Consider the following 54,235-nt stretch of genomic DNA (forward strand, 5'->3'; position numbering starts at 1 on the left):
TCTCGCCACTAAACACAAAATTTCGTAGAAACCCGGTTTCTAGCCTCCCATAAAAATAGTTGTGTCCTCAGAAACCGGGTTTCTGCGTAGATTTCTCGCTACTAAACACAAAATTTCGTAGAAACCCGGTTTCTAGCCTCCCATGAGAAGCCTGAAACTATCCAACCTTTAGGAACTGGTTTTTCACATACTCCATCAATACAGGCTGGAGTGTGAAAAGCGTTTTCTCACCTTGTTTCACTTTTTCAATTAATAAACGCCGTCTCAAGGATTGCACAGCTTGTAATAAGGCTGATGGGGATAATTCCAGATTGGCTGAAAATTTGGATATTTCAACTGGTGTGGCTTCACGAGCTAACCAGGATATCACTTGTTTTTCTGAGTCAAATAGGCGATCGCACTGCTGGTGCAGCAGAGATTCTAAATCACCTAAAAATAGGGTATCATAGGAGAGAAACTCGGAAACGCTGCCGCCGAATAAATCTTGAATCATAGTTGCAACTATATTTAACCATAAGGGATTGCCTCGGTAAAGGTCAATCAGTTGTGACCATTTCTCCTCTTCTGCTAATCTTTTCTCTCTGAATATTTCCCGTGCTTCCGCGCCCAAACCGTTGAGTTGCAGCGATTTACAAGGACGATTTTCGCCTTCTAGGGCCGCAATTTCTCTGGGCTTTTCCCAACTCAGGAGGATTAGGCAACTGTTGTGGGATGATGCTGCTAATTCTTTGAAGAATGTGCCGTAATTTTCATAGCCTGGTTGGTAATTGCCTGCGAGTTGTCCGCTGCTGAAAATTGTTTGTATGTCATCAAGGATGATGAGACAGCGGGATGAACGCAAATGCTCAATAAGTGATGGCAATTTAATTTCTTGTTGCTGCGAAACGAATTGAATTAAGTTTGTTTGCAGGGTTTGCAGGGGTGGAGAATTGCGGAGACTGCGGTAAATAATATAGTCAAATTCATGTTGAACTTCTGGGATTAGTTGGAGAGTTAGTGACGTTTTGCCAATGCCAGATAAGCCGTATATGGTGATGAGACGGGTGCGGTTTTCCCAAATCCACTGCTTGAGGATGGTGAGTTCAGATGTGGGGTTATAGAATAAGTTGGGTTCTGGTGCATCGGATAAGTCTAGTCGTTTTTTAGGCTGAGTATTGCTACAGGTCACCTGATTCTGCTTTTCTAACTTTGCTGTTTCTAAGGATTGAAGATAGTTCCCACAAACCAGAGCTATTTCATTCTCTTGTAGGGGCGGTGTCCCCGTGCCTGCCCGAGCTCTCAAACACATACAAAATGTAGACAAATAGGGTCGGCGTAGGGACACTACCCCTACAAAATTATCGTTTTCTTGAGAATGAAACAGCCCTATTCCCAAAACACTGGAATTATCATTTTGTGCAGAATATTTTCCAATTTTTGATTCAACTATGGATAATTGCAATCTTTCCACTGTATATCCAAAGTTAGATTGATTGATGTCTTCACCTAATATCTCTGATAAAAGCTTCCATAATTGTGCTGCGACTTTCTTGACATGAGCTTCGCTACGGTGGCAGTTTGTGGCAATTTCCGGGTATTTCTGGCGTTGCCAAGTACCGCGCAGTATACCTTCTTGTAGGTGATTGAGGTGTTTGCCTGTCTTAGTGAATAGGATTTGGTCAGCTATTTTTAAGACTTCTTGAATGTCCATAGGTCGAGTCGAGGTTTGGGTTTTGCCTATTGCAATCCTACCTTATCCTACTATTTGATATTTCAGCCACTAAATCCTACTTTATGCGACTGAGATCGATCGGGATAGGTAAAAGAATCCCTACTAAATCCTATTGATTTGACTTGATTTCAGTATTTTTTTCACATATGCTAAGAATTCAGGACGAAATAAATTTCAGGAATTTCTAAGAAGTCATGGCTAACATCGATATTGCAAATACTCCTAATGCACAAGGCACAGAGGGTGATGATGTCATTCGTGATACTGATGGGGGCCGCAGAACGCTGGGCTTGGGGGGTAATGATAGGATCTTTGGCAGGGGTGGCAATGATGAACTGTTCGGGAATCTGGGGCGTGACTCACTAGATGGTGAGGGCGGGTTTGATACCCTCTACGGTGGTAAAGATGCAGATTCTCTTGACGGTGGACTTGACGATGACATTTTGTTTGGGAATGCGGGCACTGATACTGTTAGGGGTGGAAGTGGCAACGATCAAATATTTGGGGGGCGTGATAACGACTGGCTATTGGGTGGCGACGGCGAGGACATTTTATCTGGAGATTTAGGTTTTGATGTTCTGACTGGAGGATCTGGACGAGACAGGTTTATCATTCAAGATGAAGTGGCTACTAATACAGTAGATTTTCTGAACGATTTCTTCCCTGGGGAAGACAAAATTGTACTTCCAAAAGGTCTGACATTTGCTGACATCGAAGTCCTGACATTTCAAGCTGCTGGGTTGAATCCAGTTTTTGTGGAGAGGCAGTTTGAACCCTCGCCGTCTCCATTCAATGCCATCTCTAGTGGTAGCGATCTAAATCTAGCTCTACGAGTTAAATCAACTAATCGAATTATTGGACTTTTGGATCGAAATCCAACTTCTGGTGTTCGTCTAACAGCAGCGAGCTTGACAGCAGCGGACTTTATCAGCAGTTGAGGATTCTGCTATGCTGGCCGGTAGCCTGTCGCTATCGGAAATAAGCTGGGAGGGTGAAAACCGCTGCGATTTATCGAGGGGTTGAAACCTGACTCAACGGGTTTTAGCCTAATGAAAGGGGCGATTCGGCGAAGACAAATAGGCTGTGACGCATCGCATTTTTTGATGATAGAGCGATCGCCTTTCAATTTAAAAATAACCACAAGGCGATCGCCCTTACATCCCAATTTGTCAAAAAGTGCGATCGCCCATCTTCCCCCCCTATACTTGTAAAAACTATTCATCCGAGATACACTAGGTAATAGAAAGCAAGCAACCTCAGATGATGGAAGCGAAAACCATAATGAAAACCCAAAGCTTCACCGCCATCATTTACAAAGAAGAAGATATGTATATTGCCGAATGTCCAGAAGTGGGCACAGTTGACCAAGGCGAAACCATAGAAGAAGCGATCGCCAACCTCAAAGCAGCTACAAGGCTCTATCTCGAAGAGTGTCCTTTACCCGACGAAATCACTCCCAGGTTTGTAACTAGCATAGAGGTTAGCTATGCCTAGATTGCCCAGAATATCAAGTAAGCGAAGTAATTCGCGTACTAGAACGTCTAGGCTTTTATCAAGCTAGGCAAACGGGTAGCCATGTTGTCCTCAAAAAAGCTCTCCCCGATGGAGAAATTGTTTGCGTTGTGCCACTCCACCGCGAGCTAAAAATTGGTACACTTAGCGGTGTTCTAAAGCAAGCAAAGGTCACACCTGATGAGTTTATAGCGAGTTTATAATAGCTAAACTCATCATCATAATTCGCATCCCGAATATTCAGTTTTGATTGAAGGAGCTTGGGTCATGGCTAGCATTTCTTAGCAGTGACTTAAATAGTTATAGCAGATAGTTTTATAAGATTCGTAATTAAAGTTATAGTATAAAGCTCTTCATTACCTGAAAGAATTGGTTTAAAGCCGGAACCCCGATCGGGAGAAATCGCGACACACCCTACAGCTATAGCAGTTGACAGTTACAGAGTACGGCAATCAAACCGTTTATGCTGTAGGTTCTTGTCTCCATTCATCAGGTCATTTATGCCCTCACCGATGTGGCGGTTGCTATACAGTAAATATTGGGTAAGGTGTGTCGCTATTAGATTGTCGCTATTCGTTGAGGAATTGTCGATCGCGACACACCCTACAACTTATTTTTGTTTCCAATATTGACAAGCAGCATAGGCCAAAGTGACAGCGCCGGTCACAATCGCGGCTTCATCCACCTCAAACTGCGGGTGATGGAGGGGATAGTTAGGTTTGTCAGTTAATCCCACTCCCAAACGAAACATCGTTCCTGGCGCGTGTTCTAGATACATCGAAAAATCTTCCGCGCCGAGGGATGGTTCTGGTAAAATTTGAACGCGCGATCGCCCTAAAGCTTCCAAAGCCGCCGCTTCGAGTAATTGGGTAAGTTTTGGATCGTTTTGGACTCCCGGTACACCGCGCTTGTAGGTGAGTTCGTACTTAGCGCCGTAAGTCGCGCAGACGCTAGACACAATTTGTTCGATCCAAGCCGGCAGTTTTTCGTGGGTTTCAGGATGGAGCGATCGCACCGTGCCCAATAATTTTACGCGATCGGCAATCACATTTGGTGCACGTCCGCCGCTAATTTGCCCGATCGTCAAAACCACAGGCCTCAACGGATTTTGTGTGCGACTAATCGCCTGCTGCAAAGTAGTAATAATCTGAGAAGCAATCCAAATTGCATCGATCGCCTCGTGGGGACGCGCACCGTGGCCAGATTCGCCCATCACAATCAATTCTAGGTCATCTGCCGCCGCCGTCAGTGCCCCGTGGCGAATGCCGATCGCACCGCCGGGAATCGTCGGAAAAACGTGCACTCCGAGGATGCCCTCAACATCTTTCATCGCGCCATCTGCAATCATCCAGCGCGCGCCTTGGGCTATCTCCTCTGCTGGCTGAAACAAGAAGCGGACGTGACCAGGTAGTTTTTCTTCCAACTGAGCTAATATCATCGCCGCGCCCAAACCGACGGTGGTGTGGATGTCGTGGCCGCAAGCGTGCATGACTCCTGGGTTTTTCGAGGCAAATTCTAAGTTGGTGCGTTCTTGCATCGGTAAAGCGTCCATATCGGTGCGAATTGCCAGCCACCGGGACTCGTTGCTATTGCCTTTGAGTTCGCCGATGACGCCGGTTTTGCCGATTCCTTCAGTGGCGCGAACTCCACTAGATGCCAAAACTCCGGCTACATAGGCCGCTGTTTGATGTTCTTGGCCACTGAGTTCGGGGTGCGAGTGGATGTGGCGGCGAATTTCGATTAAGCGGGGGGCGAGGCTGGTTGCTAGTTCTTGGATGCGGGCAAGCATGAATTTTGTTGGGAGAGCGTTACAAGCTGTAATCAACTAGGGTAACGCAAATGCTTGTGGTTAGCCTCAAATCGATCGCCATTCTCTCTTAACAGGCATCTTACCTGTTCCATAAGAACATTGTTTTTTAGCGATCGGGCTCGTCCTCTTCATACACCATTAAATCCCCCGGCTGACAATTCAGTGCTCTGCACAAAGCGCTGAGGGTTGCTTCGTCGATTCGGGTGAGTCGGCGACGGGTTTTGATTTTCGACACAGATGTGGGGTGCATCCCAATTAAAGTAGCCAATTCTTTATTGCTGATATTGCGATCGGCCATCACAACTGCCAATTTCCAACGAATCACTGCTGACACTCAACTGCTGGCCATGATATTGCAAGCTGATGTTACCATTCTGCAACCTTCAATTTTCCTTAAATTGCCGTAACGACAATATAAATTGTCGTTACGCTTGACAAGCGGCAGCGATTGAACTAGACTCAGGATGTACAAACGGAAAAGCGATCGCCCCCTGGCCTAGAAAACTTAAGGGCGATCGCAATTCCACTATTCGTGTAATTCAAACCCTATGATATCACAGCCCAAGTCCGTTCCCGAACTGCTCCGGGAAGAAATTCCTGATGTACCTCAAGGCAAAAAACCGATTCGTTTGTTGTTGTGTGGCGTTCCCAAAGGGGTAGACAGCATTGTTAATCTGCTGCACGTTTTGGGTTTTGCACAAGTTGGAGAGTGGAGTCCGCCTGTACCGTCGCCTCTAGCGGGTGAGGTGATTCGGATTTTAACTCGTTACTGGTAAGAATGATTGTGGAGGTCGATCGCACTTTTTGCGTTAAGTGCGATCGGCTTTTGTGTTTCATTGAAGGGCGATCGCCATTTGTCAAGCTCAAATAGCTTCTTTTTTTTGACAAAGACTATAATCAATAGTAAGTCGTATCATATGTCAATTCCATCAGAAATAACTGTTCTAGTTGAGCGTATAAAGCAGGAGCTAACTCAAATTGAGCAGGAAGCAGGTGAGGGACTAAATATTTGTAGAGCTATCCTAGGGAGCTTTCCAAACAATTTTACCGTGATTCAGATTTCGGGATTTTTAAACACCTGTATATTTTTCGCAAACACATCGAAAACACAGATTCAGGAACGCATAGAGTATCTCTCGGCAGTTGAAGTCCTGACAAATGATAGAATAGAAGAGGTGGGGGAAGACTTGGCAATGGAGCTAGGCCGAGTGCTGGAAACTAAAATAAGAGTTAGTAGTATTAAAGCCCGTTTGGAGAATTTACAATGACACAAAAAGAACTCGATGACAAGGAATTGCTAGAAATTTTGGAATTAGCAAAAGACACCGAACAGAAAGCTAGAGAAATGTGTCAAATGATCTCGGCTAATACCGCTAAATACCAAAAATGGTCGGAAGCTAAAGCTAAACAAGCCGAAAAACAGAAGCAACTCTAATGAGTAAAAAGTATATTCAACTCACAGCCAGAAGCTCATTCAGCTTATTTTTTAACTCTGGGGATGCCATTAATGGATTATAGACTTCCCCCTCGTATGGTTGCCAAACATAACTAGGACTAAATGGTCGGAAAACTGGTAATGTTTCTACCCCATGAATAAGTTCCTTTGCTAAAACTAATCCAGGAATAGATAAATTAGATAAATCCTCCATAAGTTCACTATAGGTTCTGAATTCATCAACTTCAACCCCAACCAAAGCATAGCGAAACCAAGGAGCAAACCGTAGAGCTAGATAAAATAAAATACCTAACTCTGTCATCAAATAAGCACTTTCAGGGCTATCTATTCCCACTTCACTAATATTATTGGGATAAACCCGACACCACCAGTTTCCATCCATATCTTGAAAAGTATCTGTTCGACATAGACATTGGCGATTATTTGACAGCATCCATTCTATGCCCTCAAAGTGTTGAGCAAATTTATTAACCTTGGCTTCATCAGAGCCACACTCTGCCGATAAACTGAATATCCACGCCATTGTTATAGACTCCTATGATATATAAAGTTAATCAACTCTTTCCCAATCATTTTGGGTTTTTGCCAATGCTGCCTCATACCTTTCCAGAGACATTGTAACTCTTGGCAAAATGCTAACGTGCGTCGGGCTATCTTGGACAGCCTGCAAATCTCCCATAATGTTTATGTCATCAATTTGCCATAGGGAGTCTTTTCCAGTTCCACCAAATTTTGCAGGTCTGCGAAATGCTGGTAAACTTTCAATTGAAATAGAAACAGACATTCCCTTTGTATTCCTGACGACAACAGCAACAAGCTCTCCTCGAAACACACGTTCTGAATCTGCTAACAAATAGCCTTGCTCATTTAGATAACCTGTCGGCATTTGCTCAATATCTATGTCAATACCAGGTCTAACCCCTAATAATCTAGCACTGCGACCTATTTTAGGCTTACCATTTTGCTCCGCCATGCCACGATAGTAAAGTTTTGCCATCAGCTCATATAGCAGCAGTTTGATATCATGATATTATACCAAATCTGGCTTAAATACTTGGAGGCGGAATTAGCAGAGTCGGAGAATTCCCGTCTGAAGGAGTTGATACAAAATCCACCGACACACCTCATCCACCCCTGCAAACCTTCTTCCCCCATGACCCCGATTTACTTCAAACTGTCGTAAACTGGCTCAAAATAGTTCATTTTGAGTCCTGAGTTATCTGGCCATTCGTAAACCAAAAAAACCGGGTTTTTCGCAGTTTCTGGAAGGTGTGGCGAAGTATTCTGGAAAAAACCCGGTTTCTGATTACCCACGAACTAAACTTGGATAAATTTCTCCTGTTTTGTGATATAATTAAAACCTTAAAAAAATAGCACAAAAAAAGCTATGTCGGAAATTACTCTAGACGAAACCAAGCTTAAAGAATTACTCAAAGCAGCTATTTTTGAGTTAGTAAAAGAACACAAAGAAGTATTTTCTGAAATTGTGACAGAAGCCCTAGAAGATATAGGAATGGAAAATGCTATCAAAGAAGGCGAAAATACTCACACAGTCAGTCGCGATCGAATCTTTAAACTTTTGAAGAGACAACACAGTAAATTAGCAGTTCTTTTGGAGTCCTTTAGAACCGATGAACTTTCCTTGGAAACCGTCGCCCAAGAAGTAGAAGCAGTTAGAAGCGAAATTCATGCCAGAAAAACCAACCATTAAAGTGATTAAGGAGTTGGCTACAACACATTATTTTAGAGGCATAAAGTGATCATCAATTTAATTTAATATCAATAACCTTCGTGAATTGATTTACATTCCCAAAAAAATCCAGGCCCAACCGTCAAAACTTGTTCTGTTGGCATGAACAATTCCCAATAAGAAAGTCCAGAATCATCTTGCAAATCTGGCTGTAAAATTAGTTGGTAATCACCCTCAAAAACTAGAGTGAGACTAATATTATGAGCATAAATCACAAAATCAATCAATTCTTTATTTTCCAATTGCTGCAAAACTTTTTTGACAGCATCTATTTCTACCTCATCTATTTCTGCATCTATATCTACTAGCAAGGAAGAGGTTAAGATGCGATCGCCTTGCTTGAAAACCCAAGGTGTTGCCCTCGTGCCAAATTTCCAACTACCTTTGGATAGATGTGCTAATTTTGGGTGAGTGTAGGCAGACATCTCACCGAAATCTAGCCGTAATTCATCCCCATAACTAAATATAACCTGATGGCAAATTTCTCCAATTATCGGTTTAGTAATGACTGAAATAATTTGCTCGATATTTGGCTTTCGATCGGCAATAGATGTTTGAATAGCCATTTAAATATCCTCTAAAAATTCTTGTGCTTTCTGGCGGAGTTGTTCATAAGTAAAATCGCCTCTACGGTTTAAAGTTCCACCATAACCATTTTTCTTTTCTTCCTCAATGAATAAACCAAAAGCAATCCTTAATTCACCTCCCATCTTAAACTCCCTAGCGATCGCATCAACCTGTTTAATATCGCGTTTTCTACCCATCAATATTATCTACTAAAATATCTTGTAAGATTTCTAAACCAAAGAAACCGGGTTTTTCGCAGTTTCTAGGAGGTGTGGCGAAGTATTCTGGAAAAAACCCGGTTTCTCGCCACCCATCCACTATTCATTGAAGGTGTTTTACATACCTATGTCTTCGGTACATAAGTCGATCGCACTTGCAACTCCTTCATCTGCTTCTCATCCACACCAGACGGCGCATTCGCCAAAATACAACGCGCTTGCTGCGTCTTCGGAAACGCAATCACATCCCGAATCGACTCCTCGCCAGCCAACAACATTACCAGGCGATCGACACCATAGGCAATTCCGCCGTGGGGAGGAGTTCCATACTCAAACGCATCCAACAAAAAGCCAAACTTATTGTAAGCTTCCTCAGTCGATAAGCCGATCGCCTCAAACACCCTTTCCTGAACATCCCGCTGGTAAATCCGCAGAGAACCACCACCGACTTCTGTGCCGTTTAACACCAAATCGTAAGCTTGAGCTCTCGCAGTCTTCAGATCGTCAATATCATCGGGATGCGGGGCTGTAAATGGGTGGTGCAATGCTTCCAAACGCTTCTCATCAGCGTTCCATTCAAACATCGGAAACTCTGTCACCCACAGCAAATTCATCTTGTCTTTGTCAATCAATCCCAATTCGTTACCGATGCACAAACGCAATCTATCCAAAGTCTTATTGACAGTTGTGACATCGGCTGCTGCAAATAACAACAAATGACCTGGTTGTGCACCAGTGCGATCGAGCAATTCCTGTTTTTGAGCCTCTGTTAAATTATCCTTAATTGCGCCGATCGTATCAATTTCGCCATTCTCCCGCACCCGGATATAAGCTAATCCCTTAGCACCGGCTTCGCTGGCTTCCTTAAACAAATCGCCACCCGGTTTAATTCGCACATTAGAAATCGCATCATTCCCGCCCGGAATTGGCAAAATTTTCACAATTCCGCCCGCAGCAACTGCACCGGAAAACACCTTAAATCCCGAATCTTTCATCAAATCGGAAACATCGACTAATTCCATACCGAAGCGAGTATCTGGTTTATCGCTACCATAACGATCCATCGCTTCGGCGTAAGTCAAACGCGGGAAAGGACGAGGCAATTCCACGCCTTTCACACTTTGGAAAATATTGCAGACTAAACCTTCATTTAATTCGAGGATTTCTTCCACAGACATGAAACTCATTTCCATGTCTAATTGCGTAAATTCCGGTTGTCTGTCAGCGCGCAAATCTTCATCGCGGAAGCAGCGCGCAATCTGATAATATCTGTCTAAACCCGAAACCATCAGCAATTGTTTGAACAATTGTGGCGACTGTGGCAAAGCATACCATTCGCCCAAATTGACGCGGCTGGGAACCAAATAATCTCTCGCACCTTCGGGAGTCGATCGCGTTAAAATCGGTGTTTCAACTTCAATAAAACCGCCAACGTCTTCGAGGTGGCGACGCATAGCTTTGATCACCTGGTGACGAAGCTGCAAATTGCGACTCATACGATCGCGCCGCAAGTCCAAATAGCGATATTTCAAGCGCAAATCTTCGCGCACGCTTTCATTATCCGCCGTCGAAACCTGAAACGGTAACTGTTTGCGAACCGCATTCAACAACTCAATCTCATCAGCGTAAATTTCTACTTCACCCGTAGGCAATTTAGGGTTGAGGGAATCTGCGGGGCGGCTGGTGACTCTACCTGTAATTTTCACCACGTATTCGCCGCGCAAAGCCTCAGCCCCGTGATAGGAATCTGGGGTGCGTTGGGGATCGCTGACAATTTGCACTAAGCCCGATCTATCGCGCAAATCGAGAAAAATCACCCCGCCATGATCGCGGCGGCGATCCACCCATCCGTAGAGGGTGACAGTTTGTCCGATGTGTTCGCTTCGCAGTTCGCCGCAGTAGTAAGTTCTCATGGTTGGGGGTTTGTGGACTAAAAATAAAGCTTTTTAATTATGCAGTATGCCTGAACATTGTGCTGAATGCAAATTCAAGGGCGATCGCGATCGTGGTTTTGGTGTTGAGTGCAGTAGAGTGCAAGTGTCCGCCCAACCATAGCATTCTTGAAAGCTCTTCTGTTGTATTGGCTGAACCCTGAAAGCTTTAAGCCGTAACGCTTAATCCCAGTCGCACCGAAACTGCGCGCGCGATCGGCTATTGACATTATCCCTGTCCAGTTGACAGTAATATTGAGTTTGATATATTGTAACGGATTCAGGTTTATATGAAGCTATCGTAGCATTAGAGTCAGAAGGATTGCTGTGTTCAGAGCCGTTGAAAGTAAATAAACAAGCCTTATCCAAATATTTACTGCTTCTTTTGATCGGTTTACTGACCACCCATAATTTCTTAAATTCCTTGTGAGTCACGTGGGTAATTCAAAGTATTGTCGTTTTACCAACCTATGTAACGTATTATGAGAAACTTTGATTCCAAGGAAAGTTTCTCGGGAGCATCTCAGTTTGGCATTTATAGTGCTGTCCCCGCTCGCGTATTCTACTCGCGAGCGGGGACAGCACTATAATAAAAAAATGCTTTTTGCCAAACTGAGATGCTCCCAGTTTCTCGCATCTTTTTCTGCCATTTGATAAGATTCATTGGCACTGATTAATAGATCGCATTTTTCCATGCTCGGGCTAAGGAATTAGAATTAAATAACTTACAATCTTTATTGCTCTTGTGGGATGGGCGTCCCGCCCGTCCGTCCTTTCTGGACGGGCGGAAGAGGCCATCCCACAAACTTGTGTAAATTATTTATTTAATTTGCGCTCCTTAATTTCTGATTCTGCTGAAAAGAAAACTTGCCTATTACTGGTCTCACTTTTATAATATTGCCTGCTGTACAGATTTTTCTAGACTTTCAAAACTTTTTAGTTCCATTGCATCTATATTTAGGTGAATAATTTCTGCCACCGCTTTTAAGTGGGATTATATTGATTGCTGGTGTGCTGGTGTGATTTTAATTACCTCATGCTTTTTTTTGATTTTTACTACAAGGTTTTTCATTTGAGACATTTTTGAAGAGATTTGCATTCATTGAGATGCCTCCATTACCTCGCTTGAATAGCCGATTCACTCCCCACTGTGCGGTTAATTAAAAAAATCTTAACTTCTTTTCCAAATCTTAATTTCCCCCAACCAACCCGCACTCACAATAGTCTTAGCATCTGCGCTAATTCCTACAGCAGTAACATAGCCAGAATGTCCGCTCAAATTACCTCTCAATTGACCCGATCGCACATCCCACAGTTTTACACTCTTATCCCAACTCCCAGTAACCAGTATACTCCCATCCCGACTGATTGCCAGCGACCAAACTCCATCGGTATGTCCGCTCAAACGCCGAATTAATTGACCGTTTCCGACATTCCACAAACCAACAGTACCGTTGCTGTTACCGGCGGCCAAAGTTTTGCCATCGGGAGTAAAAGCGAGGGACAAAACAGACAAGTTCTTGCCGCCAATCGTGCGAATTGCTGCACCTGTAGTTAAATTCCACAACCTAATTGAACCATCTTTGCTGCCACTAGCTAAAGTTTGGCGATCGGGACTAATTGCAACAGCATTCACTAATCCAGAATGCCCGGTTAAAGTCCGCAGCAATGCCCCTGTTTTCGCATTCCAAATCTTAATCGTTTTGTCCCAACTGCCGCTCGCGACAAATTGAGCGTCTGGACTGACGGCAACACTCGAAACAGCGCCAGAATGCCCGCTCAAAGTGCGGACAACCGCGCCTGTTTCTAAATTCCAAATTTTTACAGTTTTGTCGTCACTGCCGCTAGCTAACACGTTTCCATCCGCACTCGATGCCAGGGCGTTTACCGCTTCCGCGTGTCCTTGCAGCGTAGTTTTTAATTGCCCGCTGGGGAAGTTCCAAACAGAGATTGTGCCGTTACTATTTCCTGTGGTAAAAGCAGTGGAAGCTAGAGCAAGGGAACTGACAACTTCTGAAGGCCCTTTGAGGGTATTTGTGGCTGCAAAGGCGATCGCACTTCCGGGCTTCTGAGGCGGATTATTGACAGGAGTTTTCGGATTTGCGGCTGTTGGCGATTGGGGAAGGACTGGTAGCGAAATAGTCGATCGCCATTTCATGATATTACTGATTTCTACTCCCGCTGCCACGATTTTATCCGAATTGTCCTCTAACCTGACAATGCCGTTAATTGCGACAACTTTTCCCGCATCGTCAAGCACTGGGCCGCCGCTCATTCCCGCCCTAACTAAGTTGTTGTATACCAAAGTATAGCCATTTAATGGAGTTTGGCGGCCGGTAAATTGACCTTCGGTAGCGATGAAAATCGGTTGTCTCAGGGAACCGCCGGATATTGGCCAGCCAGCCACATAGGCCTTTTTTCCGGGAGTTGCTGGGGAATTAGCTAATTGAGCGAGGGGGTAGCTTTGAGGGCTGCTGATGGGGACGATCGCGATATCCGCACCGGGCATTCGCCGCACCAGGCCGTATGATACAGAGTGAGCTTGACCGTCGGGAGTTACAACCTCGTAATCGCCAGGTTTATCGACTACGTGCCAGTTGGTGAGTATATAGTACGTGCTACCTTGTTTTTCTAAAATTACTCCGGAACCGCCTTTTGTGCCTTGGATCCGTACCGTGATTTGTTTGGCGACGGTTTTAACTGCGTCGGCGGTTAAGGCTAGGGCGATTGGAGGTGAGGTGAGTGGGATGAGGGCGATCGCACTTAGGGCGATCGAAGCACTCAAAATAGCCGGAATTGTTCTGCTGTAGTTCATGATTGTGTCAATTTAACATACCCACATATCAACAGACGGATTAGTTTTCCGGTTTGTGGCGCGTTGGTGGTTGGGAATGGAAGGGTGTTTGCAAGTAAGGGTTAGTAGGGTGCGTCAGCTAGAGTTTTTAGTGGATAATTGAGAGTTTAAGAACTGACGCACCTTACAGCTAGGGGGTGCGTCAGTTTATGCAATTTCAAACAAGCCTCTCAACTTCGTACTGACGCACCCTACAACTATCAACGGACGGATGGGTTTTCCGCTTTGTAACATATTTTTACACAAAATGAGAATGTAAGGTTAGTAGGGTGCGTCAGTTAGAGTTTTTAGTGGATAATTGAGAGTTTAAGAACTGACGCACCTTACAGCTAGCAGGTGCGTCAGTTTATGCAATTTCAAACAAGCCTCTCAACTTCGTACTGACGCACCCTACAACTTGACTTATAATGGTATATAGAAACTGGAACAAAGAGTTAACAGAGGAAAATCTCCGAGAGCAAATAGCCCAATCCAAGCAAACATGGAAAAGCGCTGAGGCTACAGAACCCCGTGCCGAATCCGTGCAGTATAATCAGTCGGAAGATTTAATTGTTATCAAACTCAAAAACGGTGCTATTTTCTGTTTTCCTCCGAGGCTTGCACAAGGCTTAGAAAGTGCTTCACCAGAACAACTTGCTGATGTTTGGCTGCCGCCTTCCGGTAGCAGCGTACACTGGGAAAGCTTAGATGTTGATTTTAGAATTCCCGAACTTATCGCAGGTATTTTTGGGACAAAATCTTGGATGGCTAATTAATTTCTTAGTCTCTTAGAGAGGGACTTTGTTTGTGTAGGATCGGTTTGAACCGCCGAGTGGCTCAAATCCCCGATTTTTCTAATAATTCGGGGATTTCGCCTTAAATTTTATGCTAGATCGAAGAGCAAAAACTCCGCATCTTCTGTCGCTTCAATTACCAACTCAGCCTCATCACTAACCGCCGCACCGTCACCCTTTTCTAAAGTCAAGCCGTTGAGCAAAACAGCACCGCGAGCAACTTGTATCCAAGCATGGCGATTTGGCTGCAAAACATGAGAAACCCGCGAGTTTTTATCCAAAACTGCTGCATACAAATCGACATCTTGATGCACTTTTACTGCACCATCTCTCGCATCTCGCGCCGCAACTAAGCGCAGTTTCCCGCGCCTTTCTGTTAGGGGAAAATCCCGCTGTTCGTAACTCGGCTCTAAGCCATTTGTATCGGGCAACAGCCAGATTTGCAGCAAATGAACTGGGTCAGTTTGTGAGGGATTGAACTCGCTGTGTTGGATGCCCGTACCTGCACTCATCCGCTGTACTTCACCGGGTTTGATTACTGCGCCGGTACCTAAACTGTCTTTGTGTTCTAACGCTCCTTCCAGTACATAGGTAATGATTTCCATGTCGCTGTGCCCGTGAGTGCCGAAACCTTTGCCGGGGTTAACGACATCCTCATTGATTACCCGCAACGACCGAAAATTCATATAATTGCGATCGTAATAATTGGCAAAAGAAAATGTGTGGTAACTGTCCAGCCAACCATGATTAGCGTGTCCTCTTGCTTCACTTTTTCTGACTGCAATCATTTTCTCAATCCTCCTTCGATTTTAGATTTTAGATGTGGGAATGACTTCGGGTATTGATCGGATGTTTCTACTTTAAACCAAGTCAAGCTATTATGGGAAGTACGCACTTAAAAGTGCGGTAGTTACCAAAAAGATACTATGCAAGCTAAAGAAGGAACTATTGAGCGCGCAAATTGCCCGGTAGAAAGAACTTTAGAGGTGATTGGCGGGCGCTGGAAAGTCTTAATTCTGCGGGAGCTATTTCAAGGAGTGAAGCGTTTTAATGAGCTGCAACGAGCTGTCAACGGCATTACTCAGAAGATGCTGACGCAGCAGTTGCGGGAGATGGAGTCAGATGGGATTGTTCATCGGGAAATTTACCTGCAAGTTCCGCCGAAAGTTGAATATTCGCTCACACCTTTGGGCGAAAGTCTTAAACCGATTATTGATTCGATGCACGAATGGGGAATTAAGCATCTTAACTATAGTTAAGTTTATTGAAGCGTAGCTAATTCCCAATTTGCGATCGTCGCCGACTATATCATAAAATAACCCTTATAAAGTTTGTAGTGAGGACTTCAGTCCTCTCTGATTTGAAGAGGACTGAAGTCCTCACTACGAACCTGTTATAAAGTTCGTAGTGAGGACTTCAGTCCTCTCTGATTTGAAGAGGACTGAAGTCCTCACTACGAACCTGTCAGGGCGATATTTTTTCCGTCTTCCGACTGATGGCAATTTTTCCAGCTAGTCCAACAATAATAATATGAACAAAATAGAGCGTCTTGCCACTCTCAACCGCATCCGCAAACTCAGCCGCCTGATGGATACCGCCATTGGCATCCCCGGTACTAAATTTCGCATTGGTTTAGATCCCATTATCGGTTTAGTTCCCGGTGCTGGGGATATAGTAGATACTGCGTTTTCTGCTTACCTAATTTACTTAGCAACTCAATTCAATCTCCCCCCGAAAACTCTAGGCAAAATGATTTACAATATTAGTTTGGAAGCTGTTATTGGCTCAGTGCCTTTAGTCGGAGATATTTTCGATGCTTTTTATAAGTCAAATATGAGAAATCTGGCGCTTTTGGAATCGCACCTCGAAGCAGAGGAACCCGAATTAGCAGCAGTTGCAGAACCTATTCATGAATCGATTAAACTCTAGGCGTCTACTTCACCAAAAATCCCAGCCAAAAACCGAAAATCTCAAAAACCTGCCCCACCCAGCGGTAAATTTACATCTACATTTTCTGCATCAAACCGTAGGGGCGGGTTCGCCAAAAATCTCATCCAACAAACAACAATCTCAAAAACCCGCCCCCACCCAACGATAAATCTAAATCTACATTTTTAGTATTTGATAGAAATTAACGTTGATGTGGGTTATTGGTTGTGTGGGGGCGGGTTTACCTAAATTTTTTGTGGGTATTAAAGATGTTTGCGAACCCGCCCCTACCGAATTATAAAAATCTGTAAGGGCGTATTCACAGAAAGATTTATCATCACGAAAAGGTTCAATAAACCCGCTCTTACAATTTAAAATTTATACAGAATAGCGTTTAACAGCTTCCACGAAAGCATTAACATCTTCTTCTTTAGTATTAAAAGCTGTTACCAGTCTAATAGTAGAGTTATCCCACCGATAAAACAGAAAACCCTCAGCTAAAACCGCTGCAATTACAGATTCGGGAAGCTGCACAAAAATCTCGTTAGCTTCGACGGGATGGCAAAACTTGACTTTCTCAACTCCGGCCAAACCTTGCGCTAATTTAGATGCCATCTTATTGGCGTGAGTCGCATTTTTTAGCCACAAATCATCCGTTATATATGCTTCCAACTGCGCCGACAAAAACCGCATCTTTGAGAACAGATGCCCGCTGCGCTTGCGGTAAAATGGGAAAGTCTTTGCTAATTCTTGATTGAAAAATACCACAGCTTCCGCAGCCATAGCGCCGTTTTTTGTCGCTCCAAATGAGAGAATATCCACGCCTGCGCGCCAAGTGATATCCGCAGGAGCACAGCCCAAAATCGCCACAGCGTTAGCAAAGCGAGCTCCATCCATATGTAGGTGCAAATTGTGGTGGCGCACAACTTCCGAAATCTGGGCAATTTCCGCTGGATTGTAGACTGTGCCGGCTTCTGTGGCTTGCGTGATGCTGACGGCGGCGGGCTGTACGTGGTGGACTACTCCTGCACCAGCGCGATCGACTATTTCACCTAAAGTCTCTGCCTCTATCTTAGCATGATTTCCTGTTAATGTCACTAACTTTGCACCGCCCGTAAAAAACTCCGGCGCGCCGCATTCATCCAGATTAATATGAGATTGGGCGTGACAGTAAACAGCCCCGTAAGGAGGAGTCACAGTTGCCAGGGCCAAAGCATTAGCAGCAGAACCGGTTGCTACAGGAAAAACAGTCACCGGTGTCTCGAACAAATCCGAGAATTTAACTTGCAAACGCTGCGTATATTCATCATCTCCGTAAGACATCGCAGCACCGCAATTAGCCGCTGCAATCGCTGCCATAATTTCCGGCGAAACCCCGGTTGCATTGTCGCTACAAAAATTCATTTGAATAATCGGTAAACAGAATCTATAATATAACTCAACAGTCAAAACTCAACCGTCAAGCATTAAACCAAGAGGAACTATGGCAGAGTACCGCCAAATAGAATACCGCATCGGCAAAGACGGCAAAATTACTGAAACCGTCCTCAACGCCACCGGTTCGAGTTGCACCGAAACCACTGCCGGAGTTGAAAAAGCCCTGGGCCAAGTAGAATCTCAAGAGTTGTTGCCAGAATACTATGAAGGCGAAGAAAATTTGACCGCCGAACAAACTCAGACTTTAAAACAAGTTTAGAAAAATTAACAATGTTCTATCTCCTCGGTGCAACAGTTGATATAACAACAGGGCCTGCCTTCGGTATCGCGCTAGCTGTCGGGGGCATTTTTCTAATTTTAGTGTACCTTTATGCTGCATCCGAGGCCGGAGATGCGATCGACTTTAAGTACGATACAATCCTCCGGGAACGCATGAATCAGCTAGATATCGTCGATTGGCAAGACTTAGGCGAAAAAGCAGGCTTAAGTCGCTTCGGGGTGCGCCTAGTGCGGCAGGGAGACGTGGGAAAACTCACCCTAGACCAACTGCGGCGGCTGGCAACTGTGCTAAATTTGAATTTCCAGGAATTCGATCGCACTTTAAGCGCACTGCCCGTATCGGCTGCAATCACCACGAATCCCAGCGAAATCGAAGAATTTAAACAGCAGTGTTTCCGGCTGCGCGAAGAATTGCAGCAACAAAAAACTCAACTAACTACCGATTTTCGCCGCGCCACCTTTGAACAGTTGCAAACTTTGTTAACCAACTATCCCAGCGCCCGCAAAATGGCAGAAGCCAAGCCGAATATGCCCGCCAAAAATCTCTCGGCTTTGTTTACCCCCCTAGAAAATCTCTTGTCAAGTTGGGATTTTGAAACAATTGGTTCAGCTTGGGAACAAGTGACTTACAATCCGCAGTTGCACCAGCCGGATGTTGAAGATATAACAGAAGGAGAGTTAGTTTATATTCGGTTTGTCGGCTATCGGGATGGAGAGCAAATTCTTGCTCCAGCTAAAGTTAGTCGCAGCCTTCCACCGGGAATAACAAATTAAATTGAAAATCTAAAATAGACATGACTACAGTTGCAATAGACTTCGGTACCAGCAACACGGTTGTTTGCATTCTCAACCCGGATACGCAAACACCAGAAACTTTGAGATTTGGCGAAATGTCCCGCATTTTTAAGACCAAAAAATCGAACCCAGATGCCCTAGAAATACCTGTAGTTCCGACTTTAGTGTTTGTGAAAAATGCGGGAGAGTTGGTATTGGGAGAAAAAGTGCGATCGCAGCGTTTAGGACAATCCCAGCCCGATCGCTTTTTCAAAGCTTTTAAACGCGACTTGGCTGCCGATTATCAGCCCCCAGCACGCAATCTTGACGGTGAAAGCTACACGCCGGAATCAGTAGCAGAACAATTTATCAGAACTATATGGAAACAATTATATCAGCAAAACATACAACCAGATAAATTAATTTTTACAGTACCAGTCGGAGCATTTGAGCGATATCTTGATTGGTTTCGCGACTTAGCAGAATCTCTCGGAGTTGAGGAAGTTCAGCTAATCGATGAATCCACCGCCGCCGCCCTGGGATATGCCGTACAACGCCCCGGTTCTCTAGTTTTAGTAGTCGATTTTGGCGGCGGGACTTTAGACTTAAGTTTAGTCCGCACTGCTGTAATCCCCTTTGCTAAGGGAGGCAGCGAGATTTCTCCCCCCCTTGGTAAGGAAGGGCTGGGGGGGGTGCGTGCCGAAGTGTTGGCAAAATCCGATGCTTATGTCGGTGGCGAAGATATTGACATTTGGATTGTTGAAGATTATTTGCGGCAAATTGGTTCGTCACGCGCAGAAGTTGGCGGCGTGGGCTGGCAAAATTTATTAGAAATAGCAGAAAAGTTAAAAATTCAAGTGTCTCAAGTTAATGAGGCGAAGGAAAGTTGGTTTGACGATGAAAATTTTATGTCTTATGACTTGCAGTTAAACCGAGATCAGCTTGAAGAAATCCTGGAATCTAGGCAGTTGTTGGAACAGTTGCGGGAAGCTTTAGATGAAGTGTTGAGCATTGCGCTGGGAAAAGGTATCGGTAAAGCAGATATCGAACAGGTTTTGCTGGTAGGAGGAACTTCTATGATTCCGGCTGTATCTAATTTAGTGGTTTCCTATTTTGGGCGACAAAAAGTCAAAACAGATAAGCCTTTTGAAGCTGTAGCCCACGGCGCTTTAGCCTTGACACAATTGGCGAGTGTTGACGATTATTTGCGCCACACCTATGCAATTCGCCTCTGGGAACCTTATGCTAAAGCTTATACTTATTCGCCGATTTTTAGCAAAGAAATGAAGTATCCTTGTGAAAGTTCCGAAGAGTTGACGCTGCAAGTTGCCATTGAAGGTCAAAGGGAAATTAGGTTAGATATTGGAGAAGTTGCGGAGGTGTCGCAAGCGGAGGTTACTTTTAACGAAAAAGGGCAAATGACGAGCAGTTTGCTCAACAAACACAGCGATTTTCGTTCTTTGGAAAGCCACCACCAGCAGGTTTGTGTGGCGCATTTGAATCCGCCGGGAGTTTTGGGGATTGACAGGGTTTCGGTGAGTTTTGAGGTGGATGAGAAGCGGGTGTTGTTGGCTACGGTGCGGGATTTGGTGACTGGTAAGGTTTTGGTGGCGAAAGGGGCGATCGCCAAACTGCAATAATGATACAATTGTTATTAAGATAAGATTCGGCGATTGAAATCGCTTCTACACAAACAAAGTCCGCCTCCGCGGACTGAAGAATCTCGATTTAAATCAAATTTATGTCGCCATGAAAAAGCAACAAAATAAATTCAGCCACCTCACAGCAATTGAAAGAATTTACCTGTCATTTCCGGCAAGATTTTTATTAGAGCAAAACTTGCTTCAAGGTAAAGTTTTAGATTTTGGGTGCGGCTTCGGTAGCGATGTTAAATTGTTGCAGCAAAAAGGCTTTGATATTGCAGGTTACGACTCTTATTATTTTCCTGAATTTCCCGAACATAAATTCGACACTATCATTTGCTTTTATGTTTTAAATGTCTTGTTTCCCGAAGAACAAGCGAATGTGCTGATGGAAGTGTCGCACCTCTTGAAACCAGGAGGTAAAGCATATTTTGCCGTGAGAAGGGATATCAAAAAAGAAGGTTTTCGAGAACACTACGTCCACAAAAAACCTACCTATCAGTGCATTGTCAAACTTCCTTTTAAGTCGTCTCTCTTAAATGAGTCTTGCGAAATCTACGAATACGTGCATTACAACCATCAAAGAAATTCCACTAATAACTGCATATTCTGCAATCCGTACAAAAACTTAACTTTAGTCACAGAATCAGCGACAGCCTATGCAATATTTGACGGTTATCCCGCTAGCAAAGGTCATGTTTTAATTGTTCCAAAACGTCACACTGCAAATTATTTTGAATTGCCGTTTCGAGAGCAATCGGCTTGCTGGTTTATGGCGAATAAGGTGCAAGAGATGTTAATTAAAGATTTTCAGCCTGATGGTTTTAATGTGGGTATCAATATTAATAAAGATGCGGGTCAAAGTCGCAGTCACGCTGCGATTCATGTTATCCCCCGCTACAGGGGCGATGCGGCTGGAAATAAAGGCGGTATTAGATATGTGATTCCTCAAGTTAAAAATAAAAATTAGGAATTTGTGAAAGATTTTTTTACCGCAGAGGCGCAGAGAACGCGGAGAGAGAAGAGATGGATTTATAATTTTTGTAAGGATTGTTATATTTGAGCAAAGGGTGAGCAAAATAGAGTTAAAATGTGTTTGCCAAGTCTCAAACTACACATTAGCAGTAATTTGGTGTTCTGTTTATGTCTAAGCGCAAAAAGCAAGAATGGCTCAAGGAAACTCTAGAGCTCAAAGAAGACCACAATTGGAAGTCAAAGCCTGGAACTCGCATCTTTGTCGCTGGAAGAGGTGCAGTCCGCTTTGATGTTCCTCAAGATTGGCATTTTGAACCGGATACAAAGTCGTTCCGGTTTACGGATAAGAAACCGCCGGATGATGATTGTTGTTTGGAGGTTTCGTTTAATTTGTTACCTCCTGGTAATTGGGGAGAATTTCCGCTGGTGCCGCTATTACAGAAAATAGTTGAAGATGATACCAGAAATCCGATCGATCCTGGGGATATTATCCAATTGAAGCGGCAAACTGCTCGGGTTGTTTGGACCCAATTTAAGTTTATCGACCCTCCCGAACAGCGGGAAGCTTATTCGAGAATCTGTATCGGATTGGGTTCTAATGTTCAGTGTTTGATTACTTTTGATTACTGGGTTGATGATGCTGAACGTTTGACTCCTGTCTGGGATACGGTGATGGACTCGCTGGTTTTGGGTTTGTTTATTAGTGACCCTCGAACGGGTTTTGCACGTCCTGATTAGAGTGTTTTTTGGGAAAATTTCAACAATTAATGTTGATAAGTGTTGAATTGGTAAGCCATCGGCCAGTAAAGTTAGAACCTGCACTAAACTTTACAACCACTTTGCCATGTAAATATCTGGCTTGCCAATTCCATTTGCGATCGCTAGTTTGTGAGATTTTAGTCGAGCGGCTCATCCCGTGTCAATGCTATAATTATTAACAAGTTGTGCTTAGGGAGACTACGAAAAATGCAGCTAGCACCAGTTGAAGAACAGATGTGGGAGAGTTCGCCAGCAAACACACCCGATCGAATCTTCGATCGCGATATCCACCAGCACTACGATTTCAAAGAAACACCAATTGTTACTGAAATTAACCGCGAAAAGATTCCTCGGTTTCTCGAATCCTTAAGGCTGTCTGATTATATAGAAAGGCGATCGAGCTACCAAAGAAGAGGTCGCTGGACGGCAACGATGAAATCCAGATTGATTGAGTCATTTATCCTCAATATTCCCGTTCCTCCAATAACTTTGTACAAACAAGATTTAGCTCGTTATGAAATCTTAGATGGTCAGCAGCGAATCTCTGCTATTCAAGAGTTTTATGGGAACAAGCTCGAACTAGCAGGGCTGGAAGTTTTGCCTCAATTTAACGGAAATACCTACAAGAAACTCCCTCAAAAAATTAGGGCTACTATCGATCGACGCTCCATATCATCCGTAGCAATTCTTGCCGAATCAACCTCTAATCCTGAATCAGCTAAGTTTCTAAAACAGAAAGCCTTTGAACGTCTAAATACTGGAAGAATAGAGTTCAGCCAGCAGGAAATGAGAAATATTTTTTATGCTGGAAAATTCAATGAACTGTTGCTAAAATTAGCGCGCCATCCCATATTTGCTGAAGCTTGGGGAATTCCGACAGACGATCGCAATCCAGAATTAAAGGAAAATACCTTTTATATAAAAATGGAAGACGCTGAGTTAGTGCTGCGTTTTTTTGCTCTCAGGAATGTCGAGCATTTCCGGCTGGGGATGGAAGGATTTTTAGATTTGTACATGATGAAAAGTTTGAATTTCACTGATGTAGATCTCAATTACTTGGAAGAGCTTTTTGTTAAAACGCTCGCAATAGCTCACAAAATTTACGGAGAGCATTTATTTAAACCATTTGACCCTCAATCTCAAAATTGGTCGCCAAAGCCCGAGCGAGCATATTATGATGGAATTATGGTTGCTTTGAGCAGATATTTGCCAGATGAAGCAAAAATAATTGCTAGAAAAGAGCGGATTATTGAAAAAACAAAAAACCTGTTTAACAAACCAGAATCTCATCTTTTGATAGAAGGTGGAACAACTAAAGCAGAAATTCAGCAGCGGATCGGAATAGTTGACGAAATGCTTTCGCAAGTTATCGGAGAGTAACTTGCGATGTTTGAGGAGCTTATCCAGCAAGTTAGTGTCAAAATTTCAAGTGTTCGTGCGATAATTAAAACGAACGATCGACTGAGAAAAATTGTATTTCAACATAGTTCCAATATAGGGAATTTGAAAGAAAATCCTGAATTGGCAAAATTAATAGAAGAAATCCCTACAAAATGGGAATGGGAAATTTACGATCGATCTGCTGTGGTAACTAGATTGTATGCTATTTATGAACGCTTCGTTGAGGATTTAATTTCGGATTGGCTGCGGCTCATGCCAGATTTAGTTCCACGCTATTCAGACTTGGACGAAAAAATTCAGAATACCCATCGAGAGGGTATCGGGCGTTTGTTAATTGACCTCAAAAAAAATAGGTTCCAACACCTTTCAGTTGAGCAAGTAGTTCAAGGATTATCCTGTGGGATTACTGATAGTGGGAAATACGAGCTACTTCCTGATGCTTTCCTATTGCACGAGCAAAATTTACGCAAGGACGTGTTAGAAAAAGTCTTTAAAAATGCTGGAATTGATGAAGCATGGAAATGGGTAATCAACTACAAAGAAATCAAATATTTTTTACAGGAATTTCGCGACAATCAAAATACGGCAGAAGGAGAACTCAAACAACTGGTTGATTATCGTAATGAAGCAGCACACGGAGTAGTAGACGAGATTTTGGGAACTCAAGAACTGTTGGAATCAAGTGATTTTGTGGAGGCTTTATGTAAATCTCTAGCCGATTTAGTTACCTACAATATAATTTTAATCCAGACTAAGCAAGAAGTAGTAATGGAAATCGGACAAATTACTGAGTGGTTCAAAAAGCCACAAGCAGGTGTAGCGAAAGTTAAGGAAGTTACATTGAGTGTAGGAAAAAGTGTTTTTCTGGTTTTAGTTAACGATGAATTGTCGTACTGCTATTCTGCTAAAATTGAGAGCATTCAGCTTAACGATCTGTCTCAAAATCGTGTGGAGATAGCGTCGGAAACAGAAGTGGGATTAAAGTTCGATCGCGATGCCAGGGTTGGTTTGACTATTTATGTAACGACATCCGAGCGAGTTGACTGAATCTTTCGTAGCTGCGAAGCCCGATCGCCAATTCCCGCAAAACACTAACACAAATACACTACAATTATCCCACCATCCGGCACCTACAAACCTGCTAACCCCATGCTTTGCGATTACCTCGTACAAATCCTCACCGCCCGCGTCTACGATGTTGCTCAAGAATCCCCCCTAGAAGTAGCCCCCAATCTATCAACGCGGCTCAACAATAAACTGCTGCTGAAACGCGAAGATATGCAGTCTGTCTTTTCCTTCAAACTGCGGGGCGCGTACAACAAAATGGCGCAACTGTCGCCGGATTTGCTAGCACAAGGTGCGATCGCAGCTTCCGCCGGCAATCACGCCCAAGGAGTCGCCCTCGCCGCCCGCCACCTGGGAACTCGCGCGATTATCGTCATGCCCGTAACGACGCCGCAGGTGAAGGTAAATGCGGTGATAGCGCGCGGTGGAGAGGTGATTTTGCATGGGGATACCTACGACGATGCCTACGCTTTTGCGCGCCAATTAGAGGTCGAAAAAGGCATGACTTTTATTCACCCTTTTGACGATCCGCACGTGATTGCGGGACAGGGTACGATCGGCATGGAAATTCTGCGACAACATCAAAAACCGATTCACGCGATTTTTGTAGCAATTGGTGGCGGTGGATTGATTTCGGGAATTGCAGCTTATATCAAGCGGTTGCGCCCGGAAATTAAGATTATTGGTGTGGAACCGGTGGATTCCGACGCAATGAATCAATCGCTGAAAGCTGGGAAACGGGTGCGTTTGTCGCAGGTGGGTTTATTTGCTGACGGCGTGGCGGTGCGGGAAGTTGGCGAGGAAACTTTTCGGCTTTGTCAGGAGTATGTGGATGAGATTATTTTGGTGGATACGGATGATATTTGTGCGGCGATTAAGGATGTTTTTGAGGATACGCGATCGATCTTAGAACCTGCTGGCGCTTTGGCGATCGCAGGTGCGAAGGCTTACGTGGAACGGGAACAAGTCGCAGGAGAAACATTAATTGCGGTTGCTTGCGGCGCGAACATGAATTTCGATCGCCTGCGTTTTGTAGCAGAAAGAGCGGAGTTTGGCGAACGTCGGGAAGCGATTTTTGCAGTCACAATTCCCGAACAACCGGGAAGTCTCCGCAGGTTTTGCGAATGTTTGGGTAAGCGCAATCTAACTGAATTTAGCTATCGAATTGCGGATGAAAAAGCAGCGCATATTTTTATCGGTGTCCAGATTCAAAATCGTGCCGATGCGGTAAAAATAGCAGCGAGTTTTGAAGATTGCGGCTTTAAAACTTTGGATTTAACTGATGATGAATTAACGAAATTGCACTTGCGACATATGGTGGGTGGCCGTTCGATGCTGGCGGATCATGAGTTATTTTATCGCTTTGAATTTCCCGAACGTCCGGGTGCGTTGATGAAGTTTGTGGGTTCGATGAGTCCTAATTGGAATATCAGCGTTTTTCACTATCGGAATAACGGCGCAGATTACGGGCGAATTGTGGTGGGAATTCAGGTACCACCAGATGAGATGAAGGAGTGGCAGGCTTTTTTGGATACGCTGGGCTATCAGTATGGGGATGAGAGTCAGAATCCGGCTTATAAGTTGTTTTTGAGGTAGTTTATTATTCGGCGGTTGAAACCGCTTCTACACAAACGAAGTCCGCCTGCGCGGACTAAGAGATTGGACGGGAACAATGTCATGTCTGGTTTTCGACGCATCAAACTTCCGATCGCAAATTCTGCACATCCTGAACGCTGAGTCCGGTTATTTGGGCTATGGTTGCGTCATCTAGGCGATCGAGTAACTGCCGGGCGATCGCGAGTGTTGCTTCTTTTTTAGCTTCTTTTCGAGCTTGTTTTTCAGCATAGATTATAACTCCTTGTTGGTCATAAATAAACATTTCTTGCCGTTCGATAGCGTCCAGCTCGTCAGGATTTAAATTAACTTGATTTGCTATATCAAAGGCTTGATGAATCTCTGGAATGACATCCATTGTTTCTGGGATTTGTGTCAGCGTATTAGCATATTTTATGAAATAAATCCATTTATCCACCAGGGTTTCTAACTGTGACAAATCTTTGGTAAATTTCGGAAGTTCGACAAACACTAGCTTCATGTTATTATCGGTATATCTCAGATTAGTCGTTTCTTCTTTGTAAACAAATCTAGAAATTACCCGATCGCTATTTTCAAACATCTCAAAATCAGTCAGTGTCAGTGCAATCACAGGTTGCAGCATTCCGTAGCCTTGTCCTTTCTGTAATTGAGAAACATAGGTTTTTGCAGCGTTGTATAAAACTCTCTTTCCGAAAAACTCTACATTTAATACCTGCATTTCAATAATGACGAGAGTACCATCGGCAAGTCGGGCTTTCACATCTAAGTAAGTATCTTTTAACCCTGTGATTTTTGGGGGCAAATTGGGATTAATAATTTCTAAGTCTTCTATGGTAGGATTGCCATCGTAAATCATGGCGTTGAGAAAGCTGATGAGTATGCCTTTGTTATCTGAAGAACCGAAGATTTTTTTGAAGGCGTAGTCGGTTTTCGGGTTGATGAATGTCATGGTGGGAATCGGGAATCGCGACGGCTGTCTCGATTGTATCATCGGTGCGATGGCTACTTCCTTAGCTTGTGCCTACGAACTTGACGGGTGCGATCGCCCGTAGGAGAAGATAATGAGCTATCCTCACTCTTGAGAGTCAGAAGGGCGATCGGGCTTTTCCAGATAGATGCGATTGGAAGTACAATAAAGTTAAAAGTTACAAAAGGGAACAATGGCAGCACGCGATCGCTTTCATGAAGCCGTTAAGCTTGCCCTTCAGAAGGAAAATTGGGTGATTACCGACGATCCGCTGAGGCTAGAAACCGGTTGAGCAAAGTTTGAGATTGATTTGGGTGCAGAGCGTTTACTCGCAGCACAACGGGCAGGAGAAAAAATCGCCGTTGAAATTAAAACATTTTTGGGTGACTCCCCGATTACGGATTATCATGCGGCATTAGGACAGTTTCTGAATTATCGGCTTGCATTAGAACTTAAGGAACCCGATCGCAAGCTTTATTTAGCAGTTCCTGTTGCGGTGCACGAAGCTTTTTTTCAGCGGGAGTTTTTGCAAATTTCGGTAGAGCGGCATCAAGTTAACCGCATTGTCTACGATCCAGTGAATGAGGTGATTGTACAATGGATAAGCTAGAGCATTATCGTCAGTCGATTCAAGCATTATTGACTGAATATGTGGCAACTCCGATCTCCAATGGTGCGATCGAATCGCAAATAATTTTTGATACGCAGCGGGATCATTATCAAGTGACGAATGTTGGTTGGGATGGACATCGGCGGGTGTATGGATGCGTGCTGCATTTAGATATTAAGGATGGCAAGATTTGGTTGCAGCAGAATACAACGGAGATGCGAGTGGCGCACGAGTTGGTGGCAATGGGTGTGGCAAAGGAGGATATTATCTTGGGATTTCAAGCAACCTATGTGCGCGAGTACACGGGCTTTGGAGTGGCTTAGCGATCGCTAAAAATAATGTCACCAGCAGCGATTTCCTGACGTACTATCTCAGCTAGACTATCCCACTGAGCGTCTGTTGTAGCTTCAAATTGAGCCTTCCACACCTGTTCGTCACTGATATCCTCTTCCGCCATTAGAATGCGGATTAACTCTCGTTTGTCGATCGCAGATAGTTGTCTAATGGTAGGGAGTAATTCTGTTAGTGTCATCGGTTGTTTTCCTACGATGCGTCTATGTTAACGGTAGCAGGTCAACGTAGTAATTGCAACTTCTAGGGGAGTTTGACAAAAAATGCCCAAAAATTGCTATAATAAAGAGTCTTAGAAACTTAACACTAAAGGCTGAGGTTAAAGTCGTGACAATAACTTCACAAGAAACGGATGTAGAGATTCAACAATTCCCTATTGTTCTGGGACAGGGAGGGGAAATTACCATTCCCCAGTTATTACAAGATGCTCTCAAGGTCGATCGGGGAGATATGCTGGTGCTACTCCAAATAGGTAATTTGATTGTGCTTGCTCCCAAACAACCTCAAGTTCCCCAACTAATCGATCGGATTGCAACGATTATGGAAAATGAAAATGTGGGTTTGACTGATTTATTGGCGGGTTTAGAAGCGGAGAGAGAGGCGATTTGGCAGGAGAAACAGTCTTGATGCGTAGGATATTTGCAGACTCCAGCGTGTTAATTGCCGGATGCGGATCGCGAACGGGAGCTAGTCGTGCTGTGCTGACAATGGCTGAAATAGGTCTTTTAAAGTTGGTTATATCTGACCAAGTTTTGAAGGAATGCGATCGGAATATACGCAAAAAAATACCTGCATCTCTGCCAATTTTTACAGAGTTGCTAGCTACTATCAACCCCGAAATTCAACCTGATCCATCCCTCGAAGAATCATCGCGGTGGGCGGCTATTATTGAAGCTAAAGATACCCCGATTTTAGCAGCGGCTGTTCTGGCAAATGTCGATCGCCTGTTGAGCTTAAATACCAAAGATTTTACGTCCGAAGTTGCTGCACAAAGCGGGTTAATGATTCAAACTCCAGCAGAATTTGTTACAGAAATCCGAGAGATTGTAGGAAAAGGTTTGTCGTCAACGTGATTCGAGGGTGATGAGCGACGAATAATAAAGGCGATCGCCCTTTGTTTTTTTGAGTAAGGGCGATCGCACTTCGCACACCACAATCTATTCTGGTTTCATCCAACCTTTAACGATCGCCTTCCCGACATTGACATAAGGATTGTCTAAAAACTCTTCGATCGCAGCTTCACCACCAGCCTGCAATGCACCAACCGCAAGACGCTTGAAACTGGGGGTAGTTTCATCGTTAACGTAAGCAATTTTTTCAGGCTCTGTAGCGGTTGGATTAGTTTGTTCCAACTGCTTGACAAGTTGTTGAATCTGAGCAGCAGCTTCTGCTAGAGTATGTTTCTGTTCTGATCGTTGCACAAAAGTGTTCTTGTCGGATCTGGCATTCTCACCCAGAGCCCTATGCTGGTGATAGACATTTCCCATAACCATTCCACCGTAAACACTTCCACCGACATTACGAATTGAATTATTATTGTCAGTCATAATTTAAACTACTCCTTAATAAAAAAGAGATCTACTATTCATAGAATCTCTCTATACCACTTCTTAATAGAAGCTGATTTGGCTGTTCATTTTCATCCAATGATAGCCAAATAGGTCGGCTTATATTAGCTGCTACATAGTTATTAAATGTTTGACAATGCTCATCTTCGATTCTCAAGGATGCTTTATACTGTAAGCTGGGCTTTTTTGTGTTTTTAGTCCATCCATAAATCCTTAGCTCATAATTACCAGTTTGCACCTCAAAAGAATTATTTCCTTCAGAAATCCAATCAAATCTAATTACTTTATTTATGGAAGAAATGCCTTTTACAGCAATTGGTTGAGCTAAATTATCATTGACAAAATTCCCGACCTCTGTAATTTTGACAAATGTAGTCCACGTCATGTCATAAAATTTTTCAGTATGATTCTGTCTCCCAATAACTAAGCGAATCCGCTGAATAGTTCCGCCCTTTGGACTCCAATTGTAGAAAGTTAGCGGCAGATTGAACCCTACTCCTCTAATTGTTTGAGTATTAGTTGGAATGTCTATAAAAATAGGAAAAAATATGAGATGTCTACCAAAGCATAACTGAATATTTGCTGGTCTGAGATTCGATGTATAAGCCACAACAAGAGATATAACAAGACCAAGCATAGAAACTACTGTTGCGATTGTGGCACTCCAATCAGTTTCTTTTTTTGTTTGCTGCACAGCACTGCTATCATTGAGTGTTAAAACATTCTGTGATGGAGTAAGTGATAAGATGGGCGCTTGTTGTGTCATATAAGTACCAGAACTTGGTTTAATATCTTCTGGAACGGATATCTTATGAGATGTCTGAGCAAAAGATTGAATAGAAGTAATTAATAACAATGAAATAGTACATATTGCTAATAATATTTGATTTTTTCTCATACTTGGATTTCTATGATTGTCATGTAATATTTCAGGCTTTAGGGAATATTAAATAGATGCAAAATCATTGAACGTGAAATTTAACACGCTTAAACAGATAGTCGTAATTTATTCAATTTAGACATCATAAAATAACTCTAAACCCATCGCTCAAAATTTAAAAGCGGAAAAAAGCGGAAAAAGACGGAACTATTGTAAAGATTCTGTAAAGCTTTAAATCGGAAAAAGACGGAAAAATACGGATAAAATCGGCTATAATAACCAATGTCCTCCCACATCCCGGATGATGCGCCTCCAAGAAATACTTCAATTTATAGATGATGCTGTCTACGCCAAGACAGGCAAACATTTAAATGACTTGCAGCGCGGAATTATTGAAGGAACGCTGAAGCGTCAAAAGTATGATGACATTGCAGAAAATTGTGGTTGTTCAGCGGGTCATGCTAAGGATGTAGGTTACGAGCTTTTGCAAATGTTATCTGATGTCTTTGATGAAGAAGTTGATAAAAAAAATCTTAAATCAGTCGTAGAACGGCAAGGTGCTCTAAATATTTCTTTGGGTGCTCGAAGCTTTAATAGCAATAATAATATAATCGGCTGTGTAAACATGGGTTCCGAACAAACAACTCCTACGCCAGATGAAAGTCAGCCGGAAACTCCCGACTCGCAGGATGAAAGCAAAAATCAAACTAAGATTGAAACAATTGATAAATTACGGCAGTTTGGCTTAAGCGATGAGCAAATTGCCGAAGCGCTAGATCTACCTTTAGAGCAGGTTAAGCAGGTGGACTTGGAGGAGTAAAGGTAAGGATTCAGGTCTAAAAACTTGCGGCTCTAACGCTTGTCTGGCAAGGGTTTTAGGGGGAAATAAGGGTTTTTGTCTTTCGTGGTTGATTGTCAAGCTTAGGACGAAAAACTGTCATTTTTTGTCCTAAGCTTGAGAATAGAGATTGATTTAGCATCAAGCTCCAGATCTAAAGTCTTTGCCCAGCAAGGAGTTCAGTGACCTGAATCCTTACGAGTAAAGTTTGGTACAGTAATGAAGAGATAAGTTTTGAGAATAAATTAGGAGAATCAATTGAAAATCAAAATTATCATCCACGAAGCAGAAGAAGGCGGATTCTGGGCAGAAGTTCCTGCTATTCCTGGCTGTGCAACTGAGGGAGAAACCTTCGAGGAACTGCTGCAAAACCTTTGTGAAGCAATCGAAGGTTGCCTTGTTGAAGTAAAATAAAGTATCCCCAGATATTTTCACCTATGAACACAAAACTCATTGAATCCTTAGTACAAATCATTCAGACACTCTCTGAAGAGGAGCAATTGCTAATCAAAGCCAAACTATTTAGTAACATCGCCTATCCTTCTACTTTGGAAATAACCCAGTTAGCCCAAAGCGGTGGAGCATTTCAATTTCTGGATGATGAACCTGATATTTATACCCTTGAAGATGGAGAGCCAATTTAGTGAAGCTAAAAAAAGGAGATATTGTTTTAGCTGAATTTCCCTTTACAGATTTGAGTCAGAAAAAATTACGTCCGGCTTTAGTGCTGTGGGCAAGTTCAACCATAGATGAAATTACTATCTGCTTCATTTCTTCACAAAATGTCACTAGCCTAAGTTTAGATGAATTTGCTTTAAATGCTTTAGATCCAGAATTTGCTAGCACAGGATTAAGAGTATCTTCTAAAGTTAGAGTGACTCGGATTGTCAGCCTTGAACAGAGATTAATCGTGAGACGATTGGGCGAGTTAGGAAGTCAGCAAATGCAGCAATTGAATGCAACTATAATACAAGCATTTCAATTAGTATAGCCTTGTTGAGTCTCGCGCGCTTGCCGGAAACGATCGCAAAAATCCCTGCAATAAAAGTTTCGCCATCAATCGGTGGAGTATTTTCGGAGACGGCAACCGCAGCATCTATCTTAACTCGTACAGCATCGATCGACTGGCGATCGGTTGTTCCTGTAGAAGTGATTTCAATCGTCTGGTGACTGACAAATTAGTAGCATGGAAAGAGGAATCTTCGTCTGTGGATGTATCGGTTCCTGGAATTCGCACACTCTCCAGCCGGATTTCGATACTTGTTGAAACCAGGAACTAACTGTGCGGAAATACCAGGGCATCGGCTCTCGAAAAGCTCCGCCGAAATTGTCGAAAGTCTCGATTTTCCATCCGTCAACATAGGGCTGTGGCTGACACGCTGTGAATGGATGAACTGTCTGGATTAACAAATGTCCGTCTGAGACTGTGGCTTGGCGTAACGATCGCAATAAATCTCCAATTTCCTCGCCGAGTAGCGAAAAATTGCAGACAATCCCATCGTAGGATTGACCGAGTATCCCTGGATTGGCAATAATCTCATCGTAGCCGATCGCCCGAAAACAACCGCTGCTTTTCTCACGAGCGCGATCGATCAAACCACGGGAAGCATCAACTCCAACCACCTCTACACCGTGCTTTGCTAAGGCGCGCCCCAGCCAACCTTCACCGCATCCGACATCCAGCACTCGCCGATGCCCGTAGCGCAGCACAGCTTGTAGAATAGCCTCATCCGTTGCTGCGCGGCGACTTTCGATCGAATTTTGCTCGATCGCCCGCGTCCATGCGTCAGCATTAGCTTCCCAACTCTTTTGAATTTGTTGTTCAGGGCGATCGCATTTCATGGTAATTCTATTCTTGGTACTAAGACTTACGAAGAAATCTGATTTTGAATCCGATTCTGCGTAAGTCCTGAGTATATAAAAACGAGTTCAGAAAGAGCGATTCTTAAACCCATCTACCCACAACAACCCTCACCGTTCCATCCGCCAAAGTTTCCTCTTCTTCCACATTAAAACCCTCAGACTCCACCGCCGCCATCAAACTTTTGCGCGCGTATTTCTGACTGATTGAATTAACAAAATCCTGCTGGTTAATGCGAGCGCCCCAAAAATCCGCCACCAATTCATAATCCTCTCCGCTGCGCCGAAAACCCAAATCGTAACCGTTGGACTGCCGAATCACGTACTCGGCATTAGTTTTCTCGCCATGATAACCCCGCACCTGCACATTGCACTCTACTTGATAACCCAACTCTTCCAACACTTGATGCAGCAGTTCGCCGTTTTTGATCTGAACCTTGATCGTTGTGAAGTGTGACATATCACTTTCGGATTTTTGTGTGAAACGCTGATTTGATTATAATAACATAAATAGCAACAGTCAATAAGTTAGGACTTACGCTATTTAACCCGATATTTACGAAATATTGCGGGTTTTGCTTTTTTTGCGCCTGCAATTAAACCCGGTTTCTGGCAGCTTGGTACCCAGCGTCATGCCCTTGCCAAAATTTAAGTTTTAAATCGCTCTACCGATTGTCAACTTTCGTGTCTCGCCAGTTAATTACCAATTCCCCAATTTCCCAATCTAAAATCTACAATCTAAAATCTAAAATAGTATGATTTCCGACAATTCTAACCAACCCAGAGAATATGATGCCGTCCTCGGCGGTCAAAGTCAAATCCCGATCGCCGCCGCCGTTTTGGGAGGCATCGCCGGAGTCAAGCAGCGCTTGCACAGTCCTAGTGTCGAGCCACGCATGGCCGCCGTTAAAGATGCTCCTAAATACGGAGACGCCGGTTTGAATTTAGCAATTGCAGCCCTGCTAGATCCCGCACCAGAAGTGCAGCGAGTTGCTTATTCAGTTTTGCGACAAAGGACAGAACCTTTTGTCCGCCAAGCTTTAACAGAATTCGTGCCTTACCAGTTGTTTGACTGCATCCGCACTGTGAAAACTGGGACAAATGTAGCGATTAGTCCCGGAGGATCTCGCACGGCGAGTTTGCACAGCAAAATAATTAGAATTTGCGATTTAGAGACAGGAGAAATACTCTATACTGTAGACAAGTATCCCCGCGCTCAAGAAACTTTTGTTCTTTGCCAAGAAACCGAAGTTTTTGTCAGGAGCAGAAATCTTCCGAAACACCGCGCGATCGAAATTTGGCAGGGAGGAGAATTGCTGCATACTTCCCTCGGACACGAAGGAGAAATTACGGCAATTGTCATCAGTCCCGACAGTCGAGTTATCGCCACGGGTTCGGCAGATACTACAATCAAAATTTGGGATTTAGAGAGCGGAAAGTTAATTTGTACTTTTGGCAGTCATTTAACTTGGGGAGCTCATAAAGGAGGAATTGCGAGTTTGGCTTTTAGCCCGATCGCACAAACTCTCGCTAGCAGCAGTTCTGATGGTACCATTAAACTCTGGAACCTCGGCAGCCGAGAATGCTCCCAAACAATTAAAGGTTATGCCAATTGTCTAGCTTTCAGTCGAGACGGGCAGACTTTGGCTGCTGGCGGCTGGGACAGAAACATTCAACTGCGCCAGCTATCGCATCCGGATAGTCCAATAACTTTGGCCGGGCATTTTAACTCGATAAATGCGATCGTCTTTAGTCCCGATGGGCGCACAGTTGTCAGTGCTAGCGCCGACGGCAATCTCAAATTATGGAATGCCCGCACCGGCGAACACATTCACACTCTCACCGGACATCAAAGCTCTGTCAATTGTCTTACTTTTAGCAGCGATGGCGAAACTATTATCAGCGGCAGTTTAGACAAAACTATCAAATCTTGGGGAATTAATTGAACGCAGAAGGAATAAGAAATAACGCAGAAGTCAGAAGGAAGGGCAATATCAAATCCGCCCTTCATCGTCCTGTATTCATCTTTCTTATCTCCCTCTGTGTTCTCTGTGTTCTCTGCGGTTAAATAATTCCGATGCAACCGGAAACGATATAACATCTCTGGGAACAGTAAAAACCGTTTGTTACTCTTCCCAGAGCGTCCCGGCACACCAAAGCTGATATACATATAGCGAGTGTCCCGCACACCAAAACACCGTGTAAAAGCAAAACACAGATGTGGCCCTTGGAAAAAGCAAGAGGAAATGACGAAGAGGGAAGGGGCAATCGACAATCGACGGCATGGGGCAAGTGCAATGCGAGAACTTCCTAACCGTCGGGCCCGGTGGTTATATTTCAAAATTCGCGATTTCCGATTCCTAGGTGCGTAAATATACGCAAGCAAATATAATAACTTTATAATTCTAGGTCTTGTGCAAGCCGAGGATTGCGAAACTTCTTTTTGCACTACTACACATACTTAGGGTAAAAGTATCGATTCGCAACCATTATTCAGCTTGTTGTCAATTTCTGAATAGTCGCCACACAACCGGGCAAGCCACGATTTATGAATCCTTGACACTAGCTTGAAATTATCGAATCTTCCTCAGATGAGTATCGCAACGAACTGTAATATTTGATTGAAAAAGTTTATGCTTAAAAGATAGGCAGGGGTTAAATATAACAGTGCTTCCCTGAGTAACCATGTCACACTGCAACCAATCCATCTATGCTTCCAGCAATGCCACAGAAATCTGCGGTACTACTGCCAGTTGGCAGGAAAAAGCCGATCGACTAACGGTAGAATTAGGCAACACGCGCGATCGGCTTCAGGCAGAAATCGATCGCCTGAAACAAGACAACCAAACCCTGCACGCCGCTGTCAGTTGTGCTCCAGTTTTCCTGTGGGCAACCGACAAAGACGGCAGGTTAACCCTTGCAGCAGGCAAAGGATTGGAAAATTTGGGGCTCGAACCGGCTGAGACCCTCGGGCAGTCGATTTTTGCAGTTTACAGCCAGCCAGATATCTTAGAAAATATTGCCCAGGTACTAGCAGGAAACGATCGCACTTGGAATGCCCAACAGGGGGATTTTATTCACGAAATTCGATCGGCACCGCTGCAAGACGCAAACGGCGAAGTTGTCGGGGCTGTCGGTGTTTCTACTGATATTACCGAGCGCGAGCGAGCCATGACAACTCTCTCTCTTTCAAATCAAGAATTAGAAGACAAACTTACTCTGCAAACGGCAGTCTCGAATGCAGCACTAGCCGAAAGCGAAAAAAAGTACCGCAACCTCGTAGAAACCTCCCAAGAGTTGATTTGGTCGATCGACATTCAAGGCATCTTGACTTTTGTCAATTCCGCCGCCAAAAGGATCTACGGTTACGAACCCCTAGAAATGATCGGTCGTCGCTTTGCAGATTTTTTGATTAAAGAAGAAAAAGCCAGACAAATAGAAATATTTGCCCAACTCTTAGCAAGAACCAGCCTTCAGCCACAAACCCCTAATTTGCCTTACGAAATAGTACACATCCGCAAAGACGGTACCGCCGTCCACCTGCGCGTCAACAGCATCGTCAACCAAGCTGAAAACGGCGCTATTTTAGGCCTGTGCGGAACGGCGACAGATATTAGCGATCGCAAGCGCTCCGAAGAAGCACTCCAAGAAGCTACAGACCAACTTCGCGCCGTCTTGGATGCCGTGCCCGGACTGATTTCTTGGGTCAGTTCAGATTTGCGGTATATTGGAGTCAACCAGCACTTAGCAACCTCGTTCAAACGGTCTCCTGAAAGTTTTGTCGGGGAAGAAATCAACTTTCTCGACAAAGGCTCAACTTTTGGACAACTGATCCGAAACTTTTTTCACAGTTCATGTCAGCAAACCTCCCAAGAAATAGATATAGAAATTAACGGCTTAGCCTGCAATTATTTAATAGTAGCTCAAAAATATCATCAAGGAACCGCAGCAGTTTCCGTAGGAATAGACATTACCGAGCGCAAGCGCGCCGAAGCTCAAAAAAGCCAATTAATCGTTTCTTTGCAAGAGTCTGAATGCAAATTTCGGAGCCTTTACGAAGCCACCAGCGACGCAGTAATGCTGATCGAAGAAGACAATTTTTTTGACTGCAACCTCGCCACCCTAGCAATTTTTGGTTGCAGCAATCAAGAACAGTTTTACGGCAAGAAACCTAGCGAATTCTCCCCGGAATTTCAGCCTAACGGACAAGACTCGTGCAGTCTAGCAACACAAAAAATATCCGCAGCAATGCAAACAGGTAGCTGTCGCTTTGACTGGGTGCACAAACGGCTAGACGATTCAGAATTTCCCGCAGAAGTGCTGTTAAATGCAATGGAAATTAACGGTAGAAAAATAATTCAAGCAGTAGTGCGGGACATTACAGATCGCAAGCGCGACGAAGATCGCATCAAAGCATCCCTCGCAGAAAAAGAAGTCCTCCTCAAGGAAATTCACCATCGCGTCAAAAACAACCTTCAAGTTATTTCGAGTTTGCTCAAACTTCAGTCCCGCTACATCCAAGACAGTCGCGTTAGTGAAATGTTAAAAGAAAGTCAAAACCGAGTCAGATCGATGGCCATGGTGCACGAACAATTGTATCAATCCAAAGACTTGTCAAACATTGATTTTGCTGAATACATCCAAAATCTTGCCCACAATTTATTCCAAGCTTATGAAATTGATACAGAAGGCGTGAAGTTGCAAACAAATATTGCGCCGTGTTCTATGAATATTGATACGGCAGTTCCTTGCGGGTTAATTATCAACGAGCTTGTGACAAACTCGCTCAAGTATGCTTTTACAGGACAAACTCAAGGTAAAATAAAAATAGATTTTACTTTAGATAATAACCGGGTTTGCGTGCTAGCTGTGAGCGACAGTGGAATTGGTTTCCCTCCAGACTTAGATTATCGAAATGCCCGAACATTGGGTTTGCGACTGGTCGGGTCTTTGGTCAAGCAAATTCGGGGTAAAATAGAACTGTTAGAAACGGCTGGCACGAATTTTAAAATAACATTTTCCAAGCAAAATAGCACTTTAAGGAGACAACTTAATGTCAAATAAAAAAATTCTGATAGTTGAGGACGAAAGCATCATTGCGGAAGACATTTCCGACAGTTTAATATCTAGAGGGTATAGCATAACAGGTATTGTGTATTCCGGAGAAGAAGCGATTGAATCCGCAGCCGAATTCAGACCAGATTTAGTTTTGATGGATGTTAACCTCCAAGGAGAAATCGACGGAATTACAGCAGCAGAAGAAATTCGATCGCGCTTTCAGATTCCGGTAGTTTATTTGACAGCTTATGCGGACGAAAACACTTTACGGCGCGTCAATGCAACGAAACCTTTCGGCTATATTGTGAAACCATTTGAAGAAAAAAACTTGCACACAACTATTCAAATAGCTCTCCACCGACATCAGCATGACTGCTTGACAAACTTGCCAAATCGTTCGCTGTTACGAGAGCAGCTAAATCTGCTATTAGACAAGCAAAAAGAATTGCCCGAAATGATTCCCGTTGTCATTCTTAGTTTAGATAGAATTAACCGGATTAACAGTACCTTGGGGCACGATATCGGCGACTACGTACTTTGCAAAGTTGCTGAGCGGTTGAGCAACTGCACGGAGAAGATTAATATTGTGGCTCGTTTGGAATCTGCCGAATTTGCAATTGTTCTCGAACCAGTTGCCGAAAAACAGGATGCTGCCAAGATTGCTCGAAACATTTTAGATATTGTAGCCCAAGCTATGATTGTCAAAGGCTCGGAACTCTATGTCACGGCAAGTATGGGCATTTCTTTGTCTCCTGGCGACGGCAACGATGGAGAAGAACTGCTAAAAAATGCTTATACAGCTATGTACAATTCTCAGGAAAAAGGTGGCAACAAGTATCAGTTTTATACGGCAAAAGTTGCGAATAATTATATCAATAAATTTACTCAAGAGACTTGCCTGCGTAATGCTTTAAAACGCTCGGAATTTGAAGTTTACTATGAGCCACAAATAGAAATTAAAACCGGAAAAATTATTGGTGCTGAAGCTTTGGTGCGCTGGAACCATCCAAAAAGGGGCAGAGTTTCCCCTGCGGAATTTATTCCCATGGCTGAAGAGATGGGCTTGATTGCACCGCTGGGCGAATGGGTGTTAGAGACGGCTTGCAGGCAAACTAAAGCTTGGCAAACAGAGGGTTTGCCTCCGCTGCGGGTAGCAGTCAACGTATCAGCCCGCCAGTTCGATCGCAAAAATTTGACCGAGAGAGTCAGCCAGATATTAAGAGAAACTCATCTAGATCCTAAATGTCTGGAATTAGAATTGACGGAAGGTTTAGTTTTGCAAGATGAAGCGGCAGCAGCTCAAGCTTTTACTGTGTGGAGAGATATGGGGATTAGGATAGCAATTGATGATTTTGGCACGGGATATTCTTCTTTGAGTTATCCGAAACGCTTGCCGTTTGATGCGCTCAAAATTGATAAGAGTTTTATTCGCGATATTGCTGACGATCGCCAAAATGCTGCGATTACAATAGCGATTATTCAAATGGCGCACTCCATGAATATGACTGTGATTGCTGAGGGGGTAGAAAATCAGCGGGAACTTTCTTTTTTGTGTGCACACGATTGCGACGAAATTCAAGGTCATTTTTTCAGTCAGGCTTTGCCAAAGGCTGAGTTTGAAGTGCTGCTCAAAAGCGATAAGTGCTGGAATTTTTAGGCATTGGGAATTGGGCATGGGGCATGGGGGATTGTTCAACAGTTGACAGTTGACAGTTGACAGTTGACAGTTGACTGTTTGATAGCGATCTTTACCTTTAAGTCCGAGGATTGGAGTAATGAATAGTCTAATACCATTTTTATAAAATTGTGCAATACGCTTGACCCCCCCTAGCCCCCCCTTGTAAAGGGGGGGACAAGAATACTGTTGCTTTTTTTTAATTGGTATAATTTTAATTTCTCCCGATCGGGGTTGGGGCTTTTAACCAATTCTTTCTGGTAATTTTCCGCAATGACTAATGACTAATGACTAAGAGGGCGGGCACTCAAGGCCGGGCCCCTACCAACTGACAACTTACTAATTTAAAAGATTCGCCCAACCAGCCAATTTCCCAGCCACAACCCGAAACCAGAAGTAGCCACTAACAGGATAAATGTGTAAAGCCCGCCATTGCCGATCGACCTTTCCCCAGCTACCATCCGCGCCACAACTCCCGCAATAATCCCGATCGCAGCCCAAGCCCCATAAACAGCCTTAGAGCCCGCGATAGCCAAGGCTTGGGCGAAATCCCCCGAACCCGGCCCAGCCAAAGCCCCCGCCCACGCACCAATCAAGAGCCCGATCGCACCTCCAAGCCCGACGGGGCCACCAGAATGTACGCCTAGTTCCGCCGCCAGCCCGCACATCAAGCCCACAATCCCCCAACAAACCGCCTCCACTAACACCTTCAGCCAATTACCGGAACCCGTTCCAGCCATCAATCCCACCACTGTCAGCACTCCCGCTGCTGCCAAAACTACAGCCACGGCCCGGGACTGGGCCTCTGAACTGGCGATCGCCCCCAAACCAGCCCCAACTAGCGCCCAAGCAGCCCCTGTTGCGATTCCTCCCGCCTGAAAACCGGCGATCGACCCCCCCACCGTCCCAGCCAAAACTAACGCCGCCAGCCACACTCTAGGCGTTGCCGAACCCTCCGCCAGCAAAATCGCGGCCCACAACCAATCCGCACCCCAGATTAAAGTCAACATCCACATTGGGGCGTCAAATTTCGTCAAAATGTAGCCTGTCACAGCGTAACTCCCAACTGCGATCGCCAACGGCCCCCAAGGGAAGATGGAATATTTTTGAGATAGCCGCGGTTGTGAGTATGGAGTCGGAAATTCTTTTTTCCGGTTCGGGGTAAGGTAGGCATATTTTTGAGATGGCCGCGCTTCCCTCGCCACGGTGGGCCCCGATGGCTTTTTCCCCCCCCACGTTTGGCGATTTTGAGTTGTAAATCGTTTCTTGTTTTTCGGGTTGTTTGGAGTGGAAATTTTGTGGGATGCGGCTTTTTTTTGCCGGCTTTGAGTGCGCTGGGAACCGGGCTTGCGGGCTGATTTTGCCGATCGCCTTCTCAGCGGCTTTTCGGGCGGCTTTTCTGGTGGTGATGGTTGCGGTGGCTGCTGAGATGGTTTGTCGATCGCCGGAGGTGGAGGCTGACTGAGAAATAACACCAACTCGTCGTAAGCTTGATTGATTTCTGTTAATCTTTGTTGGGCTTTTTGTTGCAGGCGATCGTTGTGTGCAAACCGATCGGGATGCCACACAAAGGCTAAATCCCTGTAAGCGCGCTTAATTTCTTCTGGGGAAGTTCCAGGCTCTATTTCGAGGATTTCGTAGCATCGATTAATGTCACCCATAAGCTTCGATCGGCTGGTGTTGTTCAACAGTTGACAGTTGACAGTTGACAGTTGACAGTTTGAGAGCTACCTCAACCGCTTAACTCCGAGGATTGGAGTAATGAATAGTCTGATTTTAATTTCTCCCTCAAAGCGAGAGACTTTCAATTAATTCTTTCTGGTAAATTTGCGATCGTACTTAACTACCAGCCGGGAAGTCTAAGGGTATATTCAGAGGGGGATGAATCTCAATTGCTGCGCGAAGTACCCCCGAATGAATTACCGCGCTTGATGAAAGGCTCGTCGGATGGAGGAACGGAAGCCGACAATTATTCTTGTACACCCCTTGATGAAGAGGAAATACTCTGATACTATATTAGTCAAGTGGGGGTGGAACTACCTCACTATAAAAAGCCTTTGAAAAAAAGGAAAAAGAAGCCTGCGGTCTAACTGTACCCAGTTGACCGCCAGATTCGTTCACTATCTTCTACCATTCTCAGCCAAGCTGCACATTAAGCCGATCGAGCGATTTGAGATTTGAGATTTTGGATTTGAGATTTTAGATTTGGAAAGTAGTTATGATATAAGGGTTTCGAGCTTTTTTAACGTTGCGTTCGGTTTTAAAAAAGGTATGACAACTGGGTAGAATGGAAAAATAGTTTCGGGCGATCGCCATCTGTGTCAGTGTCGGAAAATCAACCTCCCACCTTCATCCTAGTTGACGGCCACTCCCTGGCCTTTCGTTCCTACTTCGCCTTTGCCAAAAGTCGAGACGGAGGCTTGCGAACTACCACAGGCATTCCCACCAGCGTCTGTTTTGGCTTTCTCAAGTCGCTGCTGGAAGTCATGGCCGCCCACGATCCCCAGTACATGGCGATCGCCTTTGACCTCGCCACGCCCACTTTTCGCCACGAAGCAGACGAAACCTACAAAGCCGGTCGTGCCGAAACCCCCGAAGATTTTATCCCCGATCTCAAAAACCTGCAAGAACTCCTGGGCTATCTCAATTTACCAGCAGTCACCGCTCCGGGCTACGAAGCCGACGATGTTTTGGGAACTTTGGCGAACAAAGCCAGCGCCGCGGGTTATGCGGTGAAAATCCTGACGGGCGATCGAGATTTGTTTCAATTAGTAGAAACCGAGAAACACATCAGCGTATTGTACTTGAGCACGGATGAACTCAGGCGATCGGGCAAAGGCAAATCCCAAGAATACGGCCCGGAAGCAGTCAAAGAAAAACTCGGAATTATACCAGCACAAGTAATAGATTACAAAGCCCTCTGCGGCGACAAATCCGACAACATTCCCGGAGTCAAAGGCATCGGCGACAAAACCGCCCTGCAATTGTTGGAAGCTTACAATTCCCTCGACGGCATCTATGCTGCGATCGACGAGATTAAAGGCGCAACTAAGAAAAAGTTGGAAGAAGGGAAAGAAGCTGCCTATCATTCTCAGCGCATGGCGACAATTATTCAAGAAGTTCCCTTAGAAATCAACTTAGAAGATTGTCAGCTTAAAGGTTTTGACGAAGCAGCATTGATTCCGATGCTGGAAAAGTTAGAATTTAAAACATTTTTAACCAAAGTCAAACAAATTCAAAAGCGTTTTGGCGGCACAGAAGAGCCATTGGCGGACAGTGGAACAGGCATCTTGCCTGTTTCTTTGGGCGGGCAAGATGCCCAACCCACAATCAATTCCTCAGACAGTGGAACAGGCATCTTGCCTGTTGCTTCGGGCGGGCAAGATGCCCACCCCACAATCAATTCCTCAGACAGTGGAACAGGCATCTTGCCTGTTGCTTCGGGCGGGCAAGATGCCCACCCCACAATCAATTCATCTGAAGATGAAGCATTAGCTTTCTACAGTCTTAAAGAAACCCTAGCCGCTCAACAAGCAAACCAACTACCAATTAAACCGCGAATCATTCAAACAACCGAACAGTTAAACGAATTAGTCCAACTCCTACAAACCCACACCGATAAAGCCTCGCCCGTGGCGTGGGATACCGAAACCACCGCCTTAGAACCGCGAGATGCCGAATTAGTCGGAATTGGCTGCTGTTGGGGAACCGGAGAACAAGATTTAGCTTACATTCCCACGGGACACAAAACCGGCACAAACTTGGACAAAGCCACGGTTTTAAATGCTTTGCGTCCGATTTTGGAAAGCGAGAATTATCCCAAGGCGCTGCAAAATGCTAAATTCGATCGCCTAATATTGCGCTGTCAAGGAATCAAACTCGCCGCCGTCGTCTTCGACACCATGCTAGCCAGTTACGTACTCAACCCAGAAACCAGCCACAGTCTCAGCGAATTGTCAAAGAAATACTTAGTCGATTCAGAAGAAAATCACAGTGTCAGCGAACCATTAAGGGAATACTTACGCCATAATCCCAAAAGTTACAATCAATTAGTACCTAAAGGCAAAACAATTGCTGACATCAGCATTCCGAAAGTAGCTGGCTACTGCGGCATGGATGTTCACACTACATTTCAATTAGTAGGTAAACTTAGAGCCGAATTGGATAAAGCGGATAAAAATGCGCCATCTGAAAATTCTCTGCATCGATTGCTGCTGGAAGTAGAACAGCCCCTCGAACCTGTTTTAGCTGAAATGGAATACTGCGGAATTCGCATTGATTCAGCTTATCTCAATACCTTATCCCAAGAGCTAGAAATAAAATTAGCCAAACTCGAAGAAAATACCTATGAGGCTGCGGGAAGAAAGTTTAATTTAGGTTCACCGAAACAACTCAGCGAAATCTTGTTAGAAAAAATCCCCGAACAGTTTCAGAAAAAGTCTCGCAAAACCAAAACGGGATACTCTACAGACGCCGCTGTTTTGGATAAATTGCAAGGAGACCACCCGATTGTAGACGATTTATTAGAACACCGAACATTATCCAAATTAAAATCAACTTACGTCGATGCTTTGCCGCAGTTGGTGCGTGCAGATACCGGGCGAGTGCATACAGATTTCAACCAAGCTGCAACGGGTACGGGCCGACTTTCTTCTTCCAATCCCAATTTACAAAATATTCCGATCCGCACCGAGTTTTCGCGGCAAATTCGCAAGGCTTTCTTACCTGAGTCTGGTTGGCTGATGGTGTCGGCTGACTATTCTCAAATTGAACTGCGAATTTTGGCTCATTTGAGTCAAGAACCTGTGTTAATCGAAGCTTACAACAATAACCGAGATGTGCATACTCTGACGGCTCAACTGCTGTTTGAAAAGGAGGATGTCACGCCGGATGAACGGCGGTTTGGGAAAACGATTAATTTTGGGGTAATTTATGGTATGGGGGCGATCAAGTTTGGTCGTTCGATGGGCAAATCTTCAGCAGACGGTAAAAAGTTTATTGAACGATTCAACCAGCGTTACAGTAAAGTCTTTGAATTCTTGGAAAAAGTAAAAAAAGAGGCGATCGCCCTAGGCTACGTTACCACAATACTCGGCCGCCGCCGCTATCTCAACTTCGACAAAAATGGCAGCCTCCAGCGCTTAAAAGGCAGCAATCCCGAAGACATTCACTCCGAACAACTGGCGCGCTTAAGCAGAGATGACGCCCAATCTTTGCGCGCCGCAGCAAACGCTCCCATTCAAGGCTCAAGTGCTGATATCATTAAACTTGCCATGATTGAGGTAGACAAAATTTTGCAAAACTATCAGGCGCGGCTGCTGCTGCAAGTTCACGATGAATTAATATTTGAAGTACCTCCCGATGAATGGGAAGAATTGCAGCCCAAAATTAGAACGGCGATGGAAAGTGCTCTGCCGCTTAGCGTACCCCTGATAGTTGATATCCACGCGGGGCAAAATTGGATGGAAACTAAATAAAAAAAAGAAAACCATGACACAAAATAAAATCTCCCTTTCGCCTACAATCACCAGCTTGAGCGCAGTTGCTCTGCTTTTCCTACTCTCCGGCTGTCCGCAAAAGCTACCGCCCAACAATTATGCTGTCAAACGAGTCAGCGACGGCGATACTCTTGTCGCCAGCGATGCCGCCGGCAAAGATATTAAAGTGCGTTTTGCCTGCGTAGATGCACCAGAAATTGCTCACACTAACGCCGAAAAAAATAGCAAAAAAGCAGCATATAAAAATCAGTTTAAGTGGGGGAATCTAGCCGAGCAAAGAATGCAGCAACTCGTCAAAGAAGGGGGCGGTCGCGTCGTTTTGACAGTCACTGATACTGACCGCTATGGCCGTAAAGTTAGCGAAGTTCGCTTGCCAAATGGCACATTTGCTCAAGAAGTTTTGCTGCGCGAAGGATTAGCAATGGTTTACACTCCATACTTAAAAAACTGTCCGAGTGCAACTGTTGTGCAACAAGCGGAAGCCGAAGCCAAGAAAAATCGCCGCGGTATTTGGGGAGATTCTAAGTTTGTGCCAGCTTGGGATTTTCGGCACAGCGATAAATGAAGGAAGAAGGAAGAAGGAAGAAGGAAGAAGGAAGAAGGAAGTAAATGTAGGGTGCGTCGCCACGAACAACTCTCGTTGCTATTGAGAGATCTCATAGCGACGCACCCTACCACTTATAACTTCCACAAGTTTGTGGGATGGGCGTCCCGCCCGCCCTTTTTGGACGGGCGGGACGCCCATCCCACAATAATAATTAAAATTGTAAATTATTTAATTCGCTATCCTAAGGAAGTAAATATAGGGTGCGTCGCCACGAACAACTCTCGTTGCTATTGAGAGATCTCTGATAGCGACGCACCCTACCACTTATAACGGGGATAAATAACCCGGATTTGGTATTATAGGGTAAATGATGTACTCAATCAAACTTCAAAAGCTTAGCAATACAGGTTTCGGTGTACCCAAATTTTTTGAAAAAGGCGATCGCAAAAAATCAACCTATGTGTATATTGACATCAGCAAAATTATGTTGTTGATGTGGTATCTGCGAAGCTTTATCAGACATTTGAGAAACCAGGTTTCTAGACACCGATGCGGAGCATCCTAATTTAGTACAATACAACGAGGATGAGGTTCTGCTCGTAGTGTCCGCAATCTGTGGAATTTGGGCAATAGCTGATATCAAATCCGCCCTTCATCGTCCTGTATTCATCTCTCTTATCTCCCTCTGTGTTCTCTGTGTTCTCTGCGGTTAAATCATTCCGATGCAACCGGAAACGATATGACGGCAGATTCATCCAAGGTCAGACATGAGTTCGAGGGGAGCATCTCACTTTCGCAAAAAGCATTTTTTTTACAGTGCTGTCCTCGAAGAGCGTGCTTTACAAAGCTTTGCTGTGCTCCCGACAGCACTACAAATGCAAAACCCAGATGTACCCAGTTCGATCGCATTTTTAGGCGACTTTTTTTTGGGAAAAGTCAACAAATGTGATAGGCTCCAGATAAATCAATAGACTGCCACGAAAAGCGGTCTATTGCAATCACCCAGAAATTAGTTTGAGGGGACATCAATGAATATCAAACATCTGACTATCTCCGGGATTGCACTGCTGTTGGGTACTGCAATCGTAGGAAATGCTATTGCTCAAGAACTAACCAACGAGCAAAAAACTGTTACTTGTCGCTTGAAAACAGAAGTTGACCAGCGTTCAAGCAACGGTCAAAAATTGGTGTTTTGGCCATTGATAGGCACTGTTCGCAAACAAGTTTCATCTCCTTTTAGAGCAACGCTGCATCCAGATATTGAGTATGTTTTTGTAGCCACTTGCGACGGAAATTGCCAGGATTTAAACCTAACCCTCAAGGATGTCAACACTGGCCAAGAAATCGGTACGAGTCAAAAGACGGGCGAACTGGTATCAATCTCTTTTACTCCGCCATCCCAAGGGGAATATCAAATCACTGCCAAGCCTGGCGAATGTACGAAGGAAGAGGGTTGCAGTTTTGGTATGGGAATCTTCGTTCCTGCCTCTGCTACCGTACCTAATGCTTCAAAACTTCCTGCTGAATTAGCACAATTTCGACTTTGCCAGTAGAAGAATAGCGATAAGTTGGGGATCATCTCATTTTGGCAAAAAGCTTTTTTTGTTGTAGTGCGAGCTTAAGAGCTCGCTTGGTTTTAACAGCAAGCGAGCGGGGACAGCACTACAAACTCCAAACTGAGATGCTCCCATAAGTTGATAAGTTGTGAGTTGCGAGTAGAGTAGAGGCTTGAATCGCCAATCAAATTTATAACTCGCAACTTATCACTCGCTACTTATAGCGGTTCTCCTAAATATGAGTTATGCCAAATTCTGATACGATCGCCCTGAGAGCACACACGGAGAGCGTCTTTACCGGACAGAAGCCTCAGGCAGCCTATAGGAAAGGAACTATCGCTTACCTTTTTCCCCATTACCAATTACCTTTTTCTCAATTACCCTTTACCATAAGCGTGCCAGATCTATCTGAGAAAGGCTATATATAGCAACCGCCCGACGGTGAGGACGTTCCTAATGTCTTAAACCCTGGCTTTTATTGCTTCTTGCTTCTGCCTTCTTGCTTGTGCCATAATTTTTTAACCATAACTCCCCCAAACTGTAAAGCAGGTCGAGGTGTGGAACCCTGCAAAGACCCCATAACTGCCGAAAATTGGCCCTTTGCCAGAACTTTATTTACCCTCAGGCAGGCATCAATTAGAATAATAGATAATGCCCCTCAGGGTGACGAGTATATTGCCCATGTCTTCAACCTTAGCCTCGAACAATCAATCCCAGAACAATTCTCAAATAGGTTTTAAAAGTCTGTTGGGCCGCTTGGGTATCAGGCAAAAAATCGGGTGCGGATACGCCTTGGTCATTGGTATTGCCATTTTGGGCGCCGCCGGGGGACGGGGAGTAGAGTCATATCACAAACAGCAAGTGAGAGAAAAACTCGCGATCGACCGAGATAAAGCCGAAATCCTCACCAATCTGAATAATAGCGCCCAGGAAGTCAGAATTCACCAGCAATCACTGCTGAATCTGACGGGACAACCGCAAATTTTCGATCGCGAACGATCGGACTTTTTGACTCGCGTTGCTCAGATGAGCGGACAGCTAGAACAACTGCAAAGCCAATCGCCGTCGGCTTCTGCCGATGTTACAAAAGATTACCAAGAGATTCAAGAGTTCGCCAAAGCCCACAGCAAAACCGTAGAAGCTTACTTCCAACAAGTCCAGAAACTGCTGGGGAATGCCAAGTTATCTGGTTTGAATCCGCAGCAGCGGCAGGTATTCCAGCGGAATTTGAATAATTTTGCCACGGGGAACAACGCTTTTAAACTCGAACAGTTTTCGCAAGATTCAGCCAAACTGGCTGGCACTTTTCGAGACAAAGCAGACGAGGCATTTAGAACCTACGAGAAAGCTGAACAACTCGGAACTCTGATTCTGCTTGGTTCTCTGTTGGCATCAGCGATTATCGCCACCTTACTGGCAATATACACCAGCAGGGCGATCGCCCGACCACTACAAGCCGCCACCTTCATCGCTCAGCGAGTGTCAGAAGAATCGAACTTTGACCTGCAAGTACCCGTTACCACCTCCGACGAAGTAGGAATGCTGGCAATTTCGATCAACGAACTGATCCAAAGAGTCGCGGAATACACGGAAGACTTGCAAGAAGCAAAAATAGCAGCCGAAGCTGCCAACCGCTCGAAAAGTGCATTTCTCGCCAACATGAGCCACGAACTCCGCACCCCCCTAAACGCCATCATCAACTACAGCGAAATGCTGCAAGAAGATGCTCAAGATTCCGGCTCCGAAGACTTTCTCCCCGACTTAGAAAAAATTCAAACCGCAGGCAAACATTTGCTCGACATGATCAGCGATATCCTCGATATTTCTAAAATAGAAGCAGGTCATGTGACGCTTTATTTGGAACACTTCGATGTGGCGACGATGATTGAAGAAGTGATGACTACGGCTCAACCGCTAGTAGAGAAAAAAGGCAATGCTTTAAGGCTGCAAGCAAAAGGCGAACTCGGCATGATGTACGCCGACCAACCGAAAGTCCGGCAAATTCTCCTCAATTTGCTCAGCAATGCTGCCAAATTTACCGAAAAAGGCGTCATTACTATCGAGATAGAAAAAGTTAAAAATGAAAATCCAAAACCTAAGAAAAGGAATAAAAATAAAAATAATGCTGTTAATTCGGGTTCAAACTACAGTTCTCAATTTTTAATTTTTCGAGTCAGCGATACTGGGATTGGGATGACAGACGAACAATTAGAGCAGATATTTAAACCTTTTACTCAAGCTGATCCTTCGACTACTAAGAAGTACGGCGGGACGGGTTTGGGATTGACAATTAGCCAGCGTTTGTGTCAAATTTTGGGTGGCGAAATTAGCGTTGAAAGTGAGAACGGGAAAGGTTCAGTTTTTATTGTCAGTCTCCCGGAACGGGTGGTGATGCAGGCATGAAAACAGTTGACAGTTGGCAGTTGGCAGTTGGCAGTTGGCAGTTGGGGAGCATCTCACGCAAGGCGAATATATCCGTAGGGGCGAAGCATGACCGCAGAAAATATGGGATTATAACTAATAACTTATATGCGGTCATGCTTCTTCAGGCTTCAAAAACCAGATGCACCCGGCCGTAGGGTGCGTCGCCATCAACAATCCCTACAAAGATCAACAATCTCCGAGCGACGCACCTGACAAAATTAATCAGCAGTCATTAGTTGTTGTTATACACTGGAAAAATGGGCAAGTACAGAAACCGCCATATCGGGCGCGGACATCAATAGCTTGATGAATCGATCCCCGAACCCTATAGCATAAATGGAATAAGAATTAAATAACTTACAATTTTAATTATTGTGGGATGGGCGTCCCGCCCGTTCTTTATAGACGGGCGTCCCGCCCATCCCACAAGCTTGTGTAAATTATTTAATTCGCGATCCTAAGTGTAATGAATCAGGCGCGAAGCTGATTTTGACACGGATACACGGATTAATTATTGAGTAATCCTAACATTTTCTTCACTTCGGCTAAAGGCATATAAGGCTGATTTACATCTTCTTCTTTTGCCGCTCTCAAATCGATCAAATCTTCTATATCAGCAATTAATTCTTGCAGTGCTTCAAATTTTTCATAAAGAATCACGGCAAATTCTTTTTTGCCGTTTTTGGTGATAAATTCAGGATGTAATGGAATCATCTATATTTCGTCTCGGCGTTGAAATGTAAATAGTTTTTATATATTTGAGGACTTGAGTCCTCTGATTTTAGGCGGACTAAAGTCCTCACTACAAACCTGCGGATTAAAGTCCTCACTACAAACCTGCGGACTAAAGTCCTCACTACAAATCTATGCTGAAACACAGGGCGGAAATACCTATCTCAATATACGGGAACACCGATCGCCCGATCGCCCTTAACTCTCTACAATGACAACTATACGGGCAATCGAGCCATTGCCTTGACAGCAGTCATGTTTTTGAATTCAGGGAATTAAAATTTATGCAACCAAATAATCCGAACCAATTTACAGAAAAAGCCTGGGAAGCCCTAGCCCGCACTCCAGAAGTGGTCAAAACAGCCCAGCAGCAGCAGCTAGAAAGCGAACACTTGATGAAGGCGTTGCTGGAACAAGAATCGGGACTCGCTAGCAGCTTGTTTAACAAGGCGAAAGTGTCTGTAGCAAAATTGCGCGATCGCACTGATGAGTTTATCAGCCGCCAGCCCAAAATCTCTGGAAGCGGTGGCAACGTTTATCTCGGCCGTTCCCTGGATACCCTGCTAGACAGGGCTGAAGCTTATCGCAAAGAGTACGGTGATGAATTTATCTCGATCGAGCATTTGATCCTGGGTTACGTTAAGGACGATCGCTTTGGCAAAAATCTACTGCAAGAATTTAAACTAGATGAAGCCAAGCTTAAAGACATCATCGCCCAAGTCCGGGGGAACAACAAAGTGACAGACCAAAATCCAGAAGGCAAATATGAAGCGCTGGAAAAATACGGCCGAGATTTGACAGAAGCCGCGCGTCAAGGCAAACTCGATCCGGTAATCGGACGAGATGACGAAATCCGCCGCACGATTCAAATTTTGAGCCGCCGCACCAAGAACAACCCCGTACTGATTGGGGAACCGGGAGTTGGCAAAACTGCGATCGCCGAAGGACTCGCCCAACGAATTATTACCGGAGATGTGCCGCAATCTCTCAAAGACAGACAATTAATTAGCTTAGATATGGGCGCGTTAATTGCCGGTGCAAAATTCCGGGGAGAATTTGAAGAACGCTTGAAAGCCGTGCTCAAAGAAGTTATGGATAGCAACGGCAAAGTCATCCTATTTATAGATGAAATTCACACCGTTGTCGGCGCCGGCGCCAGCCAAGGATCGATGGATGCTGGCAATTTGCTCAAACCGATGTTGGCGAGGGGCGAATTGCGCTGTATCGGCGCTACAACTCTCGACGAATACCGCAAGTATCTCGAAAAAGATGCGGCCTTAGAACGCCGTTTTCAACAAGTTTATGTCGATCAGCCGACAGTTGAAGATACTATTTCGATTTTGCGGGGTTTGAAGGAACGATACGAAGTTCATCACGGCGTTAAAATTTCCGACAATGCGTTAGTGGCGGCGGCTACTTTGTCAACTCGATATATTAGCGATCGCTTCCTTCCCGACAAAGCCATTGATTTAATGGACGAAGCGGCGGCTAAACTCAAAATGGAGATTACTTCCAAGCCGGAAGAACTAGACGAAATCGATCGCAAGGTTTTGCAGCTAGAAATGGAAAGACTGTCGCTGCAAAAAGAAAGCAATGCTGCATCGATCGACCGTTTAGAAAGACTGGAAAAAGACTTAGCAAATCTCAAGGAACAGCAAAGCGGTTTGAACGCACAATGGCAATCGGAAAAAAGTGTCATCGACAGCATTCAAAAGATTAAAGAACAGATTGATAAGGTTAATATTGAAATTCAACAAGCTGAGTTAAAATACGACCTTAACCGCGCTGCTGAGTTGAAATATAGCAAATTAACCGAGTTGCAAAAAAAACTGGAAGAAGCGGAAGCTAAACTGACAGCAAGTCAAATTACAGGTAAAACTCTGCTGCGGGAAGAAGTCACCGAATCTGATATTGCCGAGATTATTTCTAAGTGGACGGGAATTCCGATTAGCAAGTTAGTTGAATCGGAAATGCAGAAACTTTTGCACTTGGAAGATGAACTGCACAAGCGGGTAATTGGGCAGGATGAAGCGGTGACGGCGGTTGCAGATGCAATTCAACGATCGCGCGCGGGATTGTCCGATCCCAACCGCCCGGTGGCGAGTTTCATCTTCCTCGGCCCCACGGGCGTTGGTAAAACCGAGTTGGCGAAAGCATTAGCATCATACCTGTTTGACACCGAAGAGGCGATCGTCCGCATTGATATGTCGGAATACATGGAGAAACACGCAGTTTCGCGCTTAATTGGTGCGCCTCCGGGATACGTCGGCTACGACGAAGGTGGACAATTAACTGAGGCTGTGCGCCGCCGTCCGTATTCGGTAATTCTATTCGATGAAATCGAGAAAGCGCACCCGGATGTCTTCAATATCATGCTGCAAATTCTGGATGACGGCCGCGTTACGGATGCTCAAGGTCACACGGTTGACTTTAAGAATTCTGTGATTATTATGACATCGAATGTCGGCTCTCAATACATTTTAGATGTGGCGGGAGATGAGGAACAAATGCGGAGTCGGGTGATGGAGGCGATGCGGGCTACTTTCCGCCCGGAATTCTTGAACCGGATTGATGAGATGATTATCTTCCACGGTTTGAGTAAGGCCCAATTGCGGCAGATTGTGCTGTTGCAAGTCAAGCGGTTGGAAAAACGTTTAGCCGATCGCAAAATGTCTCTGAAATTGTCGGAATCTGCGATCGACTTCTTAGCCGAAATCGGTTACGATCCGGTGTACGGTGCGCGCCCATTGAAGCGTGGAATCCAGCGCGAATTGGAAACGCAAATGGCGAAGGGTATTTTGCGGGGAGATTTTGTTGACGGCGATACCATTTTTGTCGATATCGAGAATGAAAGGTTGGCGTTTAAGCGGCTACCGGCGCAGTTGGTGACTGCGAAATAATCTTAGTAGGGTGGGCTGCGGCTCACCTTATTTTTTTTGCCGCAGATGTAGGCTGATAGACGCGGATGGACGCGGATAGGATTGGGCGCGATCGCGCTTAAGTGCGATCGCTTCTAGATTCATCCTTTTTCAACTCTTGACGCTCTCGAACAGATTTAGTCAGCAGGTACGTTGCCAAACTGCTAACGCTTTTTATGGGCGGGCTAGAAGCCCACCCCACAAGAAATAATTTTTGGGAGCATCCCACTTTTGCAATCAGTATAAATACTCAGACAATTGTCTGTCTGACTAAGTTGATGGCATAATAGAAAGCAAATAAATTACCATAATC

56 protein-coding genes and 1 pseudogene are annotated in these 54,235 nt (G+C 44.5%); 36 read left to right on the forward strand and 21 right to left on the reverse strand.

Going from position 1 to position 54,235, the window contains the following annotated elements:
* Positions 1–157: 157 nt before the first annotated feature.
* Positions 158–1,690, reverse strand: a complete 1,533-nt coding sequence (locus tag JGK14_RS06015; protein WP_293205283.1) for an NB-ARC domain-containing protein — start codon at positions 1,688–1,690, stop codon at positions 158–160.
* Between the two features lie 215 nt (positions 1,691–1,905).
* Between JGK14_RS06015 and JGK14_RS06020 the strand changes: the two genes are divergently transcribed.
* Positions 1,906–2,649: a calcium-binding protein gene (locus JGK14_RS06020; RefSeq protein ID WP_293196868.1), complete on the forward strand. Its 744-nt coding sequence runs from the start codon at positions 1,906–1,908 to the stop codon at positions 2,647–2,649.
* A gap of 8 nt (positions 2,650–2,657) precedes the next feature.
* Here the strand turns inward: JGK14_RS06020 and JGK14_RS06025 are convergent, their stop codons facing one another.
* Positions 2,658–2,933, reverse strand: a complete 276-nt coding sequence (locus JGK14_RS06025; RefSeq protein ID WP_293282271.1) for a hypothetical protein — start codon at positions 2,931–2,933, stop codon at positions 2,658–2,660.
* 59 nt (positions 2,934–2,992) lie between these two features.
* On the opposite strand from JGK14_RS06025, the gene JGK14_RS06030 reads away from it, so the two are divergent.
* Together JGK14_RS06030 and JGK14_RS06035 are read left to right on the forward strand one after the other, a co-directional pair.
* On the forward strand, positions 2,993–3,205 hold the full coding sequence (locus tag JGK14_RS06030) for a type II toxin-antitoxin system HicB family antitoxin (RefSeq protein WP_293196867.1): 213 nt from the start codon (positions 2,993–2,995) through the stop codon (positions 3,203–3,205).
* Positions 3,206–3,234: 29 nt separating this feature from the next.
* A complete protein-coding gene (locus JGK14_RS06035; RefSeq protein ID WP_293196889.1) occupies positions 3,235–3,426 on the forward strand; it encodes a type II toxin-antitoxin system HicA family toxin in 192 nt (63 codons plus the stop codon).
* 407 nt (positions 3,427–3,833) lie between these two features.
* Here the strand turns inward: JGK14_RS06035 and JGK14_RS06040 are convergent, their stop codons facing one another.
* Both JGK14_RS06040 and JGK14_RS06045 read right to left on the reverse strand, forming a co-directional pair.
* Entirely contained in the window at positions 3,834–5,012 is a 1,179-nt protein-coding gene (locus JGK14_RS06040; RefSeq protein ID WP_325314853.1) for a M20 family metallopeptidase, read from the reverse strand.
* 127 nt (positions 5,013–5,139) lie between these two features.
* Positions 5,140–5,358, reverse strand: a complete 219-nt coding sequence (locus JGK14_RS06045) for a helix-turn-helix domain-containing protein (protein WP_293203037.1) — start codon at positions 5,356–5,358, stop codon at positions 5,140–5,142.
* A gap of 223 nt (positions 5,359–5,581) precedes the next feature.
* Between JGK14_RS06045 and JGK14_RS06050 the strand changes: the two genes are divergently transcribed.
* The 3 genes from JGK14_RS06050 (at position 5,582) to JGK14_RS06060 (ending at position 6,468) form a co-directional block, all read left to right on the forward strand.
* Entirely contained in the window at positions 5,582–5,809 is a 228-nt protein-coding gene (locus JGK14_RS06050) for a hypothetical protein (protein ID WP_293177229.1), read from the forward strand.
* A gap of 141 nt (positions 5,810–5,950) precedes the next feature.
* Positions 5,951–6,301: a hypothetical protein gene (locus tag JGK14_RS06055; protein ID WP_293205288.1), complete on the forward strand. Its 351-nt coding sequence runs from the start codon at positions 5,951–5,953 to the stop codon at positions 6,299–6,301.
* The gene (locus tag JGK14_RS06060; protein ID WP_293205290.1) at positions 6,298–6,468 is read left to right on the forward strand and encodes a hypothetical protein; all 171 of its coding nucleotides are present in this window, start codon (positions 6,298–6,300) and stop codon (positions 6,466–6,468) included. The genes JGK14_RS06055 and JGK14_RS06060 overlap by 4 nt, the downstream gene beginning before the upstream one ends.
* Positions 6,469–6,484: 16 nt before the next feature.
* Here the strand turns inward: JGK14_RS06060 and JGK14_RS06065 are convergent, their stop codons facing one another.
* Together JGK14_RS06065 and JGK14_RS06070 are read right to left on the reverse strand one after the other, a co-directional pair.
* On the reverse strand, positions 6,485–7,012 hold the full coding sequence (locus tag JGK14_RS06065) for a hypothetical protein (protein ID WP_293205293.1): 528 nt from the start codon (positions 7,010–7,012) through the stop codon (positions 6,485–6,487).
* 27 nt (positions 7,013–7,039) lie between these two features.
* On the reverse strand, positions 7,040–7,486 hold the full coding sequence (locus JGK14_RS06070; RefSeq protein WP_293205296.1) for a hypothetical protein: 447 nt from the start codon (positions 7,484–7,486) through the stop codon (positions 7,040–7,042).
* 68 nt (positions 7,487–7,554) lie between these two features.
* On the opposite strand from JGK14_RS06070, the gene JGK14_RS33995 reads away from it, so the two are divergent.
* The gene (locus JGK14_RS33995; RefSeq protein ID WP_442921432.1) at positions 7,555–7,704 is read left to right on the forward strand and encodes an NACHT C-terminal alpha/beta 1 domain-containing protein; all 150 of its coding nucleotides are present in this window, start codon (positions 7,555–7,557) and stop codon (positions 7,702–7,704) included.
* A gap of 172 nt (positions 7,705–7,876) precedes the next feature.
* Positions 7,877–8,200, forward strand: coding sequence for a hypothetical protein (locus tag JGK14_RS06075; protein ID WP_293205298.1), 324 nt, complete (start codon positions 7,877–7,879; stop codon positions 8,198–8,200).
* A gap of 68 nt (positions 8,201–8,268) precedes the next feature.
* Here the strand turns inward: JGK14_RS06075 and JGK14_RS06080 are convergent, their stop codons facing one another.
* The 5 genes from JGK14_RS06080 to JGK14_RS06100 form a co-directional block, all read right to left on the reverse strand.
* On the reverse strand, positions 8,269–8,805 hold the full coding sequence (locus JGK14_RS06080; protein ID WP_293205301.1) for a hypothetical protein: 537 nt from the start codon (positions 8,803–8,805) through the stop codon (positions 8,269–8,271).
* Positions 8,806–9,003, reverse strand: a complete 198-nt coding sequence (locus tag JGK14_RS06085; protein WP_293205304.1) for a hypothetical protein — start codon at positions 9,001–9,003, stop codon at positions 8,806–8,808.
* A 146-nt stretch (positions 9,004–9,149) separates the two neighbouring features.
* On the reverse strand, positions 9,150–10,937 hold the full coding sequence (aspS, locus tag JGK14_RS06090) for an aspartate--tRNA ligase (RefSeq protein ID WP_293177237.1): 1,788 nt from the start codon (positions 10,935–10,937) through the stop codon (positions 9,150–9,152).
* Between the two features lie 74 nt (positions 10,938–11,011).
* A complete protein-coding gene (locus JGK14_RS06095) occupies positions 11,012–11,185 on the reverse strand; it encodes a hypothetical protein (RefSeq protein WP_293177239.1) in 174 nt (57 codons plus the stop codon).
* Between the two features lie 941 nt (positions 11,186–12,126).
* Positions 12,127–13,770 (reverse strand): trypsin-like peptidase domain-containing protein, encoded by a 1,644-nt coding sequence (locus JGK14_RS06100; RefSeq protein WP_325314854.1) that lies wholly within the window; start codon positions 13,768–13,770, stop codon positions 12,127–12,129.
* Between the two features lie 446 nt (positions 13,771–14,216).
* Between JGK14_RS06100 and JGK14_RS06105 the strand changes: the two genes are divergently transcribed.
* Positions 14,217–14,564, forward strand: coding sequence for a DUF2442 domain-containing protein (locus JGK14_RS06105; RefSeq protein WP_293313992.1), 348 nt, complete (start codon positions 14,217–14,219; stop codon positions 14,562–14,564).
* A gap of 107 nt (positions 14,565–14,671) precedes the next feature.
* On the opposite strand, the gene JGK14_RS06110 is transcribed toward JGK14_RS06105, so the two are convergent.
* A complete protein-coding gene (locus tag JGK14_RS06110; protein ID WP_325314855.1) occupies positions 14,672–15,370 on the reverse strand; it encodes a pirin family protein in 699 nt (232 codons plus the stop codon).
* Positions 15,371–15,508: 138 nt separating this feature from the next.
* Here JGK14_RS06110 and JGK14_RS06115 point away from each other — a divergent pair, with 138 nt between their 5' ends.
* Together JGK14_RS06115 and JGK14_RS06120 are read left to right on the forward strand one after the other, a co-directional pair.
* A complete protein-coding gene (locus tag JGK14_RS06115) occupies positions 15,509–15,841 on the forward strand; it encodes a winged helix-turn-helix transcriptional regulator (protein WP_293196860.1) in 333 nt (110 codons plus the stop codon).
* A 271-nt stretch (positions 15,842–16,112) separates the two neighbouring features.
* Complete coding sequence (locus JGK14_RS06120) at positions 16,113–16,511, forward strand: DUF4112 domain-containing protein (protein WP_293177249.1); 399 nt, start codon at positions 16,113–16,115, stop codon at positions 16,509–16,511.
* Positions 16,512–16,889: 378 nt separating this feature from the next.
* On the opposite strand, the gene JGK14_RS06125 is transcribed toward JGK14_RS06120, so the two are convergent.
* Positions 16,890–17,915, reverse strand: coding sequence for a threonine aldolase family protein (locus JGK14_RS06125; RefSeq protein ID WP_325314856.1), 1,026 nt, complete (start codon positions 17,913–17,915; stop codon positions 16,890–16,892).
* A gap of 79 nt (positions 17,916–17,994) precedes the next feature.
* Between JGK14_RS06125 and JGK14_RS06130 the strand changes: the two genes are divergently transcribed.
* From JGK14_RS06130 to ilvA, 8 genes are all read left to right on the forward strand, one after another.
* Positions 17,995–18,207, forward strand: a complete 213-nt coding sequence (locus JGK14_RS06130; RefSeq protein WP_293177253.1) for a DUF2997 domain-containing protein — start codon at positions 17,995–17,997, stop codon at positions 18,205–18,207.
* Positions 18,208–18,218: 11 nt separating this feature from the next.
* Entirely contained in the window at positions 18,219–19,001 is a 783-nt protein-coding gene (locus JGK14_RS06135) for a nucleotide exchange factor GrpE (RefSeq protein WP_293205317.1), read from the forward strand.
* A gap of 20 nt (positions 19,002–19,021) precedes the next feature.
* Complete coding sequence (locus JGK14_RS06140) at positions 19,022–20,641, forward strand: Hsp70 family protein (RefSeq protein ID WP_325314857.1); 1,620 nt, start codon at positions 19,022–19,024, stop codon at positions 20,639–20,641.
* A 109-nt stretch (positions 20,642–20,750) separates the two neighbouring features.
* Entirely contained in the window at positions 20,751–21,614 is an 864-nt protein-coding gene (locus JGK14_RS06145; protein ID WP_293190452.1) for a bifunctional class I SAM-dependent methyltransferase/HIT family protein, read from the forward strand.
* Between the two features lie 173 nt (positions 21,615–21,787).
* On the forward strand, positions 21,788–22,357 hold the full coding sequence (locus tag JGK14_RS06150) for a hypothetical protein (RefSeq protein ID WP_293212124.1): 570 nt from the start codon (positions 21,788–21,790) through the stop codon (positions 22,355–22,357).
* Positions 22,358–22,585: 228 nt separating this feature from the next.
* A complete protein-coding gene (locus tag JGK14_RS06155; protein WP_293212125.1) occupies positions 22,586–23,758 on the forward strand; it encodes a DUF262 domain-containing protein in 1,173 nt (390 codons plus the stop codon).
* Positions 23,759–23,764: 6 nt separating this feature from the next.
* Complete coding sequence (locus tag JGK14_RS06160) at positions 23,765–24,826, forward strand: MAE_28990/MAE_18760 family HEPN-like nuclease (protein ID WP_293212127.1); 1,062 nt, start codon at positions 23,765–23,767, stop codon at positions 24,824–24,826.
* A gap of 66 nt (positions 24,827–24,892) precedes the next feature.
* Entirely contained in the window at positions 24,893–26,440 is a 1,548-nt protein-coding gene (ilvA, locus tag JGK14_RS06165) for a threonine ammonia-lyase, biosynthetic (protein WP_293212142.1), read from the forward strand.
* Positions 26,441–26,540: 100 nt separating this feature from the next.
* Here the strand turns inward: ilvA and JGK14_RS06170 are convergent, their stop codons facing one another.
* Positions 26,541–27,389 (reverse strand): Rpn family recombination-promoting nuclease/putative transposase, encoded by an 849-nt coding sequence (locus JGK14_RS06170; protein ID WP_293190450.1) that lies wholly within the window; start codon positions 27,387–27,389, stop codon positions 26,541–26,543.
* Positions 27,390–27,600: 211 nt separating this feature from the next.
* On the opposite strand from JGK14_RS06170, the pseudogene JGK14_RS06175 reads away from it, so the two are divergent.
* Together JGK14_RS06175 and JGK14_RS06180 are read left to right on the forward strand one after the other, a co-directional pair.
* Positions 27,601–28,017, forward strand: a pseudogene (locus JGK14_RS06175) (XisH family protein).
* Positions 28,005–28,340 (forward strand): XisI protein, encoded by a 336-nt coding sequence (locus tag JGK14_RS06180; protein WP_293177271.1) that lies wholly within the window; start codon positions 28,005–28,007, stop codon positions 28,338–28,340. Before JGK14_RS06175 ends, JGK14_RS06180 begins: the two are co-directional and overlap by 13 nt.
* Here JGK14_RS06180 and JGK14_RS06185 read toward each other — a convergent pair.
* Positions 28,337–28,549, reverse strand: coding sequence for a hypothetical protein (locus JGK14_RS06185; protein WP_293190449.1), 213 nt, complete (start codon positions 28,547–28,549; stop codon positions 28,337–28,339). The two genes, JGK14_RS06180 and JGK14_RS06185, sit on opposite strands and share 4 nt — an antisense overlap.
* A gap of 146 nt (positions 28,550–28,695) precedes the next feature.
* Between JGK14_RS06185 and JGK14_RS06190 the strand changes: the two genes are divergently transcribed.
* The gene (locus JGK14_RS06190; RefSeq protein ID WP_293190448.1) at positions 28,696–28,995 is read left to right on the forward strand and encodes a hypothetical protein; all 300 of its coding nucleotides are present in this window, start codon (positions 28,696–28,698) and stop codon (positions 28,993–28,995) included.
* On the forward strand, positions 28,995–29,441 hold the full coding sequence (locus tag JGK14_RS06195; RefSeq protein WP_293196856.1) for a PIN domain-containing protein: 447 nt from the start codon (positions 28,995–28,997) through the stop codon (positions 29,439–29,441). Before JGK14_RS06190 ends, JGK14_RS06195 begins: the two co-directional genes overlap by 1 nt.
* Positions 29,442–29,525: 84 nt before the next feature.
* Here the strand turns inward: JGK14_RS06195 and JGK14_RS06200 are convergent, their stop codons facing one another.
* A complete protein-coding gene (locus JGK14_RS06200) occupies positions 29,526–29,915 on the reverse strand; it encodes a hypothetical protein (protein WP_293242054.1) in 390 nt (129 codons plus the stop codon).
* Between the two features lie 34 nt (positions 29,916–29,949).
* Positions 29,950–30,834, reverse strand: a complete 885-nt coding sequence (locus JGK14_RS06205; protein ID WP_293242057.1) for a hypothetical protein — start codon at positions 30,832–30,834, stop codon at positions 29,950–29,952.
* Between the two features lie 283 nt (positions 30,835–31,117).
* Here JGK14_RS06205 and JGK14_RS06210 point away from each other — a divergent pair, with 283 nt between their 5' ends.
* From JGK14_RS06210 to JGK14_RS06230, 5 genes are all read left to right on the forward strand, one after another.
* The gene (locus JGK14_RS06210) at positions 31,118–31,636 is read left to right on the forward strand and encodes a hypothetical protein (RefSeq protein ID WP_325314858.1); all 519 of its coding nucleotides are present in this window, start codon (positions 31,118–31,120) and stop codon (positions 31,634–31,636) included.
* A 276-nt stretch (positions 31,637–31,912) separates the two neighbouring features.
* Positions 31,913–32,068, forward strand: a complete 156-nt coding sequence (locus JGK14_RS06215; protein ID WP_293196854.1) for a type II toxin-antitoxin system HicB family antitoxin — start codon at positions 31,913–31,915, stop codon at positions 32,066–32,068.
* Positions 32,069–32,091: 23 nt separating this feature from the next.
* Positions 32,092–32,298 carry a hypothetical protein gene (locus JGK14_RS06220; protein ID WP_293212133.1) on the forward strand — a complete coding sequence of 69 codons (207 nt, stop codon included), beginning with the start codon at positions 32,092–32,094 and terminating at the stop codon, positions 32,296–32,298.
* Positions 32,298–32,645, forward strand: a complete 348-nt coding sequence (locus JGK14_RS06225) for a type II toxin-antitoxin system PemK/MazF family toxin (RefSeq protein ID WP_293212134.1) — start codon at positions 32,298–32,300, stop codon at positions 32,643–32,645. Before JGK14_RS06220 ends, JGK14_RS06225 begins: the two co-directional genes overlap by 1 nt.
* A 2-nt stretch (positions 32,646–32,647) precedes the next feature.
* A complete protein-coding gene (locus JGK14_RS06230; protein ID WP_293212136.1) occupies positions 32,648–32,824 on the forward strand; it encodes a hypothetical protein in 177 nt (58 codons plus the stop codon).
* Here JGK14_RS06230 and JGK14_RS06235 read toward each other — a convergent pair.
* Together JGK14_RS06235 and JGK14_RS06240 are read right to left on the reverse strand one after the other, a co-directional pair.
* Positions 32,810–33,496 carry a class I SAM-dependent DNA methyltransferase gene (locus JGK14_RS06235; protein WP_293212138.1) on the reverse strand — a complete coding sequence of 229 codons (687 nt, stop codon included), beginning with the start codon at positions 33,494–33,496 and terminating at the stop codon, positions 32,810–32,812. The two genes, JGK14_RS06230 and JGK14_RS06235, sit on opposite strands and share 15 nt — an antisense overlap.
* A gap of 103 nt (positions 33,497–33,599) precedes the next feature.
* A complete protein-coding gene (locus JGK14_RS06240; protein WP_293177300.1) occupies positions 33,600–33,974 on the reverse strand; it encodes a DUF1257 domain-containing protein in 375 nt (124 codons plus the stop codon).
* Positions 33,975–34,269: 295 nt separating this feature from the next.
* Here JGK14_RS06240 and JGK14_RS06245 point away from each other — a divergent pair, with 295 nt between their 5' ends.
* The 3 genes from JGK14_RS06245 (at position 34,270) to JGK14_RS06255 (ending at position 40,229) form a co-directional block, all read left to right on the forward strand.
* Positions 34,270–35,460, forward strand: a complete 1,191-nt coding sequence (locus tag JGK14_RS06245) for a WD40 repeat domain-containing protein (RefSeq protein ID WP_325314859.1) — start codon at positions 34,270–34,272, stop codon at positions 35,458–35,460.
* A 739-nt stretch (positions 35,461–36,199) separates the two neighbouring features.
* The gene (locus JGK14_RS06250) at positions 36,200–38,578 is read left to right on the forward strand and encodes a PAS domain S-box protein (RefSeq protein ID WP_325314860.1); all 2,379 of its coding nucleotides are present in this window, start codon (positions 36,200–36,202) and stop codon (positions 38,576–38,578) included.
* The gene (locus JGK14_RS06255) at positions 38,568–40,229 is read left to right on the forward strand and encodes a putative bifunctional diguanylate cyclase/phosphodiesterase (protein ID WP_293207806.1); all 1,662 of its coding nucleotides are present in this window, start codon (positions 38,568–38,570) and stop codon (positions 40,227–40,229) included. The genes JGK14_RS06250 and JGK14_RS06255 overlap by 11 nt, the downstream gene beginning before the upstream one ends.
* Before the next feature lie 362 nt (positions 40,230–40,591).
* Here the strand turns inward: JGK14_RS06255 and JGK14_RS06260 are convergent, their stop codons facing one another.
* Positions 40,592–41,908, reverse strand: a complete 1,317-nt coding sequence (locus tag JGK14_RS06260; RefSeq protein ID WP_293217394.1) for a J domain-containing protein — start codon at positions 41,906–41,908, stop codon at positions 40,592–40,594.
* A 663-nt stretch (positions 41,909–42,571) separates the two neighbouring features.
* Between JGK14_RS06260 and polA the strand changes: the two genes are divergently transcribed.
* The 4 genes from polA to JGK14_RS06280 all read left to right on the forward strand — a co-directional run bounded on the left by polA (position 42,572) and on the right by JGK14_RS06280 (position 50,251).
* The gene (gene polA / locus JGK14_RS06265; RefSeq protein WP_293224827.1) at positions 42,572–45,724 is read left to right on the forward strand and encodes a DNA polymerase I; all 3,153 of its coding nucleotides are present in this window, start codon (positions 42,572–42,574) and stop codon (positions 45,722–45,724) included.
* Positions 45,725–45,737: 13 nt separating this feature from the next.
* On the forward strand, positions 45,738–46,310 hold the full coding sequence (locus tag JGK14_RS06270) for a thermonuclease family protein (protein ID WP_293190440.1): 573 nt from the start codon (positions 45,738–45,740) through the stop codon (positions 46,308–46,310).
* A 1,010-nt stretch (positions 46,311–47,320) separates the two neighbouring features.
* Positions 47,321–47,845 carry a hypothetical protein gene (locus tag JGK14_RS06275; RefSeq protein ID WP_293177321.1) on the forward strand — a complete coding sequence of 175 codons (525 nt, stop codon included), beginning with the start codon at positions 47,321–47,323 and terminating at the stop codon, positions 47,843–47,845.
* 684 nt (positions 47,846–48,529) lie between these two features.
* A complete protein-coding gene (locus JGK14_RS06280) occupies positions 48,530–50,251 on the forward strand; it encodes a sensor histidine kinase (RefSeq protein WP_293177324.1) in 1,722 nt (573 codons plus the stop codon).
* Positions 50,252–50,779: 528 nt separating this feature from the next.
* Here the strand turns inward: JGK14_RS06280 and JGK14_RS06285 are convergent.
* A complete protein-coding gene (locus JGK14_RS06285) occupies positions 50,780–50,986 on the reverse strand; it encodes a type II toxin-antitoxin system Phd/YefM family antitoxin (protein ID WP_293177327.1) in 207 nt (68 codons plus the stop codon).
* A 302-nt stretch (positions 50,987–51,288) separates the two neighbouring features.
* On the opposite strand from JGK14_RS06285, the gene clpB reads away from it, so the two are divergent.
* Positions 51,289–53,904 carry an ATP-dependent chaperone ClpB gene (gene clpB, locus JGK14_RS06290; RefSeq protein ID WP_293177330.1) on the forward strand — a complete coding sequence of 872 codons (2,616 nt, stop codon included), beginning with the start codon at positions 51,289–51,291 and terminating at the stop codon, positions 53,902–53,904.
* Positions 53,905–54,235 lie beyond the last annotated feature (331 nt).

The sequence above is a fragment of the Microcoleus sp. PH2017_28_MFU_U_A genome, from assembly GCF_020738035.1.
In the GTDB taxonomy this organism is placed as follows: Bacteria; Cyanobacteriota; Cyanobacteriia; order Cyanobacteriales; family Microcoleaceae; genus Microcoleus.

Excerpts from the sequence above, each read along its gene's own strand:
- JGK14_RS06015 (WP_293205283.1), bottom strand. The coding sequence starts at position 1,690 with ATGGACATTCAAGAAGTCTTAAAAATAGCTGACCAAATCCTATTCACT.
- JGK14_RS06020 (WP_293196868.1), top strand. The coding sequence starts at position 1,906 with ATGGCTAACATCGATATTGCAAATACTCCTAATGCACAAGGCACAGAG.
- JGK14_RS06025 (WP_293282271.1), bottom strand. The coding sequence starts at position 2,933 with ATGAATAGTTTTTACAAGTATAGGGGGGGAAGATGGGCGATCGCACTT.
- JGK14_RS06030 (WP_293196867.1), top strand. The coding sequence starts at position 2,993 with ATGAAAACCCAAAGCTTCACCGCCATCATTTACAAAGAAGAAGATATG.
- JGK14_RS06040 (WP_325314853.1), bottom strand. The coding sequence starts at position 5,012 with ATGCTTGCCCGCATCCAAGAACTAGCAACCAGCCTCGCCCCCCGCTTA.
- JGK14_RS06050 (WP_293177229.1), top strand. The coding sequence starts at position 5,582 with ATGATATCACAGCCCAAGTCCGTTCCCGAACTGCTCCGGGAAGAAATT.
- JGK14_RS06055 (WP_293205288.1), top strand. The coding sequence starts at position 5,951 with ATGTCAATTCCATCAGAAATAACTGTTCTAGTTGAGCGTATAAAGCAG.
- JGK14_RS06060 (WP_293205290.1), top strand. The coding sequence starts at position 6,298 with ATGACACAAAAAGAACTCGATGACAAGGAATTGCTAGAAATTTTGGAA.
- JGK14_RS06065 (WP_293205293.1), bottom strand. The coding sequence starts at position 7,012 with ATGGCGTGGATATTCAGTTTATCGGCAGAGTGTGGCTCTGATGAAGCC.
- JGK14_RS06070 (WP_293205296.1), bottom strand. The coding sequence starts at position 7,486 with ATGGCAAAACTTTACTATCGTGGCATGGCGGAGCAAAATGGTAAGCCT.
- JGK14_RS06075 (WP_293205298.1), top strand. The coding sequence starts at position 7,877 with ATGTCGGAAATTACTCTAGACGAAACCAAGCTTAAAGAATTACTCAAA.
- JGK14_RS06080 (WP_293205301.1), bottom strand. The coding sequence starts at position 8,805 with ATGGCTATTCAAACATCTATTGCCGATCGAAAGCCAAATATCGAGCAA.
- JGK14_RS06085 (WP_293205304.1), bottom strand. The coding sequence starts at position 9,003 with ATGGGTAGAAAACGCGATATTAAACAGGTTGATGCGATCGCTAGGGAG.
- aspS (WP_293177237.1), bottom strand. The coding sequence starts at position 10,937 with ATGAGAACTTACTACTGCGGCGAACTGCGAAGCGAACACATCGGACAA.
- JGK14_RS06095 (WP_293177239.1), bottom strand. The coding sequence starts at position 11,185 with ATGTCAATAGCCGATCGCGCGCGCAGTTTCGGTGCGACTGGGATTAAG.
- JGK14_RS06100 (WP_325314854.1), bottom strand. The coding sequence starts at position 13,770 with ATGAACTACAGCAGAACAATTCCGGCTATTTTGAGTGCTTCGATCGCC.
- JGK14_RS06105 (WP_293313992.1), top strand. The coding sequence starts at position 14,217 with ATGGTATATAGAAACTGGAACAAAGAGTTAACAGAGGAAAATCTCCGA.
- JGK14_RS06110 (WP_325314855.1), bottom strand. The coding sequence starts at position 15,370 with ATGATTGCAGTCAGAAAAAGTGAAGCAAGAGGACACGCTAATCATGGT.
- JGK14_RS06115 (WP_293196860.1), top strand. The coding sequence starts at position 15,509 with ATGCAAGCTAAAGAAGGAACTATTGAGCGCGCAAATTGCCCGGTAGAA.
- JGK14_RS06120 (WP_293177249.1), top strand. The coding sequence starts at position 16,113 with ATGAACAAAATAGAGCGTCTTGCCACTCTCAACCGCATCCGCAAACTC.
- JGK14_RS06125 (WP_325314856.1), bottom strand. The coding sequence starts at position 17,915 with ATGAATTTTTGTAGCGACAATGCAACCGGGGTTTCGCCGGAAATTATG.
- JGK14_RS06130 (WP_293177253.1), top strand. The coding sequence starts at position 17,995 with ATGGCAGAGTACCGCCAAATAGAATACCGCATCGGCAAAGACGGCAAA.
- JGK14_RS06135 (WP_293205317.1), top strand. The coding sequence starts at position 18,219 with ATGTTCTATCTCCTCGGTGCAACAGTTGATATAACAACAGGGCCTGCC.
- JGK14_RS06140 (WP_325314857.1), top strand. The coding sequence starts at position 19,022 with ATGACTACAGTTGCAATAGACTTCGGTACCAGCAACACGGTTGTTTGC.
- JGK14_RS06145 (WP_293190452.1), top strand. The coding sequence starts at position 20,751 with ATGAAAAAGCAACAAAATAAATTCAGCCACCTCACAGCAATTGAAAGA.
- JGK14_RS06150 (WP_293212124.1), top strand. The coding sequence starts at position 21,788 with ATGTCTAAGCGCAAAAAGCAAGAATGGCTCAAGGAAACTCTAGAGCTC.
- JGK14_RS06155 (WP_293212125.1), top strand. The coding sequence starts at position 22,586 with ATGCAGCTAGCACCAGTTGAAGAACAGATGTGGGAGAGTTCGCCAGCA.
- JGK14_RS06160 (WP_293212127.1), top strand. The coding sequence starts at position 23,765 with ATGTTTGAGGAGCTTATCCAGCAAGTTAGTGTCAAAATTTCAAGTGTT.
- JGK14_RS06170 (WP_293190450.1), bottom strand. The coding sequence starts at position 27,389 with ATGACATTCATCAACCCGAAAACCGACTACGCCTTCAAAAAAATCTTC.
- JGK14_RS06180 (WP_293177271.1), top strand. The coding sequence starts at position 28,005 with ATGGATAAGCTAGAGCATTATCGTCAGTCGATTCAAGCATTATTGACT.
- JGK14_RS06185 (WP_293190449.1), bottom strand. The coding sequence starts at position 28,549 with ATGACACTAACAGAATTACTCCCTACCATTAGACAACTATCTGCGATC.
- JGK14_RS06195 (WP_293196856.1), top strand. The coding sequence starts at position 28,995 with ATGCGTAGGATATTTGCAGACTCCAGCGTGTTAATTGCCGGATGCGGA.
- JGK14_RS06200 (WP_293242054.1), bottom strand. The coding sequence starts at position 29,915 with ATGACTGACAATAATAATTCAATTCGTAATGTCGGTGGAAGTGTTTAC.
- JGK14_RS06205 (WP_293242057.1), bottom strand. The coding sequence starts at position 30,834 with ATGAGAAAAAATCAAATATTATTAGCAATATGTACTATTTCATTGTTA.
- JGK14_RS06210 (WP_325314858.1), top strand. The coding sequence starts at position 31,118 with ATGATGCGCCTCCAAGAAATACTTCAATTTATAGATGATGCTGTCTAC.
- JGK14_RS06220 (WP_293212133.1), top strand. The coding sequence starts at position 32,092 with ATGAACACAAAACTCATTGAATCCTTAGTACAAATCATTCAGACACTC.
- JGK14_RS06235 (WP_293212138.1), bottom strand. The coding sequence starts at position 33,496 with ATGAAATGCGATCGCCCTGAACAACAAATTCAAAAGAGTTGGGAAGCT.
- JGK14_RS06240 (WP_293177300.1), bottom strand. The coding sequence starts at position 33,974 with ATGTCACACTTCACAACGATCAAGGTTCAGATCAAAAACGGCGAACTG.
- JGK14_RS06245 (WP_325314859.1), top strand. The coding sequence starts at position 34,270 with ATGATTTCCGACAATTCTAACCAACCCAGAGAATATGATGCCGTCCTC.
- JGK14_RS06250 (WP_325314860.1), top strand. The coding sequence starts at position 36,200 with ATGTCACACTGCAACCAATCCATCTATGCTTCCAGCAATGCCACAGAA.
- JGK14_RS06255 (WP_293207806.1), top strand. The coding sequence starts at position 38,568 with ATGTCAAATAAAAAAATTCTGATAGTTGAGGACGAAAGCATCATTGCG.
- JGK14_RS06260 (WP_293217394.1), bottom strand. The coding sequence starts at position 41,908 with ATGGGTGACATTAATCGATGCTACGAAATCCTCGAAATAGAGCCTGGA.
- JGK14_RS06270 (WP_293190440.1), top strand. The coding sequence starts at position 45,738 with ATGACACAAAATAAAATCTCCCTTTCGCCTACAATCACCAGCTTGAGC.
- JGK14_RS06275 (WP_293177321.1), top strand. The coding sequence starts at position 47,321 with ATGAATATCAAACATCTGACTATCTCCGGGATTGCACTGCTGTTGGGT.
- JGK14_RS06280 (WP_293177324.1), top strand. The coding sequence starts at position 48,530 with ATGTCTTCAACCTTAGCCTCGAACAATCAATCCCAGAACAATTCTCAA.
- JGK14_RS06285 (WP_293177327.1), bottom strand. The coding sequence starts at position 50,986 with ATGATTCCATTACATCCTGAATTTATCACCAAAAACGGCAAAAAAGAA.
- clpB (WP_293177330.1), top strand. The coding sequence starts at position 51,289 with ATGCAACCAAATAATCCGAACCAATTTACAGAAAAAGCCTGGGAAGCC.